Consider the following 57,671-nt stretch of genomic DNA (forward strand, 5'->3'; position numbering starts at 1 on the left):
GCTTATTTATTATTAGCGCTGCTGTCTTTGGTTGAATCAGATTTTGTATCCGTCTTAGAGTCGTTTTTAGACGCTTTACCAGAATCCTTCTGCGCGTCATTTTTATCTGACTGATCATCAGACTTTGATTCTGGCTTTGACTTTGACTTTTGATCAGTTGATGAATTAGCTGAGTCTTTAGCAGCGTTGTCTTTAGACTGATTGTCTTTAGTCTCGTCTGCTTTGTTATCTTGAGCGCTGTCTTTTACGCTTTGCTTAGCGTCAGTGCTATCTTTAGACTGATCAGATGATGACTTATTTGACTGATCAGAATCGGTCTTACCAGAATCGGTTTTATCAACAAGTGCTTCTTTAGAAGGAATAGGTTCAGGGCCAAACGTGGCTTGAGCGACACCAATAACTTGATCAATTAGATGGCTGTTGTAATGAACTGTTGTTGCCACTGATGCGATAGGCAACAGTTTGGTAAGCCATCCTAAGTTAACATTATTGATATCTAAGTCAAACTGCTCAGCCAACTTGTCGACTTGCTCGGCATAAAACTTAACACTGGTACTAACATTACCGAGGCCTTTGGTAATTTCGTCACGCACAGTGGCATTGTCAACATTGCTTGCAAGTCCTTTAGCAATACCTAACGCCGTTAGAACGGTTTGTTTTTCTTGCATTTTGCTTAAGTCGGCGTGAGACAACACGGCATAAGCCATTTTGACGCCTTGCTTACCAGTGAGCGGCTTATCATAGACAGATGCTAACTGATAGACAGAACGTAATGACACCAATAATAACCAAAAAGTGTCGGCTAACATACCGGGTAATCCTGCAAGCCCACTAACACCGCCCATTGTCGCCAAAGCGCGGTTTTGATTGGCAATATCACGTGCTAAAGCATTGCGCTCTTGATCGCTTAACTCTTGAATACCTTCTAAACGATGCTCACTTGGTAGGTCAATTTGACTCCACGTTGCCGCCAATTTGGCAACTTGTGAAAAAACACTGTCCGTTGCCTTTTGGACCATGCTGTCTGGTAACACCTTTTTTGCAAACTTACCATAAGTTGAAAAGCGACCACCCATAAGCTGTTGAGATGTCTTTAAGGTTTGTTGACTTAGTAAATTATTCGCATTGCCTGTCTCAAAGTTAGATAAGTCGACCGCTTTAAAGTGATTGGCTTTACCTGACTTGGCATTGATACCATCAAGCAACGACCCGAAACGCTCAAGATTATTACGGGCAATATGACCGACCGTGTCTATACCATTAACAACCTTACTGTTAGACTTTGACTTTGAATTAGAGTTTGATTTTTTGTTACTCATACAATATTTCCTCAATAAATTAAGTTATAAAAGTTTAAAAGGTTTAAAAATTAAAAAAATGCAATTGTGTCTTTTCTTTAGATACTAGTGTCCGTTTTATTCCTATAAATAAGAGTCGTAAATTAAATGTCGTAAATTAAATAAGAATAAAAGCATTCCCGTCTCAGTAAAATTATATAATTAAGATAATAGACCCAATTATAAAGTTACGATAATAGACTCAATAAGATAAATACCGTAACTCATTTAAAGATAAGGCACTAGTTTTTGACGCTATTTACTCTATCTTATGTAATCCTTCACACAATATCAGTTTAAACAGTGTTATCAGGCTTTGGTTCAATGTAAAATAATTCCCTTGTTTTAGGGTATCTTAAGTAACGAGACTCCTTTTCAAACCTTGCCCTCTTTCTAGAATTGTCCTATTTTAATCACATTGAGTATTTATGATTTATCGTACCTTCTCATTTAATAATATGCCAGCGCACCAACTTGTGCCTCGTTTAGTGACCTTTTTTGACAGGACTGGTTTTAGCAATACTGATTTTGACAACTCCGAACTTTGGCAGTTATGTTGGCTTAATAATGAAGGTGAAGCGGTCATTGGGCTATTACCTAAAACATCGTGGACGGTGGTTAAACAACACTCTTGTGAACCAAAGCAATCTGCATCAAAGCAGTGCGATGGACAAAAACAGCGTCCTGAGTACAATAATAATCAGGATGGCCATCACAGTCTTACTATTAAGATCTTAAAATCTACCCGTCGTCAGCCAGAAAAAGATGACCCTAATCGTCTTAGCCAAAACGCTGATTTATTAACAAGTAACACTTATCTAACATCTTATAGCGAATGGATTAATGAGCTGATTGACTATGCCAATTTGCATCATGATCATTCTTCTTATCAAAAGGGAGGTGCGCAGGATTTACCCAAAACTTTAGCGTTAAACCTTAATCAAACCCTAAATTCTACAACAATTAATCATACAAATAATGAAGCCAATACTAGCACCCCTCCACATTACCCAACTAATAATCAACCCAACCCTAAGCCCAAAAAACCTTTAGAAAAATCAAACCAATGCTATCAGCAGGGTTTTATGGGGTTTATCGGCTATGATCTAAGTGCAAAGGCCCTCAGTCCCAATTCAGATATTAAGGTCGCTGATCAGCCCTGCGCCTTTATGGCTCATTATGATATATATCTGACTCACCATACAACGTTAGGCTGGCAACTTCATGTTCAGCCTGAAACTGACATGGCCGTGATAGAGTTTGTTTTGCAGTATTTGCAACGCTTTGAGGATAGCTTAGCCTCCTTAGCATCGCAAACCGATGACAATCCTTTACAAAGCCATGAAAGTGGTTATGAGTATGGTAATAGCAATAAAATGGTTAACCTGCCTACGCCAGCATTATCCTTACATCACGTCTGGCGATTTAATGACTATCAACGTGCATTTGCCCAAACCCAAAATTATTTGTATCAAGGCGACAGCTACCAAATAAATCTGACTCAAAAATGGCAAGGTCGACTAGGTCAACGCTCATGTGATGACAACCCTTCTGCGACTAAACTAACAATAATGTCTGACGGTCAAAATCAGACTGACCCTATTGAGTCAATGTCGCACCGTATCAAACTGGTTAATTACCTCCCTGCTCTACATGAGCAAACCCAGGCTCCGTTTGCGGGCTATTTAGCGATTAATCCGTCTTATGGCAGCGCTCATGATCAGTCAAAACGGCACTCTTTTGAGCTACTCAGCTGCTCACCTGAGCTTTTTGTTCAGTTCAATAGAACTGAAGATGGCAAACAGCAGATACTCACCAAGCCCATCAAAGGAACGCAACCTCGCGGCCAGACCGCTGAACAAGATATGCAGTTAAAGTGTCAACTGGCCAACAGTGCTAAAGACAAAGCAGAAAATGTGATGATAGTCGACTTACTGCGCAATGACTTGGGCAAATATGCTGAAATAGGCAGTGTACAGGTTCCGAAGCTGTTTGAAATTGAGAGCTTTAGTAATGTCCATCATATGGTCAGCTCGATTACCGCCATTATTAATAAAACACACCATCCGCTTACCGTGTTATTTGACAGTTTACCTGCCGGATCAATTACTGGCGCCCCAAAAAAACGGGCAGTTGAAATTATCAGTGAGCTTGAATCCGGTCCACGAGGTGCATACTGCGGTACCATGGGATATCTAAATTTTGATGGGACAGGTCAATGGAATGTCCTGATTCGCACCCTTCAAGCAAACCAATATGGTGAGGTAAATTTATGGGCGGGTGGCGGTATCACTGTCGGTTCAGAGTGTCAGGCCGAATACCAAGAGTGCCATGATAAGGTGGGTAATTTACTGCGTATTTTAAATAATGAGAGTTAGGGCATATCCGTATACCCTTTTACTTCAAAAAAAGAGCCCTTCCTTTTATAAAAGAAGGGCTTATATAAAGAAAGGGCTTAAAGTGATTTGATAAGATCAATGTATATTACGAGATAAAGACGTATTGATAACACTCAGATTATCACGACGCCTTATTCGCTCAACAGCTCTTTTAAAGCCTCAATTAAGCGCTGATTTTGCTCAGCGGTACCAACGGTAATACGCAAGTATTCATCGATTCTAGGCTTATCGAAATAACGAACAACCACCCCTTGCTCACGAAGGGCTAAGGCAATGTCGCTAGCATTACCCAGCTTTGGACGGGCAAATATGAAGTTGGCTTGCGACGGCAACACCTCAAATTCTAAAGCAGTTAAGGCTTGAGTCAACTGCTGGCGTAAAGAAATAACCTGTTGACGAACGTCTTCAAAGTAGGCTTTATCTTTTACACTAGCCAACGCCCCTACCTGCGCCATTCGATCTAGCGGATAGCTGTTAAAGCTGTTTTTCATACGATTTAAAGCTTCGATAAGCGATGGATCACCAAATGCCATGCCCACTCGCAGACCCGCTAAAGAGCGTGACTTTGAAAAGGTTTGAGTGACTAAAAGATTATCGTACTCATTAATTAAGCTAACGGCAGATACGTTACCCTGTTCACTGTCCGCAAAGTCAATATAAGCCTCATCAATCACAATCACCGCATTCGGATGCTCGCCGACCAACTTACTGATGGCATCTAAGGGCATCAAAATGCCGGTCGGAGCATTCGGATTGGCGATGATAATACCTGAACACGGCTGACGATAATCATCGGCTTTAATCGTAAAATCGTCACGTAGTGGTATCTTAATCAGCTCGACCTCAAAGGCTTCAGCATAGACTGGATAAAAGCTGTAGCTAATATCTGGCGCTAATAAAGGGCGCTCCTTTAAAAAGAAACTGGCAAACACCAAAGCCAACACTTCATCAGAGCCATTACCGACAAATACCTGGTTGGTGTTTAAGTCATAAAGTTCCGCCAGCGCCTGTTTTAAATCCTCTGATTCTGGATCGGGATAAAACCGAAGTAAATCTGCTTGATTGGCTAATACGTGACCAACGGCTTCCGCTACTTTTGGAGAAGGTGGAAAAGGATTTTCGTTGGTATTAAGCTTGCATAAATTGTCATGTTTTGGCTGTTCCCCTGGGACATAGGGGGTTAAATGGCGTGTTTTATTTGACCATAATCGGGTATCGGGTTTAAATTCCATAATTTTATTTCATCATTTTATAAGTAAAGTTTTATGTTATGAGCGTGGTTTTCTGTTTGTTTTGATGTTTGCTTTGCTACTTATTTTAATATGTCCATAGTATCAATATCACAACGCATTAATATTAATAGCTTTTAATTAATAACCACTTACCGCCGCCAAATTTAGTCTGAATGTCTAACAAACATTCAAAAGCAACTGTCACTAAAAAAGACTTGCATTAAAAAGCGACTTGCATTAAAAGCGACTTGCATTAAAGAGCGTCTAAAACTAATAATTACTTATCACTAAACAATCGTCTAAGCTAATTAATTACACCCTTATCAGGTCAGCTAAAAGCTAAACAATCCGCCTTAATGTATATCTGTAAAAAACGATGCTAAGAGCTGCGATAACGTGCCGAACGAGCATGCGCTTCTAAATTCTCTTGCATAGCCAAGGTATCAGCCACTTGCGCTAAAGGTCTTGCACCTTCAGGCGTGCAGTAAATCAAAGACGATTTTTTCTGAAAATCATAGACACCTAAGGGTGAAGAGAAGCGGGCAGTCCCTGAGGTTGGCAGGACATGATTAGGACCTGCACAGTAGTCACCAATGGCTTCAGGGGTGTGGCGTCCCATAAAAATCGCCCCTGCGTGGCGGATATCGTTAATCAGATCATTAGGATTATCAAGCGACAATTCTAAATGCTCTGGGGCAATACGATTGATGACCTCTATTCCTTGTTCCCGTTCCTTTACTAAGATTAGAGCGCCGCGATTTTGTAAAGCCTCACGGGCGATATCAGCTTTGGGCAATTGCTCTAAAGCTTTTTCGATAGCTTGCGCCACTGCCTCTAACTGAGCTTGGCTTGTGGTAACAAAGATGGCCTGCGCCACAGTATCATGCTCCGCTTGCGACAATAAATCCATCGCTAGCCAGTCCGCATTATCATTTGCTTCCCCTTCAGCATACACCAACACCTCAGAGGGGCCAGCAATCATGTCAATACCGACCTGACCAAATACAGCACGCTTAGCGGCCGCCACATATTTATTCCCAGGTCCAGTGATTTTATCAACCTGTGCAATGGTGTCAGTACCATAGGCTAATGCTGCCACTGCTTGCGCGCCGCCTATGGTAAAAACTTTATCAACACCTGATAAATGCGCCGCTGCCAATACTAAGGGGTTCAGCTCGCCTTTTGGCGCTGGCACTACCATAATTACCTCGCCAACACCTGCTACCTTTGCGGGTATGGCATTCATTAATACCGATGAAGGATAGGAGGCCAAACCTCCAGGTACATAGATGCCTACCCGATCTAATGGCGTCACCTTTTGACCCAAACGATTGCCAAGCTCATCGGTATAATCCCACGTCTGTTGTACTTGACGTTTATGAAAATCTTTAATGCGCTTAGCTGCCGTTTCAAGCGCTGTTTTAATATCAGACTCTAAGGTGTTAAAAGCATTTTTAAGCTCATCTACAGTTACTATCAAGTCTTGCATACTTTTTGCTGGATGGGCGTCAAACTTCTGCGTCAAAGACAATACAGACTCATCGCCCGTTTTCCGAACTTGATTGATGATGTCATCTACGGTGCTTAGTAGCTGTTTGTCATTGACCGTTTCAAACGCCAATAATTCGTTGAGTTGTTTATCAAAATTAGCATCAGTGCTGGTTAGTGTACGCATGAAAATTCCTTAAAGCTTGATTGGCTAAGACGCGCTAATGGTTAAAACGGTTAAACAGGTGAGTTATGACAAGATACAACTTAATGGCAATGTTTAATGACTAGTATTACTTTAAGCAAAGTGGTTTTCTAATACCGTTACTTTAAAATAGTTACTTTAAAATAGTTACTTTAAAATAGTTACTTTAAAATAGTTACTTTAATGCATTAGAAGATTTTTATAGGTCTATAACGATTTAGCAATCTAGTGTAGCACGCACTACATAGCGTTTTATTGACGCATAAGTTTTGTTTTCATTAATTTTTATTACATCAATGAGCCGTTAAATTTTAAACCATTCACGTTAAACAACCTACTAATAATTGTAATTAATGAAACCAATAACACCTTAAAGGTGTTGCACACAATAAAAGGCTATAAGCTAGAAACAAGCCATCTTAAAATCAAATCGGTATGTCTAATAAGGTTAATTCAATCCGTAAATCATTGCGTTAATGAGATACTAAATAAAGTGCATACTGTGGGTAACTGTGACTATTAACTCACTATTTCACTATACTGACACAATGTTAATGTAGTGTAACAATTTATATTTTCTAATATTGCTACTGGTTTTTAAAGACAATCATTACGTGTTAAAAGCTGCTGTTATTTGCATAGCAGTCGTCAGTCGCTTAATACATAATTGATGTCATCACCCCGCTGCAGTTTAAATAGCCGTACTTTAAATAACAGCACCTTAAACAACCGTACTTTAAATACCTATACCTTAAGCAATCATTAACTGGACTCAATTAAATTGGATTAAAAAGATGAATCTTACACAAAAATTATCATCAAAACTGTTTTTAACGTCGATATCTAGTGCTGTATTACTCGCTTTAAGTGGCTGCGCGTCTACACAGTCATCGCATCAAACGTCTCCCTCTACTGTTGTCTCAAATCAACAATTAACAAGTCAACAATTGAACAGTATTATTGCCTCCTATCAGCAAGGGGCTACTCTACCTTATCAGCCCATGCTTAAAGTACGAAATGCGTCCTCGGGGACTGAGCTTGAGATACGTAATGGGGGTTATGGCTCCGATGCTGCCGCCCACCCCACTAATCCGATGCAATTTTACGCCCTAACCGACCGTGGTCCTAATGCCAGCCTTAAAGGTGAGTTGGGCAACGGTAAAATGTTCCCGACGCCTAACTATACCCCGCGTATTGGATTGTTTGAGCTGACCCAAAACGGTCAAGTGATCAAAGTAAAAGATATATTATTAAAGGATACCGCCGGTAACCCAATTTCAGGTTTACCCAATAAAGCCAACTTAGGGGGTACGGGTGAAACCCCTTATGACTTGCTAGGCAGACCGATTGTCGTCGATAAAAACAAACCCTTTAATGACACGACCAATCCTACCGTTACCGATGACTTTGGCTTAGATGGTGAAGGTTTGGTTGCGCTTAAAGATGGGACATTCTGGGTGAGTGATGAATATGGTCCTCATATCGTCCACTTTGATGCTAATGGCCGTGAAATCAACCGTATTAACGCCTTCGCTTCAGATACCCGTAATAACGTCGTGGTAAATGGCAAAAAGATCTTATTGCCCGCTGAATTTGCCAACCGCCGTGCCAACCGTGGAATGGAAGGTCTTACTATAACACCTGATGAAACCACGTTAGTTGGCATCATGCAATCGACAATGGACAACCCATCCAAAGCGGTTCGCAAACAAGATATCACTCGTATCGTGACCCTGAATTTGCAGACGGGTAAGGTCTCTCAGTATCTGTATAAGCAAGAGAAAGCACAAAATTCGAACTCCGGCATTGTCGCGCTCGATAACAATACCTTCTTAGTCATTGAGCGTGATGGCAGCTTTGAGCGACAAAAACCTGGGGCGCAAAAGCATATCTACAAGATCTCTCTAAATGGCGCAACGGATCTAGAAGCCATTGCAGAGACCGACAATGTTAAACAAGACAGTCAGCTTGGCTTAATGCTTGCTGGAAAAACTGTCGAGCAATACCTTATGGACGTCGGTAGCACAGAGTCTGGCTGGGATAAACTCACGCGTACGGGTATTAAACCGGTGAGTAAAAAGCTGGTCTTAGACGCGGTTAAAGCCTTCAACTATCCTCATGATAAGTTAGAAGGCATGTGGCTAATGGGCGATGGTCGTCTTGGCTTAATAAACGATGATGACTTTGCCACTTGGTCAACCGATGGTGTCCTTGAACAAAAACATCTTGATACCGCAAAAACAATTGAAGACGCCAATCGCTTGTATATTGCCACTGGTCTAGACTATTAATGAGATTGATATTCAGCAACTGCTATAATTTTATTCATTTAACTTAAGACTGCTGTAGATTTGAACCTAACTTAGTTTTCATTAAAAAATACCACTGGTTAACCAGTGGTATTTTTTATAGTTTGCACTTATTTTTGAAATATAGGTTTAAAGATAACACTTTAGAGACAAGACCTTAGAATGGTTCAGTTAATTCGATTCGCTCATATTAAGGAAAATGTTACCCAGCTACTTGTTAATACTTTACTCAACTTTAATCACTAACACTTTGCTTAAAGCTTTGAAATATTGGCTCAAGAAGTTCAAACTTACGTTTATAACTGACTTGATTGACGATCAAACGAGACGATATATCACAAATATGATCATGAGGCTCCAATCCATTTGCACGTAGCGTATTGCCGGTATCCACCACATCCACGATTAAATCCCCTAAACCAACCAAAGGCGCAAGCTCCATCGAGCCATATAATTTGATAATATCGACTTGTTGGCCTTGACTGGCAAAATAGGCACGTGCCACATTGACGTATTTTGTGGCAATACGCAATCGACGATTAGGCAACGTCGCTCCCTTAATGCCAGCTGTCATTAGCTTACACTGTGCAATTTTTAGATCCAGAAGCTCATAGACATGCTTAGCGCCATGCTCTAATAAAACGTCTTTTCCAGCGACACCGAAGTCAGCCGCACCGTGCTCTACATAAGTAGGAACATCACTGGCACGCAGGATAAGGACACGAACTTTGTCATGTGAGGTTGGGAATATTAATTTTCTAGACTTATCGGGATCTTCTAATAGTTCTATACCCGCAGCTTTTAACAAGGGTAACGTCTCTTTTAAAATTCGGCCCTTGGATAACGCTAAAGTCAGACCATCATAATCTTTATCTGCTTTATTCAATATTTCATTGGTTTTAGTCATAGTAAGACAAGTCTTTAATAGATAAGGGTAATAGTTTTTGGAATGGTTGATTTATACGGTCTACTTCTGCTGTTAATAATACCTTTTCTATAAAATAACCTATCTTTGTCAGTTTCGCTGAACCTACTATTTGTAGCGTTTGCACTCGTCTTCCTCGATAAGTTAATTGCTAGATTTGGTATAACCTGTATTCACAACCTAACCTAAATTAAAGTAGGCTATTTCGCCAACAACATTGCTGATATGGCACATATAAATGTGCAATCACTTATGTAGACAGATGACCACTGATGCTTGCGGATACAGGTTTTAAAGATCAACAGGTTTTAAAGATCAACAGGTTTTAAAGATCAACAGGTTTTAAAGATCTTTCACAGGGTTAAAGCGCTCAATATTAACCCCCAAACCACGTAGCTTTTCTTCGACATGCTCATAGCCACGATCAATATGATAGATACGGTCTATCAACGTATCACCTTCAGCAGCAGCGCCTGCCATTACCAGTGACATTGACGCACGTAGGTCCGTTGCCATTACAGGTGCTGCATTAAAAGCCTCTACCCCTCTGACAATCGCCGTATGACCATCCACCTGAATATCAGCACCCATACGCTTTAATTCTGGGACGTGCATATAGCGATTTTCAAAGATATTCTCAATAATCGTGCTGGTACCTTCAGCCAAGCAGCACACTGCCATAAGCTGTGCTTGCATATCGGTTGGGAAGCCTGGATGTGGCTGCGTACGAATATTGACGGGCTTAGGGCGACCGGTCATTTGCGCGCGTATCCAGTCTTCACCAGTGGTGATCACGGCACCCATCTCTTCAAACTTTTGTAATACGGGTTGCAGCAACAGTGGGTTGGTATTTGTCGTAGTCACATCGCCTTCAGTCATCAATGCGCCCGCCAAATAGGAGCCTGTCTCAATGCGATCCGCAACCACAGAGTGCTCACAACCATGTAAGCTCTCTACCCCTTCGATGGTTAAAGTGGCCGTGCCGATACCCTCAATTTTGGCACCCATTGACACTAGCATATTTGCCAAGTCGACCACTTCTGGTTCGCGTGCGCAGTTCTCTAATACAGTGGTGCCCTTGGCTAAAGTGGCGGCAATCAGGACATTTTCAGTCCCACCAACCGTCACCATATCAAAACTATATTGACAGCCGATTAAACGCCCCCCTTGAGGTGTTTTAGCGATCACATAACCGTTTTCTACATTAATATCTGCACCCATCGCTTTAAAGGCTTTTAAATGCTGATCCACAGGACGTGACCCTATTGCACAGCCGCCTGGAAGAGACACTTCTGCCTCGCCGAAACGCGCTAATAATGGCCCTAATACTAAAATTGAGGCACGCATGGTTTTCACCAGTTCATACGGCGCAAAATAGTTTTCAATACTGCTGGTGTCACAGGTAACCGTATTCCCCTCTTTACTGATTGAGATACCCATACCGGCGATCAATTTAATCAAGGTACGAACGTCTTGCAATGAAGGCACATTAGTCAATGTGGTCGGCGTTTCTGCCAATATCATCGCTGCAAGAAGCGGTAAAGCGGCATTTTTTGCACCTGAAATTTTAACTTCGCCTGCAATGCGACTGCGTCCTTTGATTAAAAATTGATCCATTGAATACGTTCCTAAAACTGTGGTTGCTTATTAGCATTGGATAAAGTGTTGAATAAAGTGAGCAATAACGTGTCAAACAAAATGTAAGCTAAATTGTTTAACCTTATTGCTAGGTTGATGAGCGTACGTATATGATTGATTCATAGGCGTATTAAACTCAAAATTAGTGACTTTCTTGTTTTTCTTCCCATTCTTTGGGAGTTAACGCTTGGATATTTAGCGCATGAATCTCACCACTGGCAATGATGTCATTCACTAAAGCATAAATCGCTTGCTGACGCTGTACCAAACGCTTTCCCTCAAAGCTGTCATCCACCACGCGCACATCAAACTTATTGCCTTGGTTGGCAGCTTGAATGAAAGCATCGGGATAATGGGTTTGTAAAAATGCAATTAAATCATCAGCGTTCATGCTCATAAAGTCTACCTATAATAATAGTCTGGGTGAATGTGGTTGGTTGAACGATAGTTGACCGAACATAGTTAATTGAATAAAGTTAATTGAATAAATTTGGGTAAATATGGCTACTTACTGGGCTTTATGTTGTCATCAATCAGCACACTACCGTTTTCAAGCAGTAGAATGATAATTATAACAAGGGTTAGAGCAATTTACCTAATTGACCTTAATGCTAATAGCAATACTGAAATCCATACAGCTGATAATAGCGATATCAATAGTCAGAATAATAAAAAGGTCTACCAGCCTGGCACCTGCTCTTTATACATCTCAATATAAGGACTGGCATAAGGTTGCGAGTCTTGACGATTAGCTGCAGGCGCAACAGCTCCTTGGTTTGTGCCCACTTGACCTTGAGGGGGCTGACCATGCGGGAGTTGACCTTGCGGAGGTGCGACAATTGGGGCCACTGTGGTCGGCACTGCAGATGCTGCTGTAGATGTTGTAGGCGTTGCATAAGAGGTGGGTGTTGAAGGAGAATAGCCAGCTTGGTTGTTACTACTAGATCCTTGTGCTTGCTGTGCTCCCTGAGCAGGCGATGATGCAACCACTACTGGCGCTTCACTATAACGCGCTACAGGCGGCTCAAGCCCGGTCTCTTGAGAAATACTGTTTTCATCAATCGGGGCACCATTGTCATCTATCAGCTCAGTTAATAGCACCAACTCTTTAATACCAACCGTACTGTCAACAATATTTAGTAAATGACCTCGTTGAGAAGGCGTTAGCTTACCCATCGCATAGACTACCCCGTCATCGGTAACGATCTTCACCTGACTGGTACTAATCGCATTATTTGCCAAGATCTTGGCATTGATTTTAGAGCTAATATAGCCATCATGGATGGTATAACTGGCCCCTTTGGCATTGGCCACATTGAGTCGATTATAAAACTGTTTGACATCTGGCATCGACGAAATAATACTGCTTATCTGCTGTTTGGTTTGCTCATCAGGAACTTCCCCTGTCACCAAAACTGTACTAAAAAAGCTGTCCACACTAATACGACTACGCTGATGCAAAGTAGGATCCATACGATTTATATTAACCAGTGCCGTATTTTCAATACCCCTATCCAAAAGACGCTGGGCTAACGAACGCTCAGTAACGGCCACACCGTAGGTATCCTCTGGTGAATTCATCGTTTGAATGGCAGTACAGCCAGACAACAGGCTGATGCTTAATAAAGCACCCAACGTCGTACGTTGAATAGTCTTAGTTGACATAGAGAATTTATGGGATAACAAAGCACTCACCATTTTAAATATCCTTATTGATAGCTTACTACTAAATCGTTCGTATTATATTTATACATCAGTATTTATGCATCATTTCTGCATTAACCTAATATGGCATGATACCCAATTTGTATTCGACAAAAACGGTGCTCAACTAAAACTGTACATAATTTCAAATAAAATTATGAGCATCTTAGTTTACCGCAATCCTGCTTACCTTAAAACAAACTTTTAAATCATGTTTAAAAACCAATGTACTTACAATTAACCAACTCTAACTAACCTACTTCTAACTACCATGCTGAAGCAATGAAAGCCCCTTGCACCCATTCAGGATCAACATTATCGTTCTGATTATTATATGACGTATTTGATAGGTCAGGGTTTGATGCATTAGAAGCCAATAATTCAGGGGTTGATTGAAACGCATTACCTAAATCAGATTGAGCTCGCCGTTGATTTGTATTGCTCAAACCCAATGGCTCATTATACGCCACCACATCAAAGCGGCATTCTAAATCAGCGTATTGAGGATGATACTGCATAAAATAACGCGCCGTTTTAATGAGTTTTCGCTGCTTCGATTTGGTCACACTCATGAGCGCATCCCCATATCCTGTTAGCTTTCGCTTGCGTACTTCCGCAAATACCAACGTATCCCATGACCTTCCCGGATGCAGTAATATCAAATCGATTTCACCCACCTTATGCTGTTGCCAGTTTTTTGCTATAACCACTAAACCTTGACGCTGCAAAAACTCCGCTGCACACTGCTCATAACCACCGCCATGACGCTGCTTTGGAGAACGAAGCCGTGAAGGACTAGAAGGCATAATGACAACTTATCATAGGTGGTGGCGTTAGGACATTCAATATTTAGGGTGTTCAATATAAAACAACAAAAAGCTGACAGGTGATATCTTAGCACATCATGGTAAACTGAGCGTAGCTTAACGATACCTAACTGTTTTATCCGATTACTATTTGTATTAAGGTCTTTTATGACAGCCCAAGACGACACTCATAATCCCGCATCCTCCGAACCATACAACTCATTGAATTCAAGCAACAGCTCTGTTGCCAAAGCCTACCTATACATCGTTGCGACCCCAATAGGCAATATGGGAGATATTACAGCGCGTGCTATCGAGACGCTCAACCAAGTAGACATTATCGCCTGTGAAGACACCCGCACCTCAGGCAAGCTGCTATCGAACTTCGGCATCAACACACAGACGTGGGCGTACCACGAGCACAACAGCGAGGTGCAAACTCCAAAAATCATTGAAATGATTCAGCGTGGTCATTCGATCGCCCTTATCAGTGATGCTGGCACACCGCTCATTAGCGATCCTGGGTATCAATTGGTGCAAGCCGCGCATGACGCTGGTGTCAGTGTTGTGCCTATTGTCGGTGCCAGTGCCGCTATTGCCGCATTAAGTGTCGCCGGTCTACCCTCTGACAAATTCAGCTTTGTCGGCTTTTTACCCGCTAAAACACATGGACGGGTTAAGCAGTTAGAGCACTATGCCAATAGAACCGAAACGCTTATCTTTTATGAAGCCCCGCACCGTATCGTAGCCAGTCTTAAAGACATGGCGGCGGTATTTGGTGATAATCGCCCTGCGACGTTATGCCGCGAGCTGACAAAGACTTTTGAAACCGTCAAAAAGGCTACCCTAGGCGAACTCATACATTTTGTTGAATCTGACAATAATCAGCAAAAAGGCGAGATTGTATTGGTCGTCGGCGGCAATGTGAACAATAACTCCGATGATGACAGCATCCATGATACATTACTACTTCGCCTGCTTGAAGATTTATCGGTCAAAAAAGCAGCCGCATTGGCATCCGACATTACAGGGGTTAAAAAGAATGCATTGTATCAACGCTTGCTAGAGCTGCAAAAAGAGTGACTTTTATTTAGAGCTAATCCTGCCATCCGCTTCTATCTTACTGACCTACTGCGGCGGTGACTAACGCTAAATCGGTTCCTGTTATCACGATACCCTCTTTAGCCAAGTCACCGCATCGCAGTAGTCAAGTAAGTATATCCGCTACTGTCAGGGCTAGCGGTCAGATCGAGTTCTTACAGATATTTAAAGTAGCCATACGCTTTTAATTATGTCGGTACGGAAGTTTAGATAAATCAATTTTAACATCAGTACCACTCAATAATTTAGCAAGATATGGCTGGTAATGAGTCGCCGCAGGTGCGACATAGATTTTATCTAGATTTGATCTAACATCAGGTTCATACTCAACATACAAGTATTTTCCAAAATTCATTACGACTTCTGGGCTACTAATAGATGTTATATATATTATTCGACACTCCTGCTCTTCTTGGAAAGCAGAGTGCTTAATTAAGTACTTTAAGGGCAGTAGGATTTTATTAATAAGCTCACTATTATCCTCAAAAGCCTGAGGGTGACTCTTTCTTAAGTCTTGATAAGTTGTAGTCAGCTCTTCTAAGGCGTCATAAACTTCACTTGTTGTGCCATTAATAAACTCTTTATACTCTTTCCATTTTTCCTCAGCCATATCTTTATTAATAAACTCTCTATAAAAAGTAATCTTATTTCTTTGTGCTAATTGTACATATCTAGACTCAGGCTCAATATAAACACATCGCATTACGTGCAAATTAGATACTTTTCCATCTGAATTAACTTCATGAGGTTGCACTTCTACCTCATCCTCAATATCTGAGGTAGTAGCCTGCTTCTGGTTACCTGTACTTAAATAGCTGGGTAAAAAAGCAATTCCATTAGATAAGCTCTCTGAATTAAAAAAACTTGACTTAAAAACTAGGCTAACACCAGATGCTTCTAAATTATCTTGTTTTCCGTATAAGTGAAATTGGTTAAGACTATTATGATTAAATGTAAAACAACCAACAAACGCTTGAAAATGCTTATCGAAACTTTGAGTATAATTTACTTCACTGCCAAATCTATTAAGATAATGATCCAATACATGCCCCTCACTAGGGTCGTTAACATTATTAATGGTATTTAGGCGCAGTGAACCTAATTGACTATCCTCAGTATTAGTAGCTAGTAAGGTATTGGCGACATCTGTTTTAGTATAATGAGCGAGCTTTCTTTCTAACGAATCTTCAAAAGTTATGGTTAGTTTTTGTAATATTTTGCGTACGTAATCAAACATACGTTCTAAGAACTTCCCAGCTGAGAATGTATTAAAATCTTGTAGAAGTTCACATATTTTCAAATAGCAGTAGGCTTCGTAAGGATAAGAACTGATAACAGACTCAAAGCAACTTTTAGCTTCTTCTATATTATCTTTAAATCCTTTTTCGTGTAAATTTACACTTACTATAAGAAGTTGCCCAAGAATTAATATAGCTTTGTGATATGAGCCTGAGTCGCTATTAAGCTTCAAGTCACGAAGTATACTAATTGCCTCTGAAATTTCATTATTTCTGATTAAAATACTTGCAAGGTTATTACGTGACTTAAGATATAAAGACTTGTCATTATTGATATCAATATTTAAATAAGCCGTTTTTGCCTCTGAATACCTATTCAGTCGTTTGAGTAAAGTGCCAATATTAAATTGAGCCCTCATATAGATATTTAAATCATTTTCGCGCTGTATAGACATCCATTGATTAATGGCTCTCTCATATTCATTTTTCTCAAATAATGCAGATCCAATATTAAATTGAGTCTTATAATAAATTTTTTTATGGTCAGAGAGCGTTACCTCATTACAAGCATCAATTGCTTTATCATAAAGCTCTAAATCAAAATATATTTTTGCTAACTTCCTATTTGCTTCTGCAAAAGCCTGCCCACCATCTTTTTCACGAGTGACTTTTTGTAATTCTTTAATCTTTGCAATCGTCTCTTCATCCAGTCCCTTGAATATATCACCACTCATACCCTACTCTCCAATCTATTTTAAAAACTCAGCTAGTACAAAGTTGGGTGGAGTTTACGACACCCAACAAATGAATCTAAAAAAATCAAACCTACCCGCCCCAATCCAAATCAAGCAAACCATCCTTAACGTACCGATGAAACGATGAAAACTTCTAATCTTTAACCTGTGCCACATAACCGTGCTTAACAGGATTCATATGAATATACGCAACATGGGCACGATACTCTGCATAATCGCGAATACAATGCTCCCAAAATCGTCTTTGCCAAACACCCCGCCCTCCCTTGCGAAGTCGGCTTTTTGAAACATGCTCGGTCTTTTTTATACGGTATGAAAAGTAATATTTAATCAATTTAATACGCTTAGAGAAATCATCATCGACAGTGGCATCGTACATAACAGTCCGTAGGTTGGGTGAAACTTACGACAACGAACATCATGCAATTTAATTCAACCAATAATATGTTGGGTCTCGTACCTCGACGCCAACCTACAAACCCTTATCAAATTTGTACACGATCCGTAGGTTGGGTGGAGTTTACGACACCCAACAAATGAATCAAAATATAAAACCTATCCACCCCAATTTATATCAACTAAACCATCTTTAACATACCGATGAAACGATGAAAACTGCCAATCTTTAACCTGTGCCACATAGCCATGCTTAACAGGATTCATATGAATATACGCAACATGAGCGCGATAATCCGTATCGTCACAAATACAATGTTCCCAAAACCGACGTTGCCAAATACCCCGCTCTCCCTTGCGTAATCGACTTTTTGAAACATGCTCGGTCTTTTTTATACGGTATGAAAAGTAATATTTAATTAATTTAATACGCTTGGAGAAATCATCATCGTCAGGTGGCATCGTGCATAACAGATGCACATGGTCAGGCAAAATAACAACGGCATCAATATGAAAAGGGTATTTTTGCTTAACGGTTTGAAAGGCTTGGCGCAATATATCGATATGAGCTATTAACAAGTCGCGAGACCTATCTTGCAAAACAATCGTAAAAAAGTAAGTCGCACCTTGTTGATAGTGTCGCCGATATTGCATAATGACTTATAAATAATGAACGTCATTGGATTGTAGATGAGTACTTTAAGCATAGCAAATGTTACGTTATAGATATTAAATGTTGGGTCTCGTTCCTCGACGCCAACCTACAGATTATTCTCAAGTTAATACACAATCCGTAGAGTGGCGTTTGCGAAGAATAACCCACCGAATAGATATAGTAATGCTCTAATTATAATAGTCTAAACTTAAACAGGCACCGCCTCTCTATCTTTTAGCCAACCATAATGCGCCCATAATAATAAACTGGCGGCGCTGCGGTGTGGCGACCACGGTTCGGATAACGTTCTCAGTTGTTTTGGAGTGGGTCTGGCATCAAGTCCCAGTAATTGCATAGCGCCAACTTTAATAGCAAGGTCATCCACTGCCAGCACATCTGCCCGTCCAAGGCTAAACAGTAAATACATTTCCGCTGTCCACCTCCCTATGCCTGTGACCGCTGTTAAGGTCTTGATTACCTTGTCATCAGGCAGGGTTATCAGCGCCTCATAGTCTATATTGTGCTCGACCAAAGAGCGAATATAACGAATCTTCTGCCATGACAGTCCGTTTGCCTTTAGGGCGTCATCTTCTGCCGCTAAAATAGCTTGCGGACTAGTTAATCCCGCAGTCTCAAGCTTATTCCATATGCTACGGGCAGCAGCAACTGAGAGCTGTTGTCCGACCATGGCCCGCATCAATTGATCAAATCCGCCATCATTACGACGTAAACTGGGAACGCCCACTTGTTTGTAGACCGCTTCAAATCGAGGCTCAATCTTGATTAGCTTTTTGATATGCGACTGCAAATCTTTTGGCGTCTCAATGGTTGTGATCGTCGTCAGTGAGGAGGGTATATCATTTGGGAGTAAGGTCATGATGATTGCTTATTATATTTGTATGGTTTATTTCAATAGAGTCTGTTCTTGAGCTATAAACTGGGCTAGAAACTCAACTCTGAATTGTGCTCTGAACTGGGCTCGAAACTGGACATTGAATTAAGGGATAAGATTACAACATTGTATGGCTTTATCAGTCGTTGTTTATTTTGGCTCGCTACTGCTGGCATCGTGTTAATGATTTTAAGCCAGCTATTGGGTCGTTATAATTGGCAATTGGAACTATTTAGCCATTATGTGCCTTATTTGACTATTTTGACAATGCTAGCGACTGTTTTTTACCCCAAATTCAATTTTTTTACCAAATTCAAACCAAACTTTAGAATGGTTCAAGCCATACGAGTGGTATATTTATTCATTGGGTTATTATTGATAATGTGGAGTTTACAGCCATTATCCCTACTTCTCTCAAAATCTGTTGAACTAGTACCGTTCAATTCTAAAATTGATAGTAAGGTCGAAGCCCGGTCTAAAACGTCTTTATATAAAGCTACCTCAGACAATAGCGACCCTTCACAACCCCTCATCATCAGCTATCAAAACGTAAATATCGCCAATCCATATCCTAATCAAACTATCAAGCAATTAACCGACATTGAGATAACGTCAAGCTCGCTTGCACAGCCCGACGCTGACATCATCGCATTGGTTGAGGCAGGCGGATCAAATTGGCAACCGACACTAAGCAACCTTGCCAAACATTATCCGGCTCACTGCGGTGTTGATAAAGATAGCCCTTTTGCACTGCAAGTATTTAGTAAAGTTAACGCTACACAGTGCGATATCATCATGCTTTCTGGCTTTCCTGTGGCAAGACTGATATTTTCAAACTCATCATCTGATTATCATAAGGCGCAATCTAAAGTGTTATATGTTACTCACCCTCCACCACCTTTAGGCGCTACATTTGCCACCGCTCGAAACGATTATCTTGACCAATTGGCTCATTTAATCAAGGCTGATCAAGAGCAGTCGGTTATGGTGGTGGGAGATTTTAATCTATCTGCCTTTTCGCCAGTTTATCGAGATTTTATCAGTCAGACAAAGCCGTCAAGCGTCTCTTTTAATGGGACGTTAAATGGGACGTTAAATGGGACGTTTAATGGCACTTTTAATGAGAATTTAAATAAATCGTTAGTCAAAGCGACGTCATTGCAGCGGACGACGCTAACAGGATTGCCCACATGGCGACCTTTTGGCATTGGGATTGATCATGTTTTAGTTAACTTCAACACGGACAATGTGACCACTCAGGCTATTGACTGGGTAGGGTCAGACCATAGAGGGTTTATTATAGAATGGAGAGAGTAAACTAAACCAAATTGAGCTGAGATGAGATTAGATGAACTGAACTGAGCTAAGCGAGTAAACCGAGTATCCCTTGCCAGCCGACGCGCAATCCTAATACAGTCAAAATCACCAGTACCAACTGACGGAATCTATCGGGCGAAAGATAATGGCGTAAGCGAATACCTATCAATAAAAAAACGATTGAAGCGGTCGTTAATAAACCAATCAGTAGCCAGTCACTGGTGGGAAGAGCCATTATTGGATCACGTAATATGATGATTTGTGCCACTTTACCCAATAAATAACACATATTGCCTACTTTGGCGATGGTGTTTTTATTATTACTACTACCAAGCAAATACATCAGTAATATCGTTGACATGGCGTTGGTTGATCCGCCAATAATACCGGCTATCAGACCTGTAGCAATTAACACCGGCGTCGTCGCTGGCAGAATAATTCTTTTACCAAGTACATGACTGATGACATAAAAAGCAATGACCGCCGCCAATAGCAGTAAAATATAGCTGCTATCTACCCACATCAACAGCTTGACGCCGAGTAGACTGCCAAGCAAGCTCATGAGTGCCAGTAGCCAATAATGCTTAAGGTAATAGGTGAAGTTGCCCCAGACACTACGCTCGCCACCGATGAGCCACGTCATCAGGTTTAGCGCAAATGAGGGAAGAATAATGAGAATAATGGCATGTTGCAGCGGGTACATACTTGCCAATGCCGTCGTGGCAACTAACGTCACCCCTAAGCCACTAATTCCATGTAGCAATGAGGCAACGGCAAATATAAAGGTTAATAGCAGGTGTTCGGCGTCGAACATAGTCTATCCCTGAGACCTGTTAAAAAACGATTTAACGTTTGGCAAAGCCTTGTTTATTCATATAGTCCATGACATGAGGACGTACAGGTTTACCAAAGGTTTTAGTGACTTGAGCTTCCCATAGCTTATGATCTTCACTACCGCGCTCGACATAATACTGCTTCACTTTTTCATTGAATTCATCAATTTCTTTTTGTGTGGCAGGCTGATATTGATTTTCTGATACCAATACTGATAATGGGAAACGAGGCTTTTGCGAGGCGTTAATAGGCGCATCACTTGGGTGGCCAAGGCACATACCAAAAATAGGTACGACATGCTTTGGTGCATTAATCACCTCGCCTGCGCGCTCGATATCATTACGCATACTACCGATATACACTCCGCCTAAACCTAACGACTCCGCAGCGGCAAGTACGTTTTGGGCAAATAAGCCGGCATCCACTGCAGAAATTAACACCACTTCCATCCAGTCCAGCTGAGCATCAGGTTCCACTAAGTGATGGCGATAATTATCCATACAGAATACTAAATACTCTGGGCATTCTAAAATATAGGGATGCGCAAGCTCTTTACCTTCACTTTTGGCTTTGTTGTACTCTTCTTCGCTCATGCCATTCGAGATTTGGTGAAACTTAACCCGCTGCTCAGGGTCAGTGATACGAACCACGCTGACCGACTGCATATAGTTTGAGGTTGAGACCGCACGTCCTGCTTGTAGTACGGCTTCGAGCATCTCGTCACTAATTGGCTCATCAGTAAAGCTACGTACCGAGCGGTGATCTAGCATAGCATTCAGGGTCGAGTTCATATTTTTAATATTATCTGAAACGTCTGTCATAGCGTATCCTTATAATTCGTCAATTTATTTCTAAGACATAATCTGTAAAAAATTCGTGTTCTCATAATTTTTAAAGTGGCTATTAAAGACTTGTTTTAGTAAGGATTTTAAGATTTTCAGCTTTAAATTTTTAGCTTTAAATAACCATTGTTAATTTTAAACGAATGTTTACTTAATGACGGTACTTATTAAGTTTACTAAATGTTCCGCTATGTTATTTTTATTCATTTTTTCTAATTCAACAGATGGTTTTTGATATTTATCAGCAAAGAAAACCGTCATCGCATTTTCATCACTGGCAAAGCCGATATCGGATCTTGATACGTCATTGCAAGCAATCATATCCAAATCTTTAGAGGCCAGTTTCCCGCGGGCATATTTCTCAATATCCTGAGTTTCCGCGGCAAATCCTACCACGAACATATCGGGATGGTTATGCGATATCGTCGCCAAGATATCGGGATTCTTCACCAGATCAAGGGTCATTTCGTCTTGCGTCTTTTTGATCTTTTGCGGGGCAGCATCTCGGGTACGATAATCTGCGACTGCCGCTGTGGCAATAAATATGTCACAGCCTGTATCTGTGGCTTGAGTTGCAGCTTGTAGCATATCATTAGCAGATAAGACATCCACACGATGCACGCCAAATGGGGTTGGCAAACTTATTTTACCACCTGCAATCAGCGTGACCTCTGCACCCGCATCACAGCACGCCTTTGCCAGTGCAAATCCCATCTTTCCTGAGGAATGATTGGATAAAAAACGCACAGGATCGATGGCCTCTATTGTCGGCCCCGCCGTAATAGTCACTTTCTTACCTTTAAGACTCTGGCGCACCGTCATCTTGGTCTTAAGGTCGATCACATGACTAAATAACTCGTCAGGCTCTGGCATCCGTCCTGCGCCCACATCCCCACACGCTTGTACACCGCTGTCAGGCTCAATAATATGATAGTCCAAGTCTTTTAAAGTCTCTATATTTAACTGAACGGCAGGGTGTGCCCACATCTGCTGATTCATAGCGGGTGCAAGCATCACGGGAGCCGTCGTCGCTAAGCAAACTGTCGCCAGTAGGTCATCCGCCATACCCATTGCCAAACGCGCCAACGTATTGGCTGATGCAGGCGCAATAACAATCAAGTCTGCCCATTTTGCCAGTTCTATATGCCCCATCCCTGCTTCTGCGGAAGTATCGAGTAGCTCAGTATGTACTTCATTGCCTGTTAACGCTTGTAAGGTCAATGGGGTGATAAACTCTTGTGCGCCTTGGGTCATAATGACTCTAACCTCGAAGCCTGCTTTGACAAGCAGACGGGCAAGCAAAGCAGATTTGTAAGCAGCAATACCGCCAGTTATTGCTAGAATAACATGGCTAATATGTTTGGCAGGCGCATCGACCGGTGTGAAGATTAAACTCATAAGGGGATATACTCTTTAAGGGATAAAATTAGTTCAATAATTGCACAATAATAACTAGGGTCTGCTGAACAACTCTATACAGCTCCTATTAAAGCAAGATAGTTAAAATAAAAATGCACTTATGGTAGCAAGTTTACAAGACTTTTGAATCGTTTTTTTGCTTGTCAACGTTATAAATTATGCTTATAAAGGTTATAAGTTATGACGGTATTGCACCATGTCGGTTAAATCAGCGATACTGTCGTATAATTTTCGAGCAGGGTCATTATCCTGTTGCGTCACCCAGTACACCCGATTGCAATCTCTACCCTTTGCAAAGTCATAAACGTGCTCGATAAGCGCCCGACCAACGCCTTTGCCTCTCACACGACTATCGACATACAAGTCCTCCAAATAGCAGCACTCTGTCGTATTCCATGTGTTTGGATGGATCACCACATGAGTTATACCGACAAGCTTGTTGTCTATAAAAGCACCGAAACCATATATTGGCACGGTGCCGTCCAATATTTTCTCCCACGTCGTATGGCTGGTCTCTTCACTCAGGCTCGTGTTGTAAAAATCTAAATAATTGAGCCAATTTTGTCGCCAGCTTTCATAATCCGCTGTGGTTAAAGCCCTAATAGTTACTAAGGTACTAGTTACTGAGGAGCTTATATTCTTCATGTTATTCATCATGTCTTCTCGTTATTCATAGGTGCCTATCAAACAATAGGCCTAATATAACAATAAAAAGGACAGCTTAAGAGCGTTATTTAATTTTTTATCGCATTATTATGCACATCCAAGTCACAACTTGTTAAACTGCGCTATTAAACTAACATCTGTTTTACCTTCTCTTAAAGAGACTGTCCGTACTTAAAGAGACTATTCTTATTACAACACTCCATCATCCACTCATGGCGTAAATAATGGCAATTAAAGATTGGCACGAAGATGATCGTCCTAGAGAAAAACTACTTAAGCTAGGATCAGAGCAACTGTCAGATGCTGAAATACTGGCCATATTTTTACGAACAGGCACCAAACAACAGTCTGCCATTGAGCTGGCGCGCTCGCTAATAGATCAGTTTGGTAGTATTGCAGAACTGTTGGCTGCCCCAAAAGAGTCCGTCTTAGCGTGTCATGGTATTGGTCCTGCTAAATATGTTCAATTATTGGCAAGCCTAGAGATGGGCAAACGCTATTTAAATAGCGAACTTAAATCCGGAAATAGTTTGAACCGCTCGCAAGTGGTGAAAGACTACGTCACCACCCAACTTAGACGTGAAAAGAATGAGGTCTTTGCGGTATTATGTCTGGATAACGGTCTGAATCTTTTGGATTATAAAGTCTTGTTTGTTGGCGGCTTGTCTTCGTGCTCTGTGTGCGTCAAAAAGGTGCTGCGTCATGCGCTAGATCAAGGCGCCAGTCAGCTTATTATCGCTCACAATCATCCCAATCAAGATGCCACGCCTTCAAATGCCGACATTCATCTGACGGAAACGCTTAAAGAGGCCTGCCACGTCATAGATCTTAAGTTAGCCGATCATATCATCGTAGGCCGTAATCAGACGTTATCTTTTGCAGAAAGCGGTACCTCGCCTTTTTGATGAACAACGGCGATTCAATAATGGTCAATAACATCATTAATGAAGGCGTATCGCACAGAATAGTCAGCATAGAGCTTTGACAACTGATAATGAGAGTAACCATTTGTAAAGATTATTATCTTGATTATCTGTGACTACCTACTTACTCTGTCACTATAAAGCTGAAAATATTGATATTCCTTGTAAATATTACTCGATTTTTATTCGATAGTGCCTGTTTTCTTTAAACAATAAACCTTTAAACGATAAACCTTTAATTAATAAACGTTATCTAAATAAATTTTATCTATACCGCGCATTTAAGTTTTGCTCTATTATTTTGTGAAGCCTATACTTAAAGCATAAGCTTGCTCGTTTACTCTTTACACTTTCTTAACATTAGGTTGTGAACTATGTCCCCATTAACCTTAGTCGGATTTTTTATACTTGCCATATTATTGCAGCTTTTTGCCCTATTACTAGTGTTTTTATACGGGCTTAGCCGAACTGTCGGCTCGATCATTATTATTGTTATTGCTTTGGTCGCCGCTTTTATTGCGCCTTGGTCACTTCTACTCGGTGTGCCGTTGATTCTCGGTAGTTTAATAATATTAATTCCTGCTCTACGTCAGTCGCTTATTAGTAAGCCTGCTTATAATACCCTAGCTGGGGCCATGCCTAGCATGAGTGATACAGAGCGTGAAGCTCTGGATGCCGGTACTAGTTGGTGGGAAAAAGAGCTATTTATGGGGGCGCCAGACTGGGATAAGTTTAGTGGCTATAAGTACCCAACCTTATCTGAAAAAGAGCAGTCATTTATAGACAATGAGGTAGAAACCTTATGCGCCATGCTTGATGAATGGCAAATCCATCATCATGACAAAGATCTGTCACCTGAAGCGTGGCAGTATATTAAAGACAACGGATTCTTAGGATTAATCATTCCTGAAAGCTATGGCGGGCGTGACTTTAGTCCTTACGCTCAAAGCCGTATTATGAGTAAGATTGCTTCACGCAGCTTAACGGCAGCAGTCACCTGTATGGTCCCTAACTCTTTAGGGCCAGGTGAGCTACTCATGCATTATGGCACAGAAGAACAAAAGCAACGTTGGCTGCCCGGTTTAGCAAAAGGTGAAGAAATTCCCTGCTTTGGTCTGACCGGCCCTGAAGCCGGTTCTGATGCAGGCGCTATCCCTGATACGGGTGTGGTCTGCTACGGCACCTATGAAGGTAAAAAGGTTCTGGGTCTTAATATGACCTTCTCAAAGCGCTGGATTACCCTTGCACCTGTCGCTACCGTCATTGGTTTAGCGTTTAAACTACATGATCCAGATGGTCTGTTAGGGGATAAAAATAAAACAGACTATGGTATTACGTGTGCGCTCATTCCTGCCAGCTATAAAGGAGTGAAAACGGGAGAACGTCATAACCCAGGCTCTCCCTTTATGAATGGTACGGTAGTCGGCAAAGATGTGTTTATTCCACTAGACTTCATTATCGGCGGGGTAGAAAACGCGGGTAAAGGCTGGCGTATGTTGATGGAATGCTTGGCTGTCGGTCGTGGTATTTCATTGCCCTCACTATCTACCTCAGCCAGTGAAATGAGCTATCTAACTGTCGGTGCCTTTGCCAAAGTGCGCGAACAGTTCAAAATCCCAGTGGGTAACTTCGAAGGGGTGCAAGATGCCAGTAGCAGCATCGCAAGCAATGCCTATATGCTTGAAGCTTTTCGCCACTTAGTAACCTGCGGTCTTAATGAAGGGGGTACTCCCTCTGTCATGACGGCCATGGCAAAATATTATGCCACTGAAACCATGCGTAAAGTGGTGAATGACGGTATGGATATCGTGGGTGGCCGTGCCATTCAGATGGGACCTCGTAACTTCCTTGCCCTGCCTTATCAAGCGATACCAGTATCAATTACCGTTGAAGGGGCCAACATTTTAACCCGCTCACTAATGATATTTGGTCAAGGGGCGATGCGTTGTCATCCTTACTTATTTGATGAGTTGCAACTATTACAGAGCGACAATAAAAAAGACGCGCAAAAACAATTTGACGATATGTTCTTTAAGCACCTTGGCTATACCTTTAACCGTGGGGCGAAGTCATTTGTCGCAGGTTACTTTGGCGGAAGTGGTAAAGCGCCTAATTTCGCGGACAGTTTTACTCGTCCTTATTACAAAAAGATCAACCGTTTGAGTGCAAACTTCGCCCTAACCGCAGACATGGCGCTTGGTATCCTTGCAGGCGATTTAAAACGTAAAGAATTGCTATCGGGGCGATTGGCTGATATTCATGCCCACTTATTTATAATGACTGCCCTATTGAAATTCTATGAGCAAGGCACTCAGTCTAAGTCAGAACAGCTACACGCCCGTTTGGCGCTGGAGAACTGCTTATTCACTATTCAAGAAGCCTTCTTTGATTTCTTTGCCAACTTCCCAAATCGTCTGGCAGCAGGATTGGTGAAATTTGTCTGTTTCCCAGGCGGCACGTTTACGACCAAACCAAGTGATGCCTTGAAGCGTGAAGTCGGGGAGCTCATCATGGTCGATGGCGCAGAAAATCCATTTCGCGAACAGCTTAAGACACTGACTTATTATACGCGTGACCCAGAAAATAATATTGGTCGTATTGAAAATGCCTTCCAAATGCTTCGTGACGTCGAGCCATTATGGAAAAAATTCAAAAAAGCGGAGCATAAAGGTAACTTTGTGGGTCTAACCTTTGAGGATCATGTCCTGACTGCCTTAAAAGATGGGGTGATTACCGAAGAAGAGTCTGAAAAGCTCATTGAATACAATGCTGTACGCTTTGACGCGCTCCTCACTGACGTGTTTGATGAACACTTAGAGCATGCGCTACCTCGTCCCAATCCACATACCTTAGAGAATGCAGCTGAAAACTTAACCCCCTATGTTATTGAAAAGATTGAAAATGACATGGAATCAGCCGCTCAATCAAACCAGCATAACTCTGAAAAATTTGGCACATCTCAAGGGGCTAGCCCTATCGAAGAAGAAACAGGAGATAACAATAGTGCCCACGGTTACGAGCAGGATGGAGATGTTGAAATGGTGTCTGAGCAAGAAAGCTTGAATGAGAAAGTCGATCAGACTGACTTTAACGAGAGGGACACATCGGATACTTATCAAGACGACCCTCGCATCCGCGATGCTGAAATGACGTTAGAGGAGCGTATGGCGCGCAATCACCGTCATGATGAACTGCAAAAACGTCGTAAAGATTCTGACTATAAGTAAATGATAGAAATAGCATCTTGATTTCAATAGTAGATTTTTTTAAACCGTGCCCAGTGCACGGTTTTTCTATCCCTTTTTCTATCCCTTTTTTTATCCCTTTTTTCATCAATTTTTCCATTACTATTTCATCAGTCTAACGCTGTTTTTACTTAAATTATCTATAGTCTATAGCACCATATTGTCTGTCATTACTGTTATCACGCCCTATACATTATTTTGCGTCAATAAATTACCTCTATTCTTATTGACTGACTTTATTGACTAACCTTATTGACTGAAGACTTATGTAAAATAAGAAGAGTTAGCTGCTGGGCTAAAAGCACCAGCGTAAAGTGAATTTCAATTAGTTAAGAGCAGGGTAGACAAGGTATCCTATGTCAAAAGTTAACAAGCCAATAGGTAAGCGACCACACGGCAAAGGGGTCTCGTCTCCTAAACCGAAGGGCTTTTTTGGTCGAATAGCATCACTAATAAACGCCTTACTTAAATTTGCCCTGTCCATCATCATAATAGGGGCTGTCATCGGCGTCCTATTATATGGTGTGCTACCTTACGCCACACAGACGGATAGCCCGGCTAAAAACTATCTAACCCACTCCTATAAGATAGCTAAGCTTTTGCAACAAGACCCACCTCAGCCCGATAGCTTACCCAATCCCATTCTCGGTGCTCATTTGACAGACACCTGGGGCGCTGCCCGTAGCGGCGGTCGTACGCATGAAGGTATTGATATATTTGCGGAGCGAGGCACGCCTATCCATAGCACAACGCCCGGTGTGGTACGAAAAGTCGGTGAAAATCAGCTAGGTGGTAATGTGGTCACTATCGTTGGGCCAGGCGGTGTGGGACACTATTACGCCCATTTAGAGCGCTTTGCAGATATTGCAGAGGGCGACTGGGTCGAGGCTGGTACGGTGATTGGCTATGTGGGTGACAGTGGTAATGCCAAAGGTACGCCGCCACATGTCCATTACGGTATATACACCAAATCAGGAGCGGTAAACCCCTACCCCTTATTGGTAAAACAAAACTAGCGGCATACACTACCTTGTTGGCTCTAGTAACGAACAACGCTGTAGTACTTTGGTTTTTGACCACTGCCCCTTTTAAACAGACAGACAGACAAGCAGATAGTCGTCCAAAACGGGCTGGGCTCCATGTCATGCGGCTGTTTTTAAAAGGGTCTGCTTATAAAGGACTGCTTCTAAAGGATTACTTCTAAAACGGCTATTTTAAAAGGGCTACTTTTCTGCATCAGACTTTAGTGGCGGGGCATCACGGCCCAACGTCGATAAATAAGCAATGATATCCTGTCTGTCCTGAGCATTGGGCATAGGATCTGAGAGCATACGTGTGTCCGGTAATACCACCTCAGGGTCTGCAATATATTTATCTAACGTCTCTGCATCCCACACCCAATGGGCATTATCCAACCCCTCACTGTAGTTATAATCCTCAAGCTCAGCAGACGGCGCCATATAGACACCAACAAGTTGCGGGCCTTTTTTATTACTTCCAGGCTTTAAGGTATGACACTGCTCACAGTTGTCCTCATACAGTATTTTTCCGCGTTGAGCATCGCCATTTTCATAAACGGGTGCGGTCACTTGAGCGCGATAATCAGGGGGCTTAGGCGTACAACCCGTGCTCACAATTGTTAACGCCGCACTAAAGATCATCCAGATTTTAGCGTCAGTTAGGGGTAATAAGCGCTTTTGATTTGTTTTAGACTTAGGGTTTATCTTAGACTTAAAAACAGCTAAAGACGACATGGTTATCTCACTTTGCAAGGGTTTATCACGCTATTTTAGAGGGTTGGCGTTTCAAGATCTGATTGAAAAGCATACAAATCAACTGGGGTTTTAAAGGGTTTATGCGGTAGCTCTTGTACCAGTTTTGGCATTAAATATCCGGGTAATTGGGCGAGCATTTTCCAGTATAATGCCACTGCTTTTTGCTGCGGCATATCAAAATGGGCAGCCCCAGCTACTTTATCTAAGACATGTAAGTAATAGGGCAATACCCCTGCCTCGAACAAACGCTCGCTTAGATTGACTTGCGCCTCAAGGGTGTCATTAACGCCCGTCAATAACACCGCCTGATTCAGCAAAGTAATGCCATGCTGTCTTGCCTTTTGCAGAAACGTTGCGGTATGCGCATCTATTTCATTGGCATGATTGCTGTGCACCACCATCACAATACGGCAACGACTGGCCTGCAACCGCTGCAATAACGCCTCATCCAAACGCTCTGGAATCACTATCGGCAATCGGGTATGCAGTCGAATGGTGCTAATCTGCGACAACGCCTCTAACATATCTAACCATATAAACAAACGACGGTTTGAGACACTTAGCGGATCCCCACCACTGAGAATGACCTCACGAATGTCAGGATGCGCACTAATATAATCTTCAATAAGCGCCAACTGATCTGACTTTGGCAAATTGCCTTGATAGTCAAAGTGTTGTCTAAAGCAATATCGACAATGAATGGCGCACGCTCCCGTCACTGTCAGCAATACCCTTGAATGGTATTTGTGCAACAGTCCTTTTATCGGATTATGGTGCTCTTCGGCCAAAGGATCTGCCACATAACCACTCACCGCAATCTGCTCTACCTTGTCTGGTAGGACTTGCTTAAGTAACGGGTCATTGGCATCGCCTTTATGCATTTTTGCCACAAAGTCTTTTGGCACACGCAAACTGAAGTCTTTAGGCACATATAACGAAGGTTTTATGTGACTTAACTCTAAAATAGCTAGCAACTCATCAATATCTGTAATAACATCTGCAAACTTGGATTGCCATGTCAACTCGCCACTCACAACACCCTTCATAGATCGCTTATCATAAGCACTCGACTGCGATGTCGATGACGACTTAGATTGTCGAGTATCGACTGATGTAAAAGGGATTTGCCTATTTTTTTGTTGGGGTAAATGGTTTATCATAGGGCCTATTATATTTGTTCAATATGGTATATGTGATTTTTTATCATTCATTTTAAAGTATTTATTTGCAACGTATCAGGAGCACTATTGTGGCAAGTTTTTCAACCAACGAATTTAAAGCCGGTCTTAAAGTTATGTATGATGGGCATCCATGCGCCATTATTGATAACGAGTTTGTGAAGCCAGGCAAAGGCCAAGCTTTTAACCGTGTCAAACTACGTAACTTGCGCACTGGTAAAGTCTTAGAACAAACCTTCAAATCAGGGGAAAGCTTAGAAGGCGCCGATGTCATCGATACCGAAATGAACTACCTTTATAGCGACGGTGAGTTTTGGCACTTCATGCACCCTGAGACCTTTGAGCAACTGCAAGCCGATGCTAATGCAATGGAAGATGCGAAGCAATGGTTAAAAGAGAATAGTAACGATTTATGTACCATTACTCTATTTAATGGTGTGCCATTATCGGTTACTGCACCGAACTTTGTTGAGCTGGAAATTGTTGAAACCGATCCTGGTGTTCGCGGTGATACCTCAGGTGGCGGCGGCAAGCCAGCTCGTTTAGAAACAGGCGCTGTGGTTCGTGTGCCGTTATTTGTGCAACAAAACGAAGTCGTGCGTGTCGACACCCGTACCGGTGAATATCAAACGCGCGTGAGCAACTAGTTTAATGTCTTTATGCTCTTAGAAATCTAGACGCGCATGTCATACTCTATTGTGACGCCAGTCTCCTATGCCTTGTGACCTTTGGGTGGCTATTATACACCTGATAACGGTCTCATAAAGCTTATGGGGCTGGCTTTTTTTATTTTAAACACAAATTTTGACGCAAATGGCGACTTAGATGATGTAGCTCCTCCCGCTTTCCACTTGTATCTGCAAGGCTGACCCGTGGTGCGGGATAAGGCTTAGCCGGTCTCTTGCTTCGCGTAGCCCTGCTAAGACCTACCCCTTACAACACGTCCAGACTTGCAGGATACCGCTACAATCGGGGCTAAACCGCACCTCCTTTAAACACCCTGTAAACCGTTGAGAGCTCGCCTCTGTATCAATAACTCTATCAATGACTCTATCATTCACTCTATAATCGACAGTTACATAAGCAATATTTAAACCCCTCGCCCGCTTGTTTACACTTAAAGACTAGGGTCTGTTGAACCAAGTAGTGAGTTAAGGTCAAAATAGCCCATGATGGTGTGTATAGCACCTCTTAAACGTGGTTTATCGCTAAGATCGTACTATTAAACTCGAGCCATAAAAAAACTTCTTTGATTCCCACTAAATATAAGTTACCCCTACTATGTCCTATCCCATACTGCTACTGATTATCAGCTTAATTGTCATCGTGCCGACGGTATTCGTGGTTAAGGGCAAGTCAAAGCAAAAGCTGTTGACTAACAAAAATCGAGATCAAAAATACATAGGCAATGCCTCTAATCGAGGTACTTCAAAGCCCTCAGGCGGCTCAGATGGCTCAGGTCGAGCCACCGCTGAGCAGTTGCAGATTGCCAATACTATTTCTCACTATCGCAACCACCCCAGTTTACCCATTAGCTTCCGCCAACTGCTCGCAAAGATTCATGCCCAATACCAAACCCTAAATACCGTCAAACTAGCACCAGACCAACGCTTTGCTGTCGATAAGCTCGCTGGCACACGTTTGACCGAGATACTTGAAGACTACTTAGCCCTCGATAAAGACTATGCTGAAACCAGCATCATTGACCCGCAAAATAACTTAACCAGTCAAGACTTAACCTATGGTCAGCTTACCTCAATGCTTGAATTTATGCAGCGCGTACAAGATGACGGACAAGCCCAAGTGGCGAGTAATATCTTAGCCAATCGCAGTTATTTACAATCTGTGTATGGTGAGTTCCATCAGTCGGATGAGTCAAATACTAGCTTGCAGGGACTCAAAGCTCCTGAGCAAGATGCTTTAGAGTTGCTTGAACGACCCACCTCTGAGGTTTTGATTGAACGGGGACGAGATTATTTGGCAGACTGTGATAATCTTGCACCAAATGATCTGGCTTTAACCCAATATGCGTCTTTGTTGGGCGATGATCTATTGACCCAACTGGGCACGCTTACCCACACTGCTGAGCAAACCCTTATCTATAACGAGGCACTCCTTGCAAATGATCAAGCGTTACCTGCCTTTGATAGGATTATCGCATCGGCTATACCAGACTTGCTGCGTCAAACAGTCGCTGATCATATAAAACATACCGAGAATGGCTCTGACAATGAGAAAAATCAACTTTCAGACACGGAGCACACCCTCATTACCCAAAAAATTGCACGTATTCAGCAGCTGTTAGAGGACTGTTTAAAGCGTCTAGAAAAAGTCGCCGACCAACAATATCAAACGGGCAGCCCTGCCGCAGATCTAAAAAGCTTACAAAATACCCTGAAGAGCAAACACTCTCAGGCGCAGTATTTATTGGACAGTGGGTTTTTTAAGTTATAGAGTGTCGTTTAAATATAGAGTGTCGTGACATGATTGAGTATGGTTTATATTAGGATCTAGCATGGCTTATTATCAGACAACGTTGGTATTACCCGTCCATTCTCGAGGCGTGCATATTATTACGCCCCTTATTAATGAAGCTATATCAGACTTATTGTCTCCTGAGGGTACTCAAGGCAATGATAATATCGGCATGGTGCATTTATTTTTGCAACATACCTCAGCGAGTCTGACTATTAATGAAAATACGGATCCCGATGTGCGTTTAGACACTGAGGATTGGCTTAACAAGATGGCACCGGAAAATCAGCCTGACTATCGTCATACGTTAGAAGGTGATGATGACTTGCCTGCTCACTTTAAGAGCATGCTACTTGGGGTGAGTTTAAATATCCCACTAGTCGACGGTAAACTGGGTCTAGGTATGTGGCAAGGGGTCTACTTATGTGAACATCGCAATCATGCAGGTCACCGTAGTTTGGTTATCACCGTCCATACTTAGCAAGATTTCATTAACAGTGCGCTTTCAAGCTTTCTAAAAAGCAGCAAGTCAGTTAAAGTCTTGCCAAAAAACAATAAAAATTAAATCGTCACTCAATCAAATATTGGACGTTAATCAGATTTTAAATTAAACCTAAATATAATTGAAAATGAGAACTTTATGTTAAACAACCACCGAACAAATCTTGTGTCGTTTAAATCCAAGAGCCTATCGAAGTCTAAATCTAATATCGTTGTTAGCACAGTTTTATTTGCATCGATAGCGCTTAGTATTACAGCCTGTCAAAAATCTGAAGACAGCGAGACGCCAGAAGTTGAAACGTCTTCACAAGCTGAGGCTACTACCAACTCAATCAATACGATGACAGATACAAGCGATGGCGCTATCGTTGACAATTCAGAATCTATTGACAGTCAGCTGACATCACCACAAGCTAATGAGCCAACAGATTACCAAGGCCTTGAACCATTACCGCCGATTGAGACGATCACCGAAAGTTCAACTGGCAATTCAGCAGCTAATGGATCAGTCTATCAACTAACAGACCCATCAGAGATTAAAGCTCAATCGAATAACAGTGCAGTTGCCCCGTCTCAGCCCTATCAGTCGAATACTTCTAGTCCGAGTAGCAAGAAACCTACCGCACCCCGCAGTGAAACCCAAGTGACTGAAGTTGAATATAAAGACGAAGCGGGACGCAGTATCCATGTCACCTTTCAAACGTCGGCAACGTCAGTATTACAAGCGAACTTAAGAATGCCGTCAGGCAAGAGTCTATTACTCGTCGCGCCACCAGGACAAGGTAACAATCCTACCTACCGCTCAGCAGATGGTAGTGTCGAACTGGTGACGCATGCAGGCGGCAAGAAAATCGACTTTATTTTTGAAGGTCAGTCGATTAACATGACAGCGGTCAGTGCCGATGCCGAAGTCATCAAACCTAAGAAATAAGTAAGGTTAAAAAGCGACTAAAGTTAAGAAGTGTGTAAAGCCAAACACAGAATGAATTCTAAAAAAACCTTACTCTCAATTCTCAAATCCTAACGTAGGCTGTGGCTTTAGCCCAGCATTTTAGATGAAAGGTCTTGATTTGCTGGGCTAAAAGCACCAGCCTACAATGAGTTTTAATACGTTGAGAACGAGGTATTATATACAATGTGGTTAACAAGCAGTATAGAGTCATGCACTAAACGCTATGATGACCTACGTCTTGTAGAAGGCTGAGTTTGTCCAAATCTAGAATTAACCTTAGAAGAAACCAAGTCCAAACACAACAAATCAAACGCTCAATCAGTAGGTTGAATGAGCTTTACCGAGCCTAAAACGGTTAGGGTATAGAAAAAGTATTAACCTTTTAAAGCGACCCAAATACAGCTTAAAGCAATCACCACAAACAAATAACGACCTACCCAGACATTGGCTAGAAATGCTTTAAAACATAACATAGGCTCACGAGTTGCACAGGCTTTATTCTGCTGAGCAAACAGTATGGCTATAAGTCCTAACGCATAGACAGGGATAAGACCCAATATCGTCTGAGCGAAGTAATGATACAGCACCACGCCCATCAGTAACAAAAAGGCCGTCTGCAATAGTGAAATAATAAGCACATCAAAGCGTCCGAACAAAATCGCAGTCGACTTCACCCCGATCTTAAGGTCATCATCGCGATCCGCCATCGCATATTGGGTATCATAGGCAATAGTCCAGCACATATAGGCCGCAAATAACAACCAACACCATCGATCAGGCGCGCCTTGTACCGCCACATACGCCATCGGTATCGCCCAACCAAACGCCGCTGCTAAAAACACTTGCGGCAGATGGGTAAAGCGCTTCATAAAAGGGTAAATAAAGGCCAATGCGACGGCGCCCAAAGACCAGTAGAATACCTTTAATGGTAACCAGAACAATAAACTGGCACTAATCAATGACAAGACTAAGAAGGCAGCGACAGCTTCAACACCTGACAATCGTCCATCTGCCAATGGTCGCCCTTTGGTGCGAGCGACCGAACCATCCACCTTTCTATCGGCAAAGTCATTAATAGCACACCCTGCTGCACGCATCAAAATAGCACCTAGCGCAAAGATAACTAGCAATGACCATGTTGGTAGCAGTGCAAGTGAGGCCTGTGCCATATCATTTGCCATGTCGGTTGCCATGTTATTTGACACGTCATTTGTTAAAGACTGCCCTGCCCCAAAAGAGGCTAAAAAAACCGCCCACAAGGTTGGCCAAAGCAACAGCTCTATACCGACTGGCTTATCAAAGCGGGTCAGGTGAATATAGGCTTGTAGCTTATTTTGAAAGGTTGATTGAGTTTGAGTCATAGTGCGCCAACAGGGTTAGTCCATTAATAAATAGCTGTATTGCTTAAGCAACCTAATTAAAAAATAAGTTAAAAACTGAGGTAAGTATCCGAATTAAAAACTGTGTTAGGTAGCTGAGTCAAATTACTGATTAACTATGCTCTATTGTACCCCAATTAGTCAGTTCCTAAAAAACAGTACTCTATGAATAAGGTCTAGGTGCTATAGTTTGTCGTTAATAATTCAATCAACTGCTGTGGCGTTTCAACTTGATAAGTGGGATTCTCATCGGCCAATACACTGCCTGCTGCCGCGCCATAATTGACAGCGATAGACGTCATACCTATAGCATTCGCCATCTGAATGTCATGAATACTGTCGCCAATAAACACGGCATCGTCAATATCTTGACCGGTTTCCTTTAGGATATCGAGTAGCATTTGCGGATTGGGCTTTGAGCCAGATTCATCTGCACAGCGGCTAGTGACAAAATAATGACGGCTATTGGCATAATCCATCACTCTGTCTAAGCCCGCGCGTTTTTTCCCCGTTGCCACTGCCAGCTTTTTACCCTGAGACTGCAACAGCTGGAGCATATCTTCTATACCCTCAAAAAACTGCGAATGTGGCTGGTTTGGCTCCGTACTCGCCTTAATATAAAAGTCGGCATAGCTTTGCTGAATCGCAGCGTGCTGCTCATCTGTAGCCTGCGGGTACAACATATGTATGCCTCGGATAAGACTTAGTCCGATGATAGATTTTACCGCCTCATCTGTGGTTTTAAAGCCATGCGCCTCGCCAGCGACGTGCATGGCTTTTATAATGAGACCTATTGAATCCATCAACGTCCCATCCCAATCAAAAATAATTAAAGACTTGGTGCTTAATGGATGCGCAGAGTGTTTTTTATTATCGTTTATAATGGTATTGAGTTTTGCTTGAGAAGTCATATTACTCATTTCTAATTTAAATTACTTAGGTAATGCTAAGGTTTGTTAGCTTAACTGTCTAAATGTACATCACTGGGAATAATATCCTGCATGTCATCTGGCACAGGCGCAATCATGGTCTCATACTCAGGAATATCAAGCTTCCAGGCATGCAAACATAAACGACGCACCCCTGATTGATCTTGCGGATTATACTTATCATCACCCAAGAGTGGATGACCTAAATATGCGAGATGCACACGAATTTGATGAGTACGTCCCGTTAATGGCATCGCCTCAATGAGACTGACCGGCTCACCGTTAATATCAAATCTTGCTAACACATGGCAGAGCGTTTGGCTTGGCTTAGCGTCTTGACTGCTTTTATCGACTCTGACTCGTCGCTCTCCACTGGCTAAGGTATAGCGCAGTAATGGCACGTCAATTTTAATCTCATTTAAAGTAGGTTGTCCTTTTACAAGACAAAGATAATGCTTTTGGATGGTTTTTTCACGCAAATGCTCTTGCAATACTTTTAAAGCAGAGCGCTTTTTGGAGATCATTAATAGACCTGAGGTATCTCGGTCAATACGATGCACCAGCTCGAGGTATTTTTTATTGGTGACGTCACGCATGGCCTCAATCACCCCGAAGTCGATACCACTACCGCCATGAACCGCCATGCCTGAGGGTTTATTTAGGACAATGAGCCCATCATCTTCATAGATGACCCGCTCCAGTAAGCTATTGGCAAAGCTGTCACTAATGACAGGTTTTTCACGGGTAGCCAAGCGCACAGGGGCAATACGAACCACATCGCCACGCTCAAGATTGTCATAAGGCTTACAGCGTTTATTATTAATGCGCACTTCATCAGAGCGAATCATTTTGTAAATATGGGCTCGCGGCATACCCTTGAGTCGGGCTAATAAAAAGTTATCGACACGCTGACCATGTTGATTGCGCGTCACCTCAAGGTGATTGACTTGCGAGAAGTCTTTAATATCCTCATCCGCACTTTGGGGTCGGGCTTTGGTAGAATGGCGTCTTACTTGGGTGGGTTCAGCACCCACACTGCTCATTAGACCCTCAAGGTCTTGCTCTATCTTCTCGTCTCTATTACTCATTTTCTCTACATCATTCTTAGGGTTATGGTGATTTTTTGACATATTTTGTTAGGCGTTTGGCAAAAGATTTGGTATAGTCTAACACGTTGACTTTATGTCTCGTGTATTGTTATACCTTTTATAAAATCAACTTAACACTATTAATCTTGCCAAACCTACTATTTGTGGTGTTTGTCAATATTTTACCCGTTATGTTAATTTTTAAATTTAACAATGCGAGTGAAAGCTCAGTTGTTGCATACGCTGATAACAATACCCATAGCATTATTAATTACCTAAATTTAGTCACTATTTAGTCACTTAGAGCCGTCTATTTACACAGACATCTAACGTTTTTAAGTTTACTCCTAGAAACGCTAATAAGAGTTACGCTAATAATAGTTACACTAATAGTAGGGACACTAATAATAACAACACTATTAAAGTCAGCCCACAACATAATTTTTTAAACAACTAAATTTTGGGTTTGCGGTTTTAGTAGCCAAACGCTATTAAATTTGCCTCTTTGTTTTAACACCTTGGCGCCCCAACCCCCATTTAACTTTAACATGTGCACAATGCTTTACTGTCTTAGGATAACAATAGAAGGGGGTCAGTGATCCCCACTATTAAAAAGCCCAGTTGATCTTACAACGTCGCTTCTAGACTTATTGACTCTACCAGCAACCTTACAACTTGCGTTAGACATCAAGCCTAGGCTACCGTTTAACATCAACTGCGAATAAGCATGATAATAAGAGACGACACGGTACTAATGAGGCGGTCAAATAACCTTAATAAAACACATTATAAATTGCGTTTTGTCATCATAAAATAAGCTGTTATTTGCCAAGTACGCCCCGCCTACTTAGTCCACAATTTAAAACGAGATAAAACTTTAACCTTTAAAATTAAGTTTACCTCATTTACCCAGATACTATTACCGTTATTAGTTTTGCGGATAATATTATTGATATAAAAGAGTCTTTCAATGGATCACAGACGTTATGCCACTGATTATCATCATTCGCTAACGATTGTACAAGACCATAAGCATAGAAGGGTGACCTTACAACTTACCTAACTATCTATCAAACTATCGATAATGACTTTATTATTAGTAATAATTAACCCTAAAAAAATACTACATAGCGATAAAAATACTGGCTAACATGACTATAAACTGGCAACCTTAAACATTTATATAACGTAAGCATTCACGTAACAGCGACAGTGACTTAAAAAGTGGCTGGAAACTAACACAAAATACTCATGACATATGTTTAAAATGTGATAGGAGTCATTTTGGAATAATCTAAGGACCTACAGCCTTAGCCTAATACCAAAAGCATATCACCAAAAGTTGCAAACTTAATTTCAACAGGCAAATGCAGATACTGCACTACCCTGCCCATAGTCTAAAAGCAATCAGTTATAGTATGATACTCATACGCTTTTAATGTTTAGTTTTAACCGTTTTACCTTCAGTCTCTTAATTATGAAATGTCTGTCTAGTCACCGTTTTATCGGTAAAAGCAGTCATTTCCCAGAGCACAAATATATCAGCGCTCTGTCTTGCCAAGCTTTACTCCCCCTGTAATAGCCATTGTGTGTCATGACCTAAACTAGGACACAGCAATGAAACGCATACTTATTAACGCTACTCACAACGAAGAAGTTCGTGTTGCACTTTGTAAAGGCAACCATCTTTATGACTTCGACCTTGAAAACCGCACTCGCGAACAGAAAAAAGCCAATATTTATAAAGGTCATGTCACCCGTGTCGAACCTTCATTAGAAGCGGTATTTGTAGAATATGGCTCAAAACGTCAAGGCTTTCTACCCATTCGTGAAATCGCCAGTGAATACCTATCTGGCAATCCTCGTGAAGAAAATATTCGCAAACTGATTAAAGAAGGTGACGAGCTCATCGTCCAAGTTGAAAAAGAAGAGCGCGGTAATAAAGGCGCTGCGCTGTCAACTTATGTCTCTTTAGCAGGCCGCTATTTAGTATTGATGCCAAACAACCCTAAAGGGGGCGGCATTTCTCGTCAAATCTCAGGTAAATTACGTGAAGACATGAAGCGCATGCTAGGTGAGCTTAACTTACCGAAAGGCATGAGTGTCATCGTACGTACTGCGGGTATCGGAAAAACACAAGATGATCTGCAACATGATCTTAATCATTTGCTCAATATTTGGAATGCCATCCAAGATCAAAACAAAAAATACGCCTCACCACGCTTAGTCCACCAAGAAGCGGGCGTTGTCACGCGCGCGGTGCGTGACTATCTGCGCGATGACATCGCTGAAATTTGGATAGACAATGAAGAAGCCTTTATTGAGGCCGAAACCTTTATAAAAGCGGTTATGCCGACTCAAATTGATAAGCTACGTAAATACACCGACTTTGAGCCGATGTTTTCAAGCTTTAATGTCGAGCGTCAAATCGAAACCGCGTATCAACGCGAAGTACGCCTGCCCTCAGGTGGCTCCATTGTGATCGATCAAACTGAAGCCTTAGTATCAATTGATATCAACTCAGCCAAATCGACCAAAGGTGCTGATGTTGCAGAAACTGCCTACAATACTAATCTTGAAGCAGCAGATGAGATTGCCCGTCAATTGCGCCTACGTGATATGGGTGGGTTGATCGTTATCGACTTCATTGATATGAACGATAACAAACACCAAAAAGAGGTGGAAAAACGCTTAGTTGAAGCCACTAAATATGACCGCGCACGCGTCCAGTTTGGTGAGATTTCACGCTTTGGCCTAATGGAGATGAGTCGTCAGCGTCTGCGTCCATCGCTTGAAGAGTCGACAGGCTATATTTGCCCCCGCTGTCATGGTAACGGTATGATTCGTGACCTACGCTCTTTGTCATTGTCCATTATGCGTCAAATTGAGCAGACTGCCCTAAAAGAGCGTCATGGTGAGGTACAGGCCGAAGTACCTACTGATGTCGCTGCCTTCTTGCTTAATGAAAAACGCGAAAGCATTGTATATTTGGAGCAAGATAGTGGTACTCGCATCACTATTTTACCGCATGCCCATTTAGAGTCGCCTAATTTCAACCTTCATTTTAACCATCAAGGGTTTGCGCCTGCCAGCTACGAGCGGGTGACTGATACTCAGCTACAAGAAACCAGTGGCCTAGGTTATGATGTTGATTGGCAAACAGCGGAGTCTGAACGTCCAGAACAACAGCCTACCCGTCAGCCGCGTCAACAAGAGTCTACTTCGAAAAATAAGTCTACCTCTGATCAAAAGTCTATCGATAATACGGGCGCTGTTGCCAACCCAACGCTACCCCCTGCAAGCGTTACCGCTGCGCCGCCTAATCAAGCACAAGTGACGCAGTCCAAACCTGCTGCGGTTGCTTGGCTATCTAATCTATTCGCCCCAACGCCTGAAGCACAAATGTCAGCGACGGTAAGCAGTGCCGAGGCCGCTCAGGCTATCGAAGCTATTGTAAATACTGGCGCTCAAAGCCGTGGGGCATTTGGTCATGTCGCTGCTGCTGCACCACAAGCTAAGGTAGCGAGTGACTCAGAGACTGGTGGTACCCGTGAAGAAGACAGTCGCAATGACAGCTCTGATATCCAAAAAGACAAAGAACGTCGTCGGTCACGCAATAACAGAGGTCGCAGTAAAAACGACAAACGTAACGAGCGTAGCAAACCTGATAATCGTCGCCGCTATCAAGATAAAGACGATAAATCTGATGACAATAATGCATCCTCAAGTGCGACGTCACACCAAAAAAACAACGTGGACAGCAACTCGTCTACTCATGGCGCTAATAATGGCTCAGCTGACTTGCCAAAGCGCGAGCCTAATAGCAAACGTGAGTCACGTGGCCCAATAGAGCGCAGTGATAGCAAACAACCTGTTTCAAAGCAGGATCAGAACAAGCACGATCAAAATAAGCAGTCTCAAGATAAATCTGCTAATGGTTCAAACCGTTCTGACAGTCATTCAAAACATGACAATACTAATAAGTCATCGGACAAGTCCAATAACCGTTCACAACATGAACGCAATGTCGATCCGAATGAGGTTAGCTTAAAGGTGACTGAAGCGGAAGTGACACTCAAAGAGCCAGAAGTGGTTCATATCTCGTTAGATGATAATTTACATACTAACAATGACAGTCCAAAACCTGATGCAAAAGCGGATCAGTCAGCTCAATTAGCCTCAGATACTACTAAAAAGTCTGGTAAGCCCGCTAAAGAGGTTGCTGAGCATGGTAATGATAAGACTCAACAACCGGTTAATAGTGAGTCGGATCGTAAAGATCAGCAATCGCACACTATTAAGCTTGATACTGATAATCATGCGTCTGTTAACCGTGAATCATCTGAATCAAAAGTAGATTCTAAAGATTCTGTATCAGCTAAATCAGAACCAGTTCCTAGTGAGACAGCTGATCAGTCATTCACTAAGGGTAATGAGCCAGTGGACAGTCAGCCGGTGACATCAAGGGCGGAGACGACTAAAGGCCGTGATGGCACTCATGACGCTCAAGATAGCAAAGAGACGCCTAATCAACAATCTGAAGAGATCTCTCAGAGTTCAGTAGACGGTGACTCAGAGGGTGAGGTTGCAACCATGAGTTTCGATACAGAGACTCTATTTGCAGATCGTTATGTGGCAGCCAAAAAGTACGGACAAGCGGCTAATGATCCTCGCCTCATCAAAGCGGCTATGCAAAACAAGCTCAGTGAGCGTAGTCAGCGTGCTGAGTCGGTAGCTACTGCTAGTGGGCCGGTTACTACTAAGCCTGTCACCACTGCAATTAGTGGTACAGTGGGTCAGTTTATTCATACCCATCTGGCTCAGCCACGTATGCGACTTGCTAAAGACGGCGTCATAACTTGTTTCTTAGCGGCGTTAAATGCGCATAAAGAAACCTCGGGCAGCCAAGCTAAACCAGTGACCAAGTCCAAGGAAATCAATGTTACTGACAATAAGGTTAGCGCTGAAGACAAAGCTTCATTTGGCTCATTTAGCTTTGTGAACTATGGCTATCAGTCACTGTCGCCAAGCTATCTCGAACGCTTTGCGCAAATGACTTCCCCTGTCGCCGCTCATAACATCGAGCAAGGTAAAACTGACGTGGCGCCGACGCCGATTGGTGCTCGTGCGGCAAATGATCCGCGTGGTCAGCATCCTGACTATACGCCTCCTGCTCAGCAAGAAGCAGTGAAGCAAGAGGCCAAGCGAGATGATCAGCAACGGGCCAGTCACGTGAACCACCAAGAGACCAAGCTTGAATCAGGTGACTCAGAATCTACTGATGCCCAAACACCTCAGGTTGAAACGCAGGCTACTAACGCCTCTCAATCTGCCGCAGAAGCAATGGCGGGCTTGCTTAAGCTGAATGTGGGTGATTTTGTGGCTCAAGTACTAGGACAAGAAGGCAAGGACTTGATTAGTAGCGGTCAAACAGAAGCTGCTTTCTTAAAGGCCCTTCGTCAACCTTACGATAAGCCTGCACCTGTGTCTCAGAATACTAATACTGTTCAATCTGACAATGGTGTAGATGATCGTCAGACTCAGCACGATGAAGAGGCGGTTATCGAACAAAGCCTAGAGCAGCCAGCGACCGCGTTAGTGAGTGAGCCTCATGCTGATGAAGTCAGTGAGCAAAAACTAGAGGAACATTCAGAAAGTCGAGGTGACAGTGACGCGCAGCCAGAAGAGAATCAAGCTCAAGCGTCTCATGCTGAAAGTGATCAGTCTCATGAACAACAGGCTGCTCAAGCTTCTAATAAAACCAGTATTGAGACCTATAAGAGCATGATCGAGACCATCTCTGAGCAACTGTTACCTCAGACAGGTCTATTAAATCTGACATCACCAAAAGTTCCGAAGGCACGTAGTCGTAAGCCGAAAGACGAACAAAAAAAGACGACTCAGTCTAATGACCGCTCAGATAATCACAATCACTCTACCAATGAGGATTAGCTAGAGCGAGTTAATTGGGCGAAAGTTGTTATACTAAATCTAGAAATTAATCTATCGATGAAAGCCAGTGTAAATGCCACATATTAAGTTTAGTGAGCCTGATAAAGATAGGTTATTTTATAGATAAGGTATTAGATATTCTGATATGGTCATAGAACCAAATAAAGATAACTAATAGCGTTTAATTAAAGTTGTTTAAACAAAAGGCCCTTGTAAATTTACAAGGGCCTTTTTTAATCACTTTAGAACGGGACACTTTATTTTAGGGTGAAATACAATGAGTAGTGAATTTTAAAGTGGTTTTTACCATTTCATGTTTAATCCGCAGCATGACGCAGTTTATTAAACACTGTGATTAATGCCAACACAGCCAAACCAACGGCAAATCCAATGACCCCATTGAGCAAGGTAGTTGATACACCCTCAAAGATACCGGTTAAATGCGCAAGATCTTCGACAGCATGATGTAGATGGCTAATACCGTGTACGATAATCCCACCACCGACTAAGAACATCGCAATCGTACCAACTATAGATAGGAACTTCATGAGTTTGGGCGCTGCTGCTAACAAAAACTCACCAAATTTCCTAGTGGCTCGGCTAACATCAGGCTTTTCAATAAGATGCAGGCCGACATCATCAATTTTGACAATACCCGCTACCAAGCCATAGATACCAATTGTCACACCGATCGCGATAATAGTCAGCACGAGACTTTTATCTAATAAACTTGCGGCACTTAACGTTCCCAAGCTAATGACTATAATTTCAGCAGATAGAATAAAATCTGTTCGGATGGCGCCCTTTATTTTCTGTTTTTCCAGCGCCACTAAATCAACTGTCTCATCAACATTTGCTGCCACTCGCGCTTGATGCTCTTCGTCTTCTGGTAGCAGCTTTGGCCAAAACTTATGAATGACTTTTTCTGCCCCTTCATAACATAGAAAAAGCCCACCCATCATCAATAAGGGGGTAATAAGCCAAGGCGCAAAGAAGCTAATGATCAGCGCAGCGGGTACTAATATGAGTTTATTCAAAAATGAGCCTTTCGCTACCGCCCATACTACTGGAAGCTCACGACTGGGTTTGACCCCACTCACCTGCTCGGCGTTTAGTGCTAAATCATCCCCTAACACACCTGCCGTTTTTTTGGCGGCAACTTTGGTCATGACCGATACATCGTCCATGAGTAAGCTAATATCATCGAGTAGCATTAATAGACTACCAGCTGCCATAAAATCTCCTTAGTTAGATAATGATTATTAAAATTTATTACGTATTTAGACTTAGTTTATCTCGTATTCATTTGAAAACCATATGACGATTGTAAGTAAGCCGCTCATTGTTAAGATGCCATTTCTTAGAACGTCATATCCTGACGTTATAGCAGGGTCCTATTTAACATTTATGTTTACATTTATGATTGAACTATGTGACGTTACACAAATATTAGCTATGTATGGATGAACACGCTGTAAGTCGTAAAAAAACTAAAAACTAGGTACAATCATTAAAAGCTTATTATTTATTAGCCTTATTTGATAGTATTGTTAATATGATTTTTAACATCAACCTTCACAGGTTTAACTTTACGCACCCCTTAAGGTCCTTTTATGAAAACGCTTACTCGTCTTAGTTGTCTTAGCTGTCTCAGTTGTCTACAAACTCATAAACCACGCACACAACCTCTATTGCTGGTCAGTAGCATATTGTCTATCGCCATCTTAAGCGGTTGTAGTCAGCAACAAAATGAGGTGATGACTGCTGAACCGGCATCACCCACATTAGAATCTACTAAGGCTGCTGGAGTGGTTGAAAACACCCCATTATTAGTGGTTGCTGATGAAGCAGCGTCTAGCCCAGCCGTCGTGACCAGTGCCCCAATGAGTAAATTGGTGTCGCCCAGTCCAATGTCTGCGCCATTATTGATGGATAGCATCAATAATAATACCGAAAATTATGCCGAAATTGAGCGCAATGCCGTTCATGCGACACAAGAGCAAGCCTTTGCTACTTTGAGCATTGATACCGATACAGGTAGCTATGCCAATGTCCGCCGTTTCCTGAATAATGGAAGCTTACCACCGTCTGATGCCATAAGAGTTGAGGAGCTGATTAATTATTTTAACTATGATTTTAGCTATGCTAAAAAACAAGCGAATGCGCCATTTCTAGTGAGTAGTGAGGTAGTCAAATCCCCTTGGCATCCGACCAATCGTATTGTCAAAGTGGGCATTAAAGCTGAGGACACAGTAGCAAATGGGCAACGCCAACCCCCTGCAAATCTTGTATTTATGGTCGATGTTTCAGGCTCTATGTCGTCTTCTGACAAGCTACCACTGGTCAAATCGAGTTTGAAAATGCTCACTAAACAGCTACGGCCTCAAGATACCATTACCCTAGTCACCTATGCTGGTAATACACAAGTGGCACTGCCCGCTACCTCTGGCAGCCAAACTCAAAAAATACTCAATGCCATTGATACTTTAGATGCCAATGGCTCAACCAATGGAGAGGCCGCTATTAAGCTGGCTTATCAGCAAGCGCAAGAGAGTTTTAAGAAAGAGGGCATTAACCGTATTTTAATGCTGACGGATGGCGACTTTAACGTGGGGGTTTCTGATGTGGATGATATGCTGGATATTATTCGGGACAATAGAGATAAAGGCATCTCATTATCTACATTAGGATTTGGGCAGGGCAACTATAATGATCATATGATGGAACAGGTTGCCGACAATGGGAATGGTAATTATAGCTACATTGACAGCCTAACCGAAGCGAAGAAAGTATTAATAGATGAGATGTCCTCTACCTTTAATACGGTCGCCAAAGACGTTAAGATTCAGTTAGAATTTAACCCTGCTACTGTGTCTGAATGGCGTTTAATTGGCTATGAAAACCGCGTATTGGCCAAAGAAGACTTTAATAATGATCAGGTTGATGCCGGCGAACTTGGTGCTGGAAAATCAGTTATCGCTTTATTTGAGATTACCCCAGTGGGCGAAAAAGGCTTATTAGAGCCGAGTCGTTATCAACAATCCGCGCCGCTTAGCACGTCCAATAAAAGCGAATTGGGCTTTTTAAAGATTCGATATAAAGCGCCAAATGCTAATACCTCAACATTACTATCTTTCCCAATTGCCAATCATGTTAGCCAAGCCTCTGCCGATACCAACTTTGCGATGGCAGTAGCCGGATACGGGCAATTGCTTTCAAAAAGCAAGTATGTGAATGGCCTAACCTATGCGCAAGTCTCCCGTTTGGCAAAATCAGGGGTGAATAGTGAAATGGACACAACGGGTAGCCGTGCTGAATTCATTAAATTAGTTGAATTGGCAGAGATACTCGATTAACCAACTCTGCAGGTTAAGGGTTGTTGTAACAGAACCTAATCGATAATAGAACCTAAATTTGAACCTAAATGCAGTCTAAATGAAGGTTATTTGATATATTAGGGGCTGTATATTGTTTGAGTGTCATGAGTTAACCACTGTCGATATCAAGGTTAACTCATATTCGATCCTAAATTTTATGAGAGTTAAGCGATGCCTAAACCGATTTTTGTTGTACCTTCATTATTCAATTCACCTTTATTGAATTCACCTTTATTGAATTCACCTTTATGCCAGTCGCCTTTATCTCAATCACCCTTTAAAGCTCAAAAAACGAGCTTTTCAACGTCAACCTTAAGCTCCGTTATATTAACGGCTTTGCTTAGTACCACTGTTTTACTATCTGGATGTAATAAAGAAGCCACGCCAGAAGCCAATGATAAGCGTCCGCCTGCCTCTGAAAATCAAAACATACCCGCAGAGGGGACTGACACTATGAATAATCATGACAATACAGATATTAGTAAGAATATAGAGAACATAGAGAACATAGAGAACAATGAAGAGAAAACGGTAGAGCAACAGTTTTCAACTCGAAACCAACCCTTATCAATAGACTGGAACACGGTCGACTCTGGGGAGACAGCCATCGATCCTGCTAGCTTCAACTATCCATTCGGCTTAGACAGCGAGCCTGTCAGAGCTCAAGCAGAGTATTCACACATATCCCCCAAACAAGCCCAGCACAGCTTGACGGTGGGTATGGCCAGCAACGAGCCTTTGGAAAAGATTATTGATCAATTGGGTGACAGCTACCTATCACACTCTTACTCCGAAAGTGACGCTAAGCTTACAGTGTACACCACGCCTAATGTTACCCCTAGTACTCATAACTACGTCATTTCTCATGAATTTGCAAAGGGTTTGACCTTACCTATTGAGGTAACACACGGGTCTGAACAGGCCTCATCGAGTGCTCATAAATAGAAAAATTATGCTCCCGAACCTAGAAAAAAATCCATACTTAGAACCTGTTGCTTTCCACTATATCATCTATAAGTATGGTGCTCTACACGGCGGCAATGACGATCATTTCTACCAGTAGCTCAGGACGTGCTAACGCTGACTCGCCACAAGCACGTGCTGGAGGTGCCACATCACTAAACCACTCATCCCATACCGCATTCATTGCGTCAAAATCAGCCATGTCTTTTAGCCAAACGGTTACTGATAACATTTTTGACTTGTCGCTACCCACCTCTTCTAATAATGCCTTAATTTTCTCAAGACAGGTCAAGGTTTGATCAGAAATATCATCTTCGGCATTGCCCACTTGTCCGCATAAATAAATCGTCTCATTGTGGATGACAATCTTGCTCATACGTTGGTTGCTATGTAACTTTTGCATGAATCTTTCCTTGTTAATTGTTTTGTGTGTTAAGCCGTTTATAATTAATGTATTACCATAATTTTCTAGCACTTCTTTCAATTGGCTAGAATCTTATTCAGAATCTCAAGATTTGATCCATAACCTTGCCTAATTAGCAAAGCGTTCAACACTAAACGGTGCTGGATCGATATACAACGGTTTATTATGAATCATCTCTTCGATCAACCGTCCTGTCGCAGGCCCTAAAGTAAATCCTTGATGCGCATGACCAAAGGCAAACCATAAGTTATTATGATGAGTAGCAGGACCGATAACAGGCTTCATATCGGCAATACAGGGTCGAGAGCCGTGCCATGCTTCAGATTCCACCGCATCTTTGATGGGTATGACCTTCTTAGCGACCTTAAGCACCGCTTCAAGCTGAGTGGTATCCTTTGGCGCATTCATCAATGTCATCTCCGCCCCAGTGGTAATACGAATACCTTGTTCCATTGGCCCCATAATAAAGCCTTTTTCTGCGTCATATAAGCTATGTCCAATTCTATTTTCTGGATTCACTTTAAAATGTTGGTGATAACCTCGCATTGGAAATAGCGGAATTTTATAGCCTAAAGGCGCGGTAAATTGAGTCGACCAAGGGCCTGCAGCGATGACCACATGAGTGCTATTAAAAGTTTGGGTGTCTACGCCTGAGTCAGTATGAATCTCAACCTCTACCTGCCAGCTTCCATCGTCTGCTTGTTTAAGATCGGTTACCGTAGCCTGCTTGATCGTACCATTTAATGCCTCAAAGCTTTTGGCATAGGTTTTCACTAATCGACTTGGGTTCTTTATCTGCCAAGTATTCTGCCAGTGAATACCACCAATAAAGTCAGAAAAGTTAACATTAGGCTCTGCTTGTTTCAACTCATCGACGCTCACGACTTTAAACTGAACCCCTTTTTGTTGCGCCCGCTTTGCCTTTATCAGCGCTTCATCCAACTTATATTGGTGGCGGTATAACTCAAAAAACCCATCTTTGCGTACCAGCTCGCCGGCGCCTGACGCTTCGATCATCACGCCGTGCTCATTGGTACAATGGGCAATCAAGGTCGCCCACTCGTCTTCGATTTTAGTCAGTTTGCTTTTCGCAGAGCTAGTCCAGTATCGATACAATGCACTTTGATAATTGAAAATAGCAGACCAGTGGTATCGAATATCAGTACTTTTATTCGGCAGTACTCTAACTATTTCACCCAGTTGTCTTGGAAACGCTTTCGGAAATACCGCTTCTCGCTGTATCAATCCCGCATTGCCATAGGAGGTTTCTTCACCGGGTGCTTTTTTATCTAACAGTAACACTTCAGAATTATTTTTTTGTAGATGCCATGCAATGGATGTGCCTACCATTCCTGAACCAATCACAATAACGTCATATTGCATAAAATATCCTTTTTTATTCATTGAAACAAATCATCACCTTAGGGTCTGTTTGCCATTAACTTTTAAGGCATTTAATGCTTTATGATAACGCTATTTTAAGCGGACGGGTGTATTAAATTTATTGAATTAAAGTCCTTTGAGATCGATAGCGTCATTTTGCATATGAGTAGCTGTCTACTTAGCGATTTACGTCTTTGAGAACGAATGTAGAAAGTGATGACAATAAACTGATCTATGAAGCGTATGCCTTTAATCGGTTACGCTTTGACTTTGCACGAACGCTAAAGAATAGAGCGGTTTAGCCTTGATTGAAGCGGTAGCTTAGTAGGATGTGGCGCATACAGCACCTTACACAGGCGTGGTATCGAGGTAACAGGAACACGATTGTGTGTAGGTGCTGTTCGCCACAGCCTGCTAACTATAAGCGAAAAAGCAAGATTAGCTCCCCCTTTTGAGAGAGTTATAAAATGTCAATTGACACCCTCACACTCTACTCCCCAATCAACTGTAAAAACTCCGCTTCTTCAACCACTCTTACCCCAAGACTTTCGGCTTTGGTCAGTTTTGAGCCTGCCTTTTCACCGGCTAATAATGCAGACGTTTTTGCAGAGACGCTACCGGATACTTTGGCACCTAAGGCTTGTAGTTTGGCTTTGGCTTCGTCTCGTGACATGCCACTGTTGACTAAAGTACCAGTGATAACCCACGTTTGACCGTCTAAAGGTAAGTTGTCTGAAGCCACTTGCTCTACTTTTTCCCAGTGCACGCCTGCGGCGATTAAGGCATTAATAACCTCGACATTATGATCCGCTCGGAAAAAGTTAAAAATTTGCTCAGCGGTAATGTGACCGATATCTGGTACGGCTTCCAATGCCTCAATACTGGCCTCCATCAGGGCAGGCAAATCGCCGAAATACTGTGCTAAGTTTTGAGCAGTTGTTTCACCGACGCCGCGAATGCCTATCGCGTAGATAAATCGAGATAGCGTTGTGCTTTTACTGACCTCGATGGCATTTAATATATTATTGACTGACTTCTCGCCGAGCTTCTCATAGGTCATCAACTCGTCTTTATGTGCTTGCAATTGATAAATATCGGCAACTGTCTTGACGATCCCTTGATCAAAGAAGCTAATTAACCAACGCTCACCCAGTCCATCGATATCCATTGCCTTACGTGAGACAAAGTGAATAAGCGCCTCTTGCTGCTGAGCGGGACAAAATAGCCCTCCTGTACATCGTGCTAAGGCTTCACCTTCTGGTAACTCAACTGGTGAATCACAAACGGGGCAATGACTCGGTAGCTCTACGGGATGGGTGTCTTTAGGACGAAACTCATGCCACACTTTAGTGACTTTAGGTATCACATCGCCGGCACGGTGCACACTGACGGTATCCCCTGCCCGCACATCTAGGCGCTGAATCTCACCGATATTATGCAAGGTGACATTGCTCACGGTCACGCCGCCGACTTGCACAGGCTCAAGCTTACCGACTGGCGTAATTTGACCCGTTCGTCCGACTTGCCATTCAATAGCGTTGAGGGTGGTCATGACGGTTTCGGCGGGGAATTTGTAAGCGGTTGCCCAGCGCGGCTCACGTGACAAATAACCTAGTTGACTTTGCAATTGTAGATTATCAACCTTGATAACGGTGCCGTCGATTTCAAAGGGAAGTTCTGCACGGGTCTCGATGACCGACTCATAATACGCTTGCGCCTCTTCCAGTCCTCTAACCACTTTAACCGCACTGACGGTAAAGCCAATATCTTTCAGCCATGCCAGCGCTTGTGACTGAGTGTCTATCCCGTCAGGCAGCCCCTGATTGACGGAATAGGCATAGAAGGCCAATGGACGACTGGCTGCGACAGCAGGATCAAGCTGACGCAAGCTACCCGCAGCCGCATTTCGAGGGTTGGCAAATACCTTGCCGTCTACCGCTTTGGCTTCACGGTTAAGACGCTCAAACCCTGCTTTAGGCATCAGCACTTCACCCCGTACTTCGAGCACCTCTATATCATAAGCTGCTTCTAGCACTAGCGGTATGTTATTGATCGTTTTGACATTTTGGGTAATGTCCTCTCCCGTTTGTCCATCGCCACGGGTCACGCCCCGCGCAAAATGACCGTTATGGTATTTAAGAGAAACGGCTAAACCATCAAGCTTGAGCTCCATCTCATAGGTGGGATACTGTTCAGCCTCGCTAAGCCGATCATTCACACGGCGCATGAACTCTGCAAGCTCATCTTGACTAAACACATTACCCAATGACAGCATAGGGATGTCATGCTGAACTTGTGAAAATGACGGTAGCGGCGCATCTCCTACACTAGCCGTTGGGCTATCAGGCTGGGTTAAGTCTGGGTAACGCTCCTCAAGCTCAATCAAACGCAGTCGCAATTGATCATATTCATTATCACTGATAACCGGTTCATCCATGACATAATAGGCATTATTATGCAGTCGCACTTGTTTGATGAGGGTGCGCATCTCATCGATAATGGGTTTTGTCTCTTTATTAATTTGATGATGATTATCTGAATTTGTAGCAGTCTGTGTCATGGTCATTGCCTTAGGTTTTATGCCCTTGATTTGCCATTTAGGCCAAATAAATAAATGACATTATGATACCAATTTTGGTCATGCCCTGTCGAAATAAAACAGAGGCAGGCAATGCTTTATACTCAAAGAAGTCTAAAATGGTTACAAGGCAACCGAGTGCAAGTAATAAGTAATAAGTTATAAGTTATAAGTTATAAGTTATAAGTTATAAGTAATAAGGGAGTAAGCTTAACGAGCTTAACGCTGTTACCGTTAGTCGTTCGCTGACTATATTTAAAAAATGAAACGCGACGCCATTATCAATGGTTAATAAGCCTTTGAATTAATGATAAACTTAATGGATACTAATAGACATGTCACACTATGACTATAGTTAAGAATTGACTCAACCTCTATTCAATTGGTAATCAACTCATAATAAATTCGCAATCAATTCGTCGCCAATGTGTTGTTAAAACAAATCAATCTTTAACTACCCCTCAATCAACCATAAAAAGGATTTTATGATGTTCGACATCACCCCACGTGGACAAGAATTTTACAACCGCGTCAAAGACTTTATCCAAACAGAAATCGACCCCATTGAAGCCGACCTAATTAAGTCCAGTCACCAATCAAACAATCATGGCAACTGGAAAAAATGGCAGTGGCCTGAACAATATTATACGTTGCGTCAAAAAGCGAAAGATGCCGGATTGTGGAATCTTTTCTTACCCGACGATACCCTTGGGGCAGGCTTATCAGTGACTGACTATGCCCCTATCGCTGAGCTGACTGGACGTAGCTTGATTGCTCCGAATATCTTCAACTGTAATGCGCCAGATAGTGGCAATATGGAGCTATTATGGCGCTTTGGCAATAAGGAGCAAAAAGAGCGCTTTTTAAAGCCTTTGTTAGACGGTGAAACTCGGTCAGTATTCTGTATGACCGAGCCTGATGTCGCGTCAAGTGATGCCACTAATATGGAAGCGACGGCCATCGTGGAAGGGGATGAGATTGTACTTAACGGTCGTAAATGGTGGTCTTCCGGCTTAGGTGATCCCGATGTTGATTTCATCATCTTTATGGCGCACACCCCCAATGAAAACCTTGGCCGTCATCAACAACACTCAATGGTACTCGTCCCCATTGACACAAAAGGTGTCAACATTGAGCGTATGTTAACCGTATTTGGTGACTATGATGCGCCGCACGGTCACGGTGAAGTTGTGTTTGATAATGTGCGAGTGCCGGTTGGTAACGTTATTGGTGCACCGGGTATGGGCTTTATGATTGCGCAAGGTCGTTTAGGACCTGGTCGTATTCATCATTGTATGCGCTGTATTGGGGCTGCTGAAAAGTCGTTAGAGCTTGCTGTACATCGCGCCATGAGCCGACGCGCTTTTGGTAAGAAGATTATGATGCTTGGTGGCAATATGGAACGAATCGCTGAAGCCCGTATAAAAATTGATCAGGCACGCTTACTGACGCTATATGCTGCCCATAAAATTGATACAGACGGTGTTATGAATGCGCTGACAGAGATTTCAGCAATCAAAGTCGTCGCCCCAAATGTTCTGCAAGAAGTGGTGGATATGGCGATGCAAATCCATGGCGGTATGGGCGTTTGCCAAGATACAATGCTTCCAGCGTTCTATGCCCAAGCCCGTAGTTTACGTTTAGCAGATGGGCCTGATGAGGTTCATAGAGGTATGATTGCCAAATTAGAGCTTAAAAGACATGGCTATAGTCGTTCTAAATCAGAATAATGACGACAGGAATGACATTTAAACTCAATTGCCGATTATATTCTCGAACTTTTTTATTCAATTTTGCCATATTAAAGGGAATTTTATGAGCACTGCCAAACCTTCCAATCAGTCCACTGCCGATGACGCCATAAAAAGTACACTGATCGATAAGCCTACGACCGTTAGAGAAACTGAGAGGTTAGATGCCAACGCGGTCACTGACTGGCTAATCTCACAACATATCGATGTTCAAGGCGATCCACAAGTTACGCAGTTTTCTGGTGGTGCTTCCAATTGGACCTATTGCCTGCACTATGACAACAGAGATCTTATCCTGCGTCGTCCTCCTGCAGGTACTAAAGCCAAATCGGCACATGATATGGTGCGTGAATTTAATATTCAGCAAGCACTACATGACGACTATCCGTATGTGCCAGATATGATAGCCCTGTGTACTGATGAGTCTGTGATAGGCTGCGACTTCTATGTGATGGAGCGCTTAGTAGGGATTATTCCGCGTGCCAATCTACCTAAACAGCTAAAGTTAGACCGCTCAGAGATTCGCGAATTATGTACCAATGTCATTGATGCGCTGATTGAATTGCATCAAATTGACTATCAACATAATCCGCAATTAAAAGACATCGGTAAAGGGGATGGGTACTGCAAACGCCAAGTCATGGGCTGGGAGAGACGCTATACAAAGGCGAAAACACCCAACGTCCCAAGCTTCTATGTCGTGCGCCAATGGTTAAAACGCAACCTTCCTAAAGATAGCCGCATTTGTGTGATTCATAATGATTGGCGCTTTGATAACGTCGTTTTAGACCCTGATAATCCAACCTCGGTCATTGGTGTGCTTGACTGGGAGATGGCAACCCTAGGCGATCCTTTAATGGATTTAGGGGGTGCTCTTGCGTACTGGGTACAAAAAGATGACAACATCGTCATGCGTCAATCCCGTCGCCAGCCGACTCACCTCGACGGTATGATGACACGCGAGGAAGTGGTGAGCTACTATTTAGAAAAGACGGGTATGACCACTGACAATTGGGCTTTTTACGAAGTATTTGGCCTGTTTCGTTTGGCGGGTATTGCCCAGCAAATCTACTATCGGTATTACAACAAACAAACCGATAATCCTGCTTTTAAGAACTTTTGGATTATCACCCACGCTATTAATGCGCGGGCGCTCAAACTGATTGCCAAGCATGAAGCGACCAAAGCGGTTAAGAGCGGTAATTTACCAAAACCTATTCACTCACTCGCCAAACGCTGGCTAGATTAATCATTAATCAAAAAATGCTGATACTAAAACCTTTAAAACGGGTTAACAATAGACAATTATCAACCCCATTAAACCTTTAAGGATGATATGACAACTTTACTATTTGCCAGACATGGACAGGCTTCTTTTGGTCAAAAAAACTACGATAAGCTATCAGACCTTGGTATCAAGCAATCTCAGCTATTGGGGGCACAATATGCCCTCAGCCAGCGCAAAATTGACGCCGTTATTACAGGCTCTTTGACCCGCCAGCAAGATACGGCAATGCATTTTTTAGAGGCTTATCAAAGTAACGGCTCTATTGAGCCTATTATTATTGAAGATTTAAACGAATTTAACCACAAAGATGTGTTTGTTAAATTTGATCCTACCTTTGCAACCGAATTTGGGGTGTTAGCGGCTATTGCTAAAGCACCCGTACCTAAAGTACGCTTGGCTGAGCTGTTTAATGACGCGATGTTGCGCTGGCATTCTGGAGAGCATGACGAGGACTATCTTGAAAGCTGGACACAATTTAATCAACGGGTACAAGGCGCATTGCAAAAGGTTGTTAGTCAGGCCGAGCGGCTAGAAACCAACAATGTCCTTATTGTTACCTCTGGAGGTGTTATTGCTGCAATAACAGCAAGCCTACTTAAGCAAGGTAGCCAAACGGCCTATCAGATAAACCGCAGCTTGGTGAATACTGGCGTCACGTCCCTCATCTCAAAATCTAATAAAATTCGTCTACTGTCTTTAAATGAGCACAGTCATTTGTATGATCAAGGACAAAGCTTTATGTCGTGGCAGTGACTATTGGCAGTAACTATTGGCAGGAACTAGTATTGAATAAAGAGACTTAAAATAGCATGAGATATAGCATGAAATGACGTATTAACTCACACTCCTATAGTCATAGGCAACTAAATGAGAGACAAGGCAACCGAACGCAAATACTACTCTAGTAGGATTAATGAGGTTAACGCTGTCGCTCTTTTGTTTGGCTACGACTATATCATTTTATCGAAGCAATGACCGAGACCCTTATGAAAAAATCCTTATTGAGTACCGTACAACACAGTCTGATGGGTAGCATCCAGAGCAAGTTTCAGGACACTAAAGCCTTACTTCAAAATCAGGATTTAAGTCAATTAATCAATCTTAAGTCAGGCAAAGACAAAACCATTCTTATTACAGGGGCGAGCTCTGGCATTGGTGCAGGCATGGCAACCATTTTTGCCAAACTTGGCTATAATCTAGCGATTTGCGCACGGCGTGAAGATCGGTTGCAGACGTTAAAAGCTAAGATTTTAGCAGAAAATCCCACTGTTCGAGTTGAATTTAAAGTGTTAGATGTCAGTGATTATGAAGCCGTATTTAAGGTCTTTCAAGCATTCCAACAAGACTTTGGC

At 42.4% G+C, this 57,671-nt stretch carries 43 protein-coding genes (1 of these 43 only partly in view); 18 read left to right on the forward strand and 25 right to left on the reverse strand.

Going from position 1 to position 57,671, the window contains the following annotated elements; genetic code table 11:
- Positions 1–2 precede the first annotated feature (2 nt).
- Positions 3–1,319, reverse strand: a complete 1,317-nt coding sequence (locus AC2SLT_RS02395; protein ID WP_486545883.1) for an EcsC family protein — start codon at positions 1,317–1,319, stop codon at positions 3–5.
- Positions 1,320–1,765: 446 nt separating this feature from the next.
- Between AC2SLT_RS02395 and AC2SLT_RS02400 the strand changes: the two genes are divergently transcribed.
- Positions 1,766–3,715: an anthranilate synthase component I family protein gene (locus AC2SLT_RS02400; RefSeq protein ID WP_486545885.1), complete on the forward strand. Its 1,950-nt coding sequence runs from the start codon at positions 1,766–1,768 to the stop codon at positions 3,713–3,715.
- A gap of 152 nt (positions 3,716–3,867) precedes the next feature.
- On the opposite strand, the gene hisC is transcribed toward AC2SLT_RS02400, so the two are convergent.
- Together hisC and hisD are read right to left on the reverse strand one after the other, a co-directional pair.
- Positions 3,868–4,968, reverse strand: coding sequence for a histidinol-phosphate transaminase (gene hisC / locus AC2SLT_RS02405; protein ID WP_486545886.1), 1,101 nt, complete (start codon positions 4,966–4,968; stop codon positions 3,868–3,870).
- A gap of 379 nt (positions 4,969–5,347) precedes the next feature.
- The gene (gene hisD / locus AC2SLT_RS02410; RefSeq protein ID WP_486545888.1) at positions 5,348–6,643 is read right to left on the reverse strand and encodes a histidinol dehydrogenase; all 1,296 of its coding nucleotides are present in this window, start codon (positions 6,641–6,643) and stop codon (positions 5,348–5,350) included.
- An 812-nt stretch (positions 6,644–7,455) separates the two neighbouring features.
- Here hisD and AC2SLT_RS02415 point away from each other — a divergent pair.
- Positions 7,456–8,952, forward strand: a complete 1,497-nt coding sequence (locus tag AC2SLT_RS02415) for an esterase-like activity of phytase family protein (RefSeq protein WP_486545889.1) — start codon at positions 7,456–7,458, stop codon at positions 8,950–8,952.
- 253 nt (positions 8,953–9,205) lie between these two features.
- Here the strand turns inward: AC2SLT_RS02415 and hisG are convergent, their stop codons facing one another.
- From hisG to AC2SLT_RS02440, 5 genes are all read right to left on the reverse strand, one after another.
- Positions 9,206–9,877: an ATP phosphoribosyltransferase gene (gene hisG, locus AC2SLT_RS02420; RefSeq protein ID WP_486545891.1), complete on the reverse strand. Its 672-nt coding sequence runs from the start codon at positions 9,875–9,877 to the stop codon at positions 9,206–9,208.
- A gap of 360 nt (positions 9,878–10,237) precedes the next feature.
- Positions 10,238–11,512 (reverse strand): UDP-N-acetylglucosamine 1-carboxyvinyltransferase, encoded by a 1,275-nt coding sequence (gene murA, locus AC2SLT_RS02425; RefSeq protein WP_486545892.1) that lies wholly within the window; start codon positions 11,510–11,512, stop codon positions 10,238–10,240.
- 163 nt (positions 11,513–11,675) lie between these two features.
- A complete protein-coding gene (locus AC2SLT_RS02430; RefSeq protein ID WP_486545893.1) occupies positions 11,676–11,930 on the reverse strand; it encodes a BolA family protein in 255 nt (84 codons plus the stop codon).
- A 281-nt stretch (positions 11,931–12,211) separates the two neighbouring features.
- On the reverse strand, positions 12,212–13,231 hold the full coding sequence (locus tag AC2SLT_RS02435; protein WP_486545895.1) for a BON domain-containing protein: 1,020 nt from the start codon (positions 13,229–13,231) through the stop codon (positions 12,212–12,214).
- Positions 13,232–13,503: 272 nt separating this feature from the next.
- Positions 13,504–14,043: a YraN family protein gene (locus tag AC2SLT_RS02440; RefSeq protein WP_486545897.1), complete on the reverse strand. Its 540-nt coding sequence runs from the start codon at positions 14,041–14,043 to the stop codon at positions 13,504–13,506.
- A 168-nt stretch (positions 14,044–14,211) separates the two neighbouring features.
- On the opposite strand from AC2SLT_RS02440, the gene rsmI reads away from it, so the two are divergent.
- Positions 14,212–15,126 (forward strand): 16S rRNA (cytidine(1402)-2'-O)-methyltransferase, encoded by a 915-nt coding sequence (gene rsmI / locus AC2SLT_RS02445; RefSeq protein ID WP_486545899.1) that lies wholly within the window; start codon positions 14,212–14,214, stop codon positions 15,124–15,126.
- A gap of 202 nt (positions 15,127–15,328) precedes the next feature.
- On the opposite strand, the gene AC2SLT_RS02450 is transcribed toward rsmI, so the two are convergent.
- From AC2SLT_RS02450 to AC2SLT_RS02465, 4 genes are all read right to left on the reverse strand, one after another.
- Positions 15,329–17,116 (reverse strand): tetratricopeptide repeat protein, encoded by a 1,788-nt coding sequence (locus tag AC2SLT_RS02450; RefSeq protein WP_486545901.1) that lies wholly within the window; start codon positions 17,114–17,116, stop codon positions 15,329–15,331.
- A gap of 154 nt (positions 17,117–17,270) precedes the next feature.
- Positions 17,271–17,516 carry an REP-associated tyrosine transposase gene (locus tag AC2SLT_RS02455; protein ID WP_486545903.1) on the reverse strand — a complete coding sequence of 82 codons (246 nt, stop codon included), beginning with the start codon at positions 17,514–17,516 and terminating at the stop codon, positions 17,271–17,273.
- A gap of 176 nt (positions 17,517–17,692) precedes the next feature.
- Positions 17,693–18,187: an REP-associated tyrosine transposase gene (locus tag AC2SLT_RS02460; protein WP_486545904.1), complete on the reverse strand. Its 495-nt coding sequence runs from the start codon at positions 18,185–18,187 to the stop codon at positions 17,693–17,695.
- Between the two features lie 209 nt (positions 18,188–18,396).
- A complete protein-coding gene (locus tag AC2SLT_RS02465) occupies positions 18,397–19,065 on the reverse strand; it encodes a DNA-3-methyladenine glycosylase family protein (protein ID WP_486545905.1) in 669 nt (222 codons plus the stop codon).
- 396 nt (positions 19,066–19,461) lie between these two features.
- Between AC2SLT_RS02465 and AC2SLT_RS02470 the strand changes: the two genes are divergently transcribed.
- Entirely contained in the window at positions 19,462–20,397 is a 936-nt protein-coding gene (locus tag AC2SLT_RS02470; RefSeq protein ID WP_486545907.1) for an endonuclease/exonuclease/phosphatase family protein, read from the forward strand.
- Between the two features lie 46 nt (positions 20,398–20,443).
- On the opposite strand, the gene AC2SLT_RS02475 is transcribed toward AC2SLT_RS02470, so the two are convergent.
- From AC2SLT_RS02475 to AC2SLT_RS02490, 4 genes are all read right to left on the reverse strand, one after another.
- Positions 20,444–21,211 (reverse strand): sulfite exporter TauE/SafE family protein, encoded by a 768-nt coding sequence (locus tag AC2SLT_RS02475; protein ID WP_486545909.1) that lies wholly within the window; start codon positions 21,209–21,211, stop codon positions 20,444–20,446.
- Positions 21,212–21,242: 31 nt separating this feature from the next.
- Positions 21,243–22,052 (reverse strand): oxygen-insensitive NADPH nitroreductase, encoded by an 810-nt coding sequence (gene nfsA, locus AC2SLT_RS02480; protein WP_486545911.1) that lies wholly within the window; start codon positions 22,050–22,052, stop codon positions 21,243–21,245.
- 168 nt (positions 22,053–22,220) lie between these two features.
- Positions 22,221–23,471: a bifunctional phosphopantothenoylcysteine decarboxylase/phosphopantothenate--cysteine ligase CoaBC gene (coaBC, locus tag AC2SLT_RS02485; protein WP_486545913.1), complete on the reverse strand. Its 1,251-nt coding sequence runs from the start codon at positions 23,469–23,471 to the stop codon at positions 22,221–22,223.
- A 192-nt stretch (positions 23,472–23,663) separates the two neighbouring features.
- Positions 23,664–24,149, reverse strand: coding sequence for a GNAT family N-acetyltransferase (locus AC2SLT_RS02490; protein WP_486545914.1), 486 nt, complete (start codon positions 24,147–24,149; stop codon positions 23,664–23,666).
- A 233-nt stretch (positions 24,150–24,382) separates the two neighbouring features.
- Here AC2SLT_RS02490 and radC point away from each other — a divergent pair, with 233 nt between their 5' ends.
- From radC to AC2SLT_RS02505, 3 genes are all read left to right on the forward strand, one after another.
- Positions 24,383–25,063 (forward strand): RadC family protein, encoded by a 681-nt coding sequence (radC, locus tag AC2SLT_RS02495; RefSeq protein ID WP_486545916.1) that lies wholly within the window; start codon positions 24,383–24,385, stop codon positions 25,061–25,063.
- A 392-nt stretch (positions 25,064–25,455) separates the two neighbouring features.
- Positions 25,456–28,308 (forward strand): acyl-CoA dehydrogenase, encoded by a 2,853-nt coding sequence (locus AC2SLT_RS02500; RefSeq protein WP_486545917.1) that lies wholly within the window; start codon positions 25,456–25,458, stop codon positions 28,306–28,308.
- Positions 28,309–28,682: 374 nt separating this feature from the next.
- Complete coding sequence (locus AC2SLT_RS02505) at positions 28,683–29,342, forward strand: M23 family metallopeptidase (RefSeq protein ID WP_486545919.1); 660 nt, start codon at positions 28,683–28,685, stop codon at positions 29,340–29,342.
- A gap of 207 nt (positions 29,343–29,549) precedes the next feature.
- On the opposite strand, the gene AC2SLT_RS02510 is transcribed toward AC2SLT_RS02505, so the two are convergent.
- Positions 29,550–30,080, reverse strand: a complete 531-nt coding sequence (locus AC2SLT_RS02510) for a c-type cytochrome (RefSeq protein WP_486545920.1) — start codon at positions 30,078–30,080, stop codon at positions 29,550–29,552.
- Between the two features lie 35 nt (positions 30,081–30,115).
- The gene (gene epmB / locus AC2SLT_RS02515) at positions 30,116–31,147 is read right to left on the reverse strand and encodes an EF-P beta-lysylation protein EpmB (protein WP_486546324.1); all 1,032 of its coding nucleotides are present in this window, start codon (positions 31,145–31,147) and stop codon (positions 30,116–30,118) included.
- A gap of 203 nt (positions 31,148–31,350) precedes the next feature.
- Between epmB and efp the strand changes: the two genes are divergently transcribed.
- The 4 genes from efp (at position 31,351) to AC2SLT_RS02535 (ending at position 35,186) form a co-directional block, all read left to right on the forward strand.
- Entirely contained in the window at positions 31,351–31,926 is a 576-nt protein-coding gene (gene efp / locus AC2SLT_RS02520; protein WP_486545922.1) for an elongation factor P, read from the forward strand.
- A 634-nt stretch (positions 31,927–32,560) separates the two neighbouring features.
- Entirely contained in the window at positions 32,561–33,733 is a 1,173-nt protein-coding gene (locus AC2SLT_RS02525; RefSeq protein ID WP_486545923.1) for a hypothetical protein, read from the forward strand.
- Positions 33,734–33,794: 61 nt separating this feature from the next.
- Complete coding sequence (locus AC2SLT_RS02530; protein WP_486545925.1) at positions 33,795–34,235, forward strand: secondary thiamine-phosphate synthase enzyme YjbQ; 441 nt, start codon at positions 33,795–33,797, stop codon at positions 34,233–34,235.
- Positions 34,236–34,394: 159 nt separating this feature from the next.
- Entirely contained in the window at positions 34,395–35,186 is a 792-nt protein-coding gene (locus AC2SLT_RS02535; protein WP_486545926.1) for a hypothetical protein, read from the forward strand.
- Between the two features lie 395 nt (positions 35,187–35,581).
- On the opposite strand, the gene ubiA is transcribed toward AC2SLT_RS02535, so the two are convergent.
- The 3 genes from ubiA to AC2SLT_RS02550 all read right to left on the reverse strand — a co-directional run bounded on the left by ubiA (position 35,582) and on the right by AC2SLT_RS02550 (position 38,645).
- Positions 35,582–36,568 carry a 4-hydroxybenzoate octaprenyltransferase gene (gene ubiA / locus AC2SLT_RS02540; RefSeq protein WP_486545927.1) on the reverse strand — a complete coding sequence of 329 codons (987 nt, stop codon included), beginning with the start codon at positions 36,566–36,568 and terminating at the stop codon, positions 35,582–35,584.
- A gap of 194 nt (positions 36,569–36,762) precedes the next feature.
- Positions 36,763–37,497: an HAD family hydrolase gene (locus AC2SLT_RS02545; RefSeq protein ID WP_486545928.1), complete on the reverse strand. Its 735-nt coding sequence runs from the start codon at positions 37,495–37,497 to the stop codon at positions 36,763–36,765.
- A 50-nt stretch (positions 37,498–37,547) separates the two neighbouring features.
- Entirely contained in the window at positions 37,548–38,645 is a 1,098-nt protein-coding gene (locus AC2SLT_RS02550) for an RluA family pseudouridine synthase (RefSeq protein WP_486545929.1), read from the reverse strand.
- A 1,575-nt stretch (positions 38,646–40,220) separates the two neighbouring features.
- Between AC2SLT_RS02550 and AC2SLT_RS02555 the strand changes: the two genes are divergently transcribed.
- Complete coding sequence (locus AC2SLT_RS02555) at positions 40,221–44,555, forward strand: Rne/Rng family ribonuclease (RefSeq protein WP_486545930.1); 4,335 nt, start codon at positions 40,221–40,223, stop codon at positions 44,553–44,555.
- A gap of 317 nt (positions 44,556–44,872) precedes the next feature.
- Here AC2SLT_RS02555 and AC2SLT_RS02560 read toward each other — a convergent pair whose 3' ends face one another.
- Positions 44,873–45,790, reverse strand: a complete 918-nt coding sequence (locus AC2SLT_RS02560) for a DUF808 domain-containing protein (RefSeq protein ID WP_486545932.1) — start codon at positions 45,788–45,790, stop codon at positions 44,873–44,875.
- A gap of 378 nt (positions 45,791–46,168) precedes the next feature.
- Here AC2SLT_RS02560 and AC2SLT_RS02565 point away from each other — a divergent pair, with 378 nt between their 5' ends.
- Both AC2SLT_RS02565 and AC2SLT_RS02570 read left to right on the forward strand, forming a co-directional pair.
- Complete coding sequence (locus AC2SLT_RS02565) at positions 46,169–47,911, forward strand: YfbK domain-containing protein (protein ID WP_486545934.1); 1,743 nt, start codon at positions 46,169–46,171, stop codon at positions 47,909–47,911.
- 192 nt (positions 47,912–48,103) lie between these two features.
- On the forward strand, positions 48,104–48,877 hold the full coding sequence (locus tag AC2SLT_RS02570; RefSeq protein ID WP_486545936.1) for a hypothetical protein: 774 nt from the start codon (positions 48,104–48,106) through the stop codon (positions 48,875–48,877).
- Positions 48,878–48,959: 82 nt separating this feature from the next.
- Here AC2SLT_RS02570 and AC2SLT_RS02575 read toward each other — a convergent pair whose 3' ends face one another.
- From AC2SLT_RS02575 to ligA, 3 genes are all read right to left on the reverse strand, one after another.
- A complete protein-coding gene (locus AC2SLT_RS02575) occupies positions 48,960–49,298 on the reverse strand; it encodes a RidA family protein (RefSeq protein WP_486545937.1) in 339 nt (112 codons plus the stop codon).
- A 129-nt stretch (positions 49,299–49,427) separates the two neighbouring features.
- Positions 49,428–50,702, reverse strand: a complete 1,275-nt coding sequence (locus AC2SLT_RS02580; RefSeq protein ID WP_486545939.1) for an NAD(P)/FAD-dependent oxidoreductase — start codon at positions 50,700–50,702, stop codon at positions 49,428–49,430.
- Between the two features lie 490 nt (positions 50,703–51,192).
- The gene (gene ligA, locus AC2SLT_RS02585; RefSeq protein ID WP_486545941.1) at positions 51,193–53,262 is read right to left on the reverse strand and encodes an NAD-dependent DNA ligase LigA; all 2,070 of its coding nucleotides are present in this window, start codon (positions 53,260–53,262) and stop codon (positions 51,193–51,195) included.
- Positions 53,263–53,768: 506 nt separating this feature from the next.
- Here ligA and AC2SLT_RS02590 point away from each other — a divergent pair.
- The 4 genes from AC2SLT_RS02590 to AC2SLT_RS02605 all read left to right on the forward strand — a co-directional run.
- Positions 53,769–55,010, forward strand: coding sequence for an acyl-CoA dehydrogenase family protein (locus tag AC2SLT_RS02590; RefSeq protein WP_486546325.1), 1,242 nt, complete (start codon positions 53,769–53,771; stop codon positions 55,008–55,010).
- An 85-nt stretch (positions 55,011–55,095) separates the two neighbouring features.
- Positions 55,096–56,280, forward strand: a complete 1,185-nt coding sequence (locus AC2SLT_RS02595; protein ID WP_486545943.1) for a phosphotransferase family protein — start codon at positions 55,096–55,098, stop codon at positions 56,278–56,280.
- An 87-nt stretch (positions 56,281–56,367) separates the two neighbouring features.
- Complete coding sequence (locus AC2SLT_RS02600) at positions 56,368–57,072, forward strand: histidine phosphatase family protein (protein ID WP_486545944.1); 705 nt, start codon at positions 56,368–56,370, stop codon at positions 57,070–57,072.
- A 233-nt stretch (positions 57,073–57,305) separates the two neighbouring features.
- A protein-coding gene (locus AC2SLT_RS02605; protein WP_486545946.1) for an SDR family oxidoreductase crosses the window boundary here: on the forward strand, positions 57,306–57,671 show its start. The gene runs 513 nt beyond the window's last position; 366 of the gene's 879 nt are visible here — the first part of the coding sequence; it begins with the start codon at positions 57,306–57,308; the stop codon falls past the right edge of the window.

It is taken from the genome of Psychrobacter sp. CX18 (assembly GCF_057396215.1).

What these genes read in the sequence shown, in the direction of transcription:
- AC2SLT_RS02395 (WP_486545883.1), bottom strand. Translation starts at nt 1,319, where the DNA reads ATGAGTAACAAAAAATCAAACTCTAATTCAAAGTCAAAGTCTAACAGT.
- AC2SLT_RS02400 (WP_486545885.1), top strand. Translation starts at nt 1,766, where the DNA reads ATGATTTATCGTACCTTCTCATTTAATAATATGCCAGCGCACCAACTT.
- hisC (WP_486545886.1), bottom strand. Translation starts at nt 4,968, where the DNA reads ATGGAATTTAAACCCGATACCCGATTATGGTCAAATAAAACACGCCAT.
- hisD (WP_486545888.1), bottom strand. Translation starts at nt 6,643, where the DNA reads ATGCGTACACTAACCAGCACTGATGCTAATTTTGATAAACAACTCAAC.
- AC2SLT_RS02415 (WP_486545889.1), top strand. Translation starts at nt 7,456, where the DNA reads ATGAATCTTACACAAAAATTATCATCAAAACTGTTTTTAACGTCGATA.
- hisG (WP_486545891.1), bottom strand. Translation starts at nt 9,877, where the DNA reads ATGACTAAAACCAATGAAATATTGAATAAAGCAGATAAAGATTATGAT.
- murA (WP_486545892.1), bottom strand. Translation starts at nt 11,512, where the DNA reads ATGGATCAATTTTTAATCAAAGGACGCAGTCGCATTGCAGGCGAAGTT.
- AC2SLT_RS02430 (WP_486545893.1), bottom strand. Translation starts at nt 11,930, where the DNA reads ATGAGCATGAACGCTGATGATTTAATTGCATTTTTACAAACCCATTAT.
- AC2SLT_RS02435 (WP_486545895.1), bottom strand. Translation starts at nt 13,231, where the DNA reads ATGGTGAGTGCTTTGTTATCCCATAAATTCTCTATGTCAACTAAGACT.
- AC2SLT_RS02440 (WP_486545897.1), bottom strand. Translation starts at nt 14,043, where the DNA reads ATGCCTTCTAGTCCTTCACGGCTTCGTTCTCCAAAGCAGCGTCATGGC.
- rsmI (WP_486545899.1), top strand. Translation starts at nt 14,212, where the DNA reads ATGACAGCCCAAGACGACACTCATAATCCCGCATCCTCCGAACCATAC.
- AC2SLT_RS02450 (WP_486545901.1), bottom strand. Translation starts at nt 17,116, where the DNA reads ATGAGTGGTGATATATTCAAGGGACTGGATGAAGAGACGATTGCAAAG.
- AC2SLT_RS02455 (WP_486545903.1), bottom strand. Translation starts at nt 17,516, where the DNA reads ATGTACGATGCCACTGTCGATGATGATTTCTCTAAGCGTATTAAATTG.
- AC2SLT_RS02460 (WP_486545904.1), bottom strand. Translation starts at nt 18,187, where the DNA reads ATGCAATATCGGCGACACTATCAACAAGGTGCGACTTACTTTTTTACG.
- AC2SLT_RS02465 (WP_486545905.1), bottom strand. Translation starts at nt 19,065, where the DNA reads ATGACCTTACTCCCAAATGATATACCCTCCTCACTGACGACGATCACA.
- AC2SLT_RS02470 (WP_486545907.1), top strand. Translation starts at nt 19,462, where the DNA reads ATGTGGAGTTTACAGCCATTATCCCTACTTCTCTCAAAATCTGTTGAA.
- AC2SLT_RS02475 (WP_486545909.1), bottom strand. Translation starts at nt 21,211, where the DNA reads ATGTTCGACGCCGAACACCTGCTATTAACCTTTATATTTGCCGTTGCC.
- nfsA (WP_486545911.1), bottom strand. Translation starts at nt 22,052, where the DNA reads ATGACAGACGTTTCAGATAATATTAAAAATATGAACTCGACCCTGAAT.
- coaBC (WP_486545913.1), bottom strand. Translation starts at nt 23,471, where the DNA reads ATGAGTTTAATCTTCACACCGGTCGATGCGCCTGCCAAACATATTAGC.
- AC2SLT_RS02490 (WP_486545914.1), bottom strand. Translation starts at nt 24,149, where the DNA reads ATGATGAATAACATGAAGAATATAAGCTCCTCAGTAACTAGTACCTTA.
- radC (WP_486545916.1), top strand. Translation starts at nt 24,383, where the DNA reads ATGGCAATTAAAGATTGGCACGAAGATGATCGTCCTAGAGAAAAACTA.
- AC2SLT_RS02500 (WP_486545917.1), top strand. Translation starts at nt 25,456, where the DNA reads ATGTCCCCATTAACCTTAGTCGGATTTTTTATACTTGCCATATTATTG.
- AC2SLT_RS02505 (WP_486545919.1), top strand. Translation starts at nt 28,683, where the DNA reads ATGTCAAAAGTTAACAAGCCAATAGGTAAGCGACCACACGGCAAAGGG.
- AC2SLT_RS02510 (WP_486545920.1), bottom strand. Translation starts at nt 30,080, where the DNA reads ATGTCGTCTTTAGCTGTTTTTAAGTCTAAGATAAACCCTAAGTCTAAA.
- epmB (WP_486546324.1), bottom strand. Translation starts at nt 31,147, where the DNA reads ATGAAGGGTGTTGTGAGTGGCGAGTTGACATGGCAATCCAAGTTTGCA.
- AC2SLT_RS02525 (WP_486545923.1), top strand. Translation starts at nt 32,561, where the DNA reads ATGTCCTATCCCATACTGCTACTGATTATCAGCTTAATTGTCATCGTG.
- AC2SLT_RS02530 (WP_486545925.1), top strand. Translation starts at nt 33,795, where the DNA reads ATGGCTTATTATCAGACAACGTTGGTATTACCCGTCCATTCTCGAGGC.
- AC2SLT_RS02535 (WP_486545926.1), top strand. Translation starts at nt 34,395, where the DNA reads ATGTTAAACAACCACCGAACAAATCTTGTGTCGTTTAAATCCAAGAGC.
- ubiA (WP_486545927.1), bottom strand. Translation starts at nt 36,568, where the DNA reads ATGACTCAAACTCAATCAACCTTTCAAAATAAGCTACAAGCCTATATT.
- AC2SLT_RS02545 (WP_486545928.1), bottom strand. Translation starts at nt 37,497, where the DNA reads ATGACTTCTCAAGCAAAACTCAATACCATTATAAACGATAATAAAAAA.
- AC2SLT_RS02550 (WP_486545929.1), bottom strand. Translation starts at nt 38,645, where the DNA reads ATGTCAAAAAATCACCATAACCCTAAGAATGATGTAGAGAAAATGAGT.
- AC2SLT_RS02555 (WP_486545930.1), top strand. Translation starts at nt 40,221, where the DNA reads ATGAAACGCATACTTATTAACGCTACTCACAACGAAGAAGTTCGTGTT.
- AC2SLT_RS02560 (WP_486545932.1), bottom strand. Translation starts at nt 45,790, where the DNA reads ATGGCAGCTGGTAGTCTATTAATGCTACTCGATGATATTAGCTTACTC.
- AC2SLT_RS02565 (WP_486545934.1), top strand. Translation starts at nt 46,169, where the DNA reads ATGAAAACGCTTACTCGTCTTAGTTGTCTTAGCTGTCTCAGTTGTCTA.
- AC2SLT_RS02570 (WP_486545936.1), top strand. Translation starts at nt 48,104, where the DNA reads ATGCCTAAACCGATTTTTGTTGTACCTTCATTATTCAATTCACCTTTA.
- AC2SLT_RS02575 (WP_486545937.1), bottom strand. Translation starts at nt 49,298, where the DNA reads ATGCAAAAGTTACATAGCAACCAACGTATGAGCAAGATTGTCATCCAC.
- AC2SLT_RS02580 (WP_486545939.1), bottom strand. Translation starts at nt 50,702, where the DNA reads ATGCAATATGACGTTATTGTGATTGGTTCAGGAATGGTAGGCACATCC.
- ligA (WP_486545941.1), bottom strand. Translation starts at nt 53,262, where the DNA reads ATGACACAGACTGCTACAAATTCAGATAATCATCATCAAATTAATAAA.
- AC2SLT_RS02590 (WP_486546325.1), top strand. Translation starts at nt 53,769, where the DNA reads ATGTTCGACATCACCCCACGTGGACAAGAATTTTACAACCGCGTCAAA.
- AC2SLT_RS02595 (WP_486545943.1), top strand. Translation starts at nt 55,096, where the DNA reads ATGAGCACTGCCAAACCTTCCAATCAGTCCACTGCCGATGACGCCATA.
- AC2SLT_RS02600 (WP_486545944.1), top strand. Translation starts at nt 56,368, where the DNA reads ATGACAACTTTACTATTTGCCAGACATGGACAGGCTTCTTTTGGTCAA.